The sequence below is a fragment of the Flavivirga jejuensis genome, from assembly GCF_030540765.1.
Classification (GTDB): domain Bacteria; phylum Bacteroidota; class Bacteroidia; order Flavobacteriales; family Flavobacteriaceae; genus Flavivirga; species Flavivirga jejuensis.
This window is the reverse complement of the sequence record NZ_JAUOEL010000013.1, coordinates 1-54,807: the sequence shown is the minus strand read 5'-3', so window position 1 is coordinate 54,807 and position 54,807 is coordinate 1. Positions and strand designations below refer to the sequence as shown.

48 protein-coding genes and 1 tRNA gene are annotated in these 54,807 nt (G+C 31.2%); 29 read left to right on the top strand and 20 right to left on the bottom strand.

The features are described from left to right. Nucleotides 1–220: 220 nt before the first annotated feature. Nucleotides 221–2,380 carry a peptidase domain-containing ABC transporter gene (locus Q4Q40_RS23535; RefSeq protein ID WP_303304508.1) on the bottom strand — a complete coding sequence of 720 codons (2,160 nt, stop codon included), beginning with the start codon at nt 2,378–2,380 and terminating at the stop codon, nt 221–223. A 210-nt stretch (nt 2,381–2,590) separates the two neighbouring features. Between Q4Q40_RS23535 and Q4Q40_RS23530 the strand changes: the two genes are divergently transcribed. Then, nucleotides 2,591–3,469, top strand: a complete 879-nt coding sequence (locus Q4Q40_RS23530) for an IS982 family transposase (protein ID WP_303304507.1) — start codon at nt 2,591–2,593, stop codon at nt 3,467–3,469. Between the two features lie 424 nt (nt 3,470–3,893). Here the strand turns inward: Q4Q40_RS23530 and Q4Q40_RS23525 are convergent, their stop codons facing one another. The 7 genes from Q4Q40_RS23525 to Q4Q40_RS23495 form a co-directional block, all read right to left on the bottom strand. Then, complete coding sequence (locus Q4Q40_RS23525) at nt 3,894–4,040, bottom strand: class IIb bacteriocin, lactobin A/cerein 7B family (protein WP_303304506.1); 147 nt, start codon at nt 4,038–4,040, stop codon at nt 3,894–3,896. Nucleotides 4,041–4,063: 23 nt separating this feature from the next. Then, on the bottom strand, nt 4,064–4,216 hold the full coding sequence (locus Q4Q40_RS23520) for a hypothetical protein (protein WP_303304505.1): 153 nt from the start codon (nt 4,214–4,216) through the stop codon (nt 4,064–4,066). A 163-nt stretch (nt 4,217–4,379) separates the two neighbouring features. Then, entirely contained in the window at nt 4,380–5,621 is a 1,242-nt protein-coding gene (locus tag Q4Q40_RS23515) for a hypothetical protein (RefSeq protein ID WP_303304504.1), read from the bottom strand. 88 nt (nt 5,622–5,709) lie between these two features. Continuing rightward, on the bottom strand, nt 5,710–5,844 hold the full coding sequence (locus Q4Q40_RS23510; protein WP_303304503.1) for a class IIb bacteriocin, lactobin A/cerein 7B family: 135 nt from the start codon (nt 5,842–5,844) through the stop codon (nt 5,710–5,712). A 44-nt stretch (nt 5,845–5,888) separates the two neighbouring features. Next, nucleotides 5,889–6,029 carry a class IIb bacteriocin, lactobin A/cerein 7B family gene (locus Q4Q40_RS23505; RefSeq protein WP_303304502.1) on the bottom strand — a complete coding sequence of 47 codons (141 nt, stop codon included), beginning with the start codon at nt 6,027–6,029 and terminating at the stop codon, nt 5,889–5,891. 118 nt (nt 6,030–6,147) lie between these two features. Next, nucleotides 6,148–6,474: an HTH domain-containing protein gene (locus Q4Q40_RS23500; protein ID WP_303304501.1), complete on the bottom strand. Its 327-nt coding sequence runs from the start codon at nt 6,472–6,474 to the stop codon at nt 6,148–6,150. Nucleotides 6,475–6,518: 44 nt separating this feature from the next. Beyond that, the gene (locus Q4Q40_RS23495) at nt 6,519–7,685 is read right to left on the bottom strand and encodes an HlyD family secretion protein (protein WP_303304500.1); all 1,167 of its coding nucleotides are present in this window, start codon (nt 7,683–7,685) and stop codon (nt 6,519–6,521) included. 197 nt (nt 7,686–7,882) lie between these two features. Between Q4Q40_RS23495 and Q4Q40_RS23490 the strand changes: the two genes are divergently transcribed. The 8 genes from Q4Q40_RS23490 to Q4Q40_RS23455 all read left to right on the top strand — a co-directional run bounded on the left by Q4Q40_RS23490 (nt 7,883) and on the right by Q4Q40_RS23455 (nt 18,128). Next, complete coding sequence (locus Q4Q40_RS23490; protein ID WP_303304499.1) at nt 7,883–9,568, top strand: helix-turn-helix domain-containing protein; 1,686 nt, start codon at nt 7,883–7,885, stop codon at nt 9,566–9,568. Between the two features lie 86 nt (nt 9,569–9,654). Continuing rightward, entirely contained in the window at nt 9,655–9,792 is a 138-nt protein-coding gene (locus tag Q4Q40_RS23485) for a hypothetical protein (RefSeq protein WP_303304498.1), read from the top strand. Between the two features lie 99 nt (nt 9,793–9,891). Beyond that, nucleotides 9,892–12,093, top strand: coding sequence for a prolyl oligopeptidase family serine peptidase (locus tag Q4Q40_RS23480; RefSeq protein WP_303304497.1), 2,202 nt, complete (start codon nt 9,892–9,894; stop codon nt 12,091–12,093). Between the two features lie 249 nt (nt 12,094–12,342). Next, nucleotides 12,343–13,155, top strand: a complete 813-nt coding sequence (locus tag Q4Q40_RS23475; protein ID WP_303304496.1) for an RteC domain-containing protein — start codon at nt 12,343–12,345, stop codon at nt 13,153–13,155. A 305-nt stretch (nt 13,156–13,460) separates the two neighbouring features. Then, nucleotides 13,461–13,739, top strand: a complete 279-nt coding sequence (locus tag Q4Q40_RS23470; protein ID WP_303304495.1) for a helix-turn-helix domain-containing protein — start codon at nt 13,461–13,463, stop codon at nt 13,737–13,739. Nucleotides 13,740–13,745: 6 nt separating this feature from the next. Continuing rightward, nucleotides 13,746–14,285 carry a hypothetical protein gene (locus tag Q4Q40_RS23465; protein ID WP_303304494.1) on the top strand — a complete coding sequence of 180 codons (540 nt, stop codon included), beginning with the start codon at nt 13,746–13,748 and terminating at the stop codon, nt 14,283–14,285. After that, a complete protein-coding gene (locus Q4Q40_RS23460; RefSeq protein ID WP_303304493.1) occupies nt 14,282–14,944 on the top strand; it encodes an ATPase in 663 nt (220 codons plus the stop codon). The genes Q4Q40_RS23465 and Q4Q40_RS23460 overlap by 4 nt, the downstream gene beginning before the upstream one ends. 259 nt (nt 14,945–15,203) lie before the next feature. Continuing rightward, nucleotides 15,204–18,128 carry a DEAD/DEAH box helicase gene (locus tag Q4Q40_RS23455; RefSeq protein WP_303304492.1) on the top strand — a complete coding sequence of 975 codons (2,925 nt, stop codon included), beginning with the start codon at nt 15,204–15,206 and terminating at the stop codon, nt 18,126–18,128. A 419-nt stretch (nt 18,129–18,547) separates the two neighbouring features. On the opposite strand, the gene Q4Q40_RS23450 is transcribed toward Q4Q40_RS23455, so the two are convergent. After that, nucleotides 18,548–19,150 (bottom strand): N-acetylmuramoyl-L-alanine amidase family protein, encoded by a 603-nt coding sequence (locus tag Q4Q40_RS23450; RefSeq protein ID WP_303304491.1) that lies wholly within the window; start codon nt 19,148–19,150, stop codon nt 18,548–18,550. Between the two features lie 219 nt (nt 19,151–19,369). On the opposite strand from Q4Q40_RS23450, the gene Q4Q40_RS23445 reads away from it, so the two are divergent. The 8 genes from Q4Q40_RS23445 (at nt 19,370) to Q4Q40_RS23410 (ending at nt 26,287) form a co-directional block, all read left to right on the top strand. Continuing rightward, complete coding sequence (locus Q4Q40_RS23445) at nt 19,370–19,657, top strand: hypothetical protein (RefSeq protein ID WP_303304490.1); 288 nt, start codon at nt 19,370–19,372, stop codon at nt 19,655–19,657. Beyond that, nucleotides 19,657–19,941, top strand: a complete 285-nt coding sequence (locus Q4Q40_RS23440) for a hypothetical protein (RefSeq protein WP_303304489.1) — start codon at nt 19,657–19,659, stop codon at nt 19,939–19,941. Before Q4Q40_RS23445 ends, Q4Q40_RS23440 begins: the two co-directional genes overlap by 1 nt. A gap of 43 nt (nt 19,942–19,984) precedes the next feature. Beyond that, a complete protein-coding gene (locus Q4Q40_RS23435; RefSeq protein WP_303304488.1) occupies nt 19,985–22,384 on the top strand; it encodes a TraG family conjugative transposon ATPase in 2,400 nt (799 codons plus the stop codon). A gap of 10 nt (nt 22,385–22,394) precedes the next feature. Further along, nucleotides 22,395–22,976, top strand: coding sequence for a TrbJ/VirB5 family protein (locus Q4Q40_RS23430; protein WP_303304487.1), 582 nt, complete (start codon nt 22,395–22,397; stop codon nt 22,974–22,976). Beyond that, nucleotides 22,976–23,818, top strand: coding sequence for a hypothetical protein (locus Q4Q40_RS23425; protein ID WP_303304486.1), 843 nt, complete (start codon nt 22,976–22,978; stop codon nt 23,816–23,818). Before Q4Q40_RS23430 ends, Q4Q40_RS23425 begins: the two co-directional genes overlap by 1 nt. A 41-nt stretch (nt 23,819–23,859) precedes the next feature. Continuing rightward, a complete protein-coding gene (locus Q4Q40_RS23420) occupies nt 23,860–24,474 on the top strand; it encodes a conjugal transfer protein TraK (protein ID WP_303304485.1) in 615 nt (204 codons plus the stop codon). Next, nucleotides 24,464–25,399: a conjugative transposon protein TraM gene (gene traM / locus Q4Q40_RS23415; RefSeq protein ID WP_303304484.1), complete on the top strand. Its 936-nt coding sequence runs from the start codon at nt 24,464–24,466 to the stop codon at nt 25,397–25,399. The genes Q4Q40_RS23420 and traM overlap by 11 nt, the downstream gene beginning before the upstream one ends. A gap of 84 nt (nt 25,400–25,483) precedes the next feature. Continuing rightward, nucleotides 25,484–26,287 (top strand): DUF4138 domain-containing protein, encoded by an 804-nt coding sequence (locus Q4Q40_RS23410; RefSeq protein ID WP_303304483.1) that lies wholly within the window; start codon nt 25,484–25,486, stop codon nt 26,285–26,287. 63 nt (nt 26,288–26,350) lie between these two features. On the opposite strand, the gene Q4Q40_RS24170 is transcribed toward Q4Q40_RS23410, so the two are convergent. The 3 genes from Q4Q40_RS24170 to Q4Q40_RS23400 all read right to left on the bottom strand — a co-directional run bounded on the left by Q4Q40_RS24170 (nt 26,351) and on the right by Q4Q40_RS23400 (nt 27,881). After that, on the bottom strand, nt 26,351–26,725 hold the full coding sequence (locus tag Q4Q40_RS24170) for a site-specific integrase (RefSeq protein WP_345027396.1): 375 nt from the start codon (nt 26,723–26,725) through the stop codon (nt 26,351–26,353). A 24-nt stretch (nt 26,726–26,749) separates the two neighbouring features. Then, nucleotides 26,750–27,574 carry a site-specific integrase gene (locus tag Q4Q40_RS23405; protein WP_345027394.1) on the bottom strand — a complete coding sequence of 275 codons (825 nt, stop codon included), beginning with the start codon at nt 27,572–27,574 and terminating at the stop codon, nt 26,750–26,752. Between the two features lie 234 nt (nt 27,575–27,808). Beyond that, a tRNA-Lys gene (locus tag Q4Q40_RS23400) sits at nt 27,809–27,881 on the bottom strand. A gap of 149 nt (nt 27,882–28,030) precedes the next feature. Here Q4Q40_RS23400 and Q4Q40_RS23395 point away from each other — a divergent pair. After that, nucleotides 28,031–28,552: a shikimate kinase gene (locus Q4Q40_RS23395; RefSeq protein ID WP_303304482.1), complete on the top strand. Its 522-nt coding sequence runs from the start codon at nt 28,031–28,033 to the stop codon at nt 28,550–28,552. Here the strand turns inward: Q4Q40_RS23395 and Q4Q40_RS23390 are convergent. Together Q4Q40_RS23390 and Q4Q40_RS23385 are read right to left on the bottom strand one after the other, a co-directional pair. Then, a complete protein-coding gene (locus Q4Q40_RS23390; RefSeq protein WP_303304481.1) occupies nt 28,544–29,047 on the bottom strand; it encodes a phosphoribosyltransferase family protein in 504 nt (167 codons plus the stop codon). The two genes, Q4Q40_RS23395 and Q4Q40_RS23390, sit on opposite strands and share 9 nt — an antisense overlap. A 31-nt stretch (nt 29,048–29,078) precedes the next feature. Further along, nucleotides 29,079–29,450 (bottom strand): RNA-binding S4 domain-containing protein, encoded by a 372-nt coding sequence (locus Q4Q40_RS23385; RefSeq protein ID WP_303304480.1) that lies wholly within the window; start codon nt 29,448–29,450, stop codon nt 29,079–29,081. Between the two features lie 189 nt (nt 29,451–29,639). Here Q4Q40_RS23385 and Q4Q40_RS23380 point away from each other — a divergent pair, with 189 nt between their 5' ends. Further along, the gene (locus tag Q4Q40_RS23380; protein WP_303304479.1) at nt 29,640–30,704 is read left to right on the top strand and encodes an FKBP-type peptidyl-prolyl cis-trans isomerase; all 1,065 of its coding nucleotides are present in this window, start codon (nt 29,640–29,642) and stop codon (nt 30,702–30,704) included. A gap of 1,453 nt (nt 30,705–32,157) precedes the next feature. Here the strand turns inward: Q4Q40_RS23380 and Q4Q40_RS23375 are convergent. After that, nucleotides 32,158–32,751 carry an outer membrane beta-barrel protein gene (locus Q4Q40_RS23375; RefSeq protein WP_303304478.1) on the bottom strand — a complete coding sequence of 198 codons (594 nt, stop codon included), beginning with the start codon at nt 32,749–32,751 and terminating at the stop codon, nt 32,158–32,160. A gap of 888 nt (nt 32,752–33,639) precedes the next feature. On the opposite strand from Q4Q40_RS23375, the gene tgt reads away from it, so the two are divergent. The 6 genes from tgt (at nt 33,640) to Q4Q40_RS23345 (ending at nt 40,990) form a co-directional block, all read left to right on the top strand. After that, entirely contained in the window at nt 33,640–34,770 is a 1,131-nt protein-coding gene (gene tgt, locus Q4Q40_RS23370) for a tRNA guanosine(34) transglycosylase Tgt (protein WP_303304511.1), read from the top strand. Between the two features lie 5 nt (nt 34,771–34,775). Then, nucleotides 34,776–35,852: an LptF/LptG family permease gene (locus tag Q4Q40_RS23365; RefSeq protein WP_303304477.1), complete on the top strand. Its 1,077-nt coding sequence runs from the start codon at nt 34,776–34,778 to the stop codon at nt 35,850–35,852. A gap of 103 nt (nt 35,853–35,955) precedes the next feature. Next, complete coding sequence (locus Q4Q40_RS23360; RefSeq protein WP_303304476.1) at nt 35,956–36,867, top strand: DMT family transporter; 912 nt, start codon at nt 35,956–35,958, stop codon at nt 36,865–36,867. Between the two features lie 71 nt (nt 36,868–36,938). Continuing rightward, entirely contained in the window at nt 36,939–37,892 is a 954-nt protein-coding gene (locus Q4Q40_RS23355) for an acetyl-CoA carboxylase carboxyltransferase subunit alpha (RefSeq protein WP_303304475.1), read from the top strand. 168 nt (nt 37,893–38,060) lie between these two features. Further along, a complete protein-coding gene (dnaB, locus tag Q4Q40_RS23350; RefSeq protein WP_303304474.1) occupies nt 38,061–39,602 on the top strand; it encodes a replicative DNA helicase in 1,542 nt (513 codons plus the stop codon). Between the two features lie 203 nt (nt 39,603–39,805). After that, entirely contained in the window at nt 39,806–40,990 is a 1,185-nt protein-coding gene (locus Q4Q40_RS23345; protein WP_303304510.1) for an asparagine synthetase B, read from the top strand. Between the two features lie 215 nt (nt 40,991–41,205). On the opposite strand, the gene Q4Q40_RS23340 is transcribed toward Q4Q40_RS23345, so the two are convergent. Next, nucleotides 41,206–41,661: a hypothetical protein gene (locus tag Q4Q40_RS23340; protein WP_303304473.1), complete on the bottom strand. Its 456-nt coding sequence runs from the start codon at nt 41,659–41,661 to the stop codon at nt 41,206–41,208. 245 nt (nt 41,662–41,906) lie between these two features. Between Q4Q40_RS23340 and Q4Q40_RS23335 the strand changes: the two genes are divergently transcribed. The 4 genes from Q4Q40_RS23335 to Q4Q40_RS23320 all read left to right on the top strand — a co-directional run bounded on the left by Q4Q40_RS23335 (nt 41,907) and on the right by Q4Q40_RS23320 (nt 49,931). Further along, nucleotides 41,907–42,335, top strand: coding sequence for a secondary thiamine-phosphate synthase enzyme YjbQ (locus tag Q4Q40_RS23335; protein WP_303304472.1), 429 nt, complete (start codon nt 41,907–41,909; stop codon nt 42,333–42,335). A 356-nt stretch (nt 42,336–42,691) separates the two neighbouring features. Next, nucleotides 42,692–43,627, top strand: a complete 936-nt coding sequence (locus Q4Q40_RS23330) for a helix-turn-helix domain-containing protein (RefSeq protein ID WP_303304471.1) — start codon at nt 42,692–42,694, stop codon at nt 43,625–43,627. 385 nt (nt 43,628–44,012) lie between these two features. Further along, the gene (locus Q4Q40_RS23325) at nt 44,013–46,247 is read left to right on the top strand and encodes a virginiamycin B lyase family protein (RefSeq protein ID WP_303304470.1); all 2,235 of its coding nucleotides are present in this window, start codon (nt 44,013–44,015) and stop codon (nt 46,245–46,247) included. Nucleotides 46,248–47,696: 1,449 nt separating this feature from the next. Beyond that, entirely contained in the window at nt 47,697–49,931 is a 2,235-nt protein-coding gene (locus Q4Q40_RS23320; protein WP_303304469.1) for a virginiamycin B lyase family protein, read from the top strand. 581 nt (nt 49,932–50,512) lie between these two features. On the opposite strand, the gene rplT is transcribed toward Q4Q40_RS23320, so the two are convergent. The 4 genes from rplT to thrS all read right to left on the bottom strand — a co-directional run bounded on the left by rplT (nt 50,513) and on the right by thrS (nt 53,769). Next, nucleotides 50,513–50,857: a 50S ribosomal protein L20 gene (rplT, locus tag Q4Q40_RS23315; protein ID WP_102754534.1), complete on the bottom strand. Its 345-nt coding sequence runs from the start codon at nt 50,855–50,857 to the stop codon at nt 50,513–50,515. Between the two features lie 102 nt (nt 50,858–50,959). Further along, nucleotides 50,960–51,157 (bottom strand): 50S ribosomal protein L35, encoded by a 198-nt coding sequence (gene rpmI, locus Q4Q40_RS23310; RefSeq protein WP_040250651.1) that lies wholly within the window; start codon nt 51,155–51,157, stop codon nt 50,960–50,962. Between the two features lie 99 nt (nt 51,158–51,256). Further along, the gene (infC, locus tag Q4Q40_RS23305) at nt 51,257–51,766 is read right to left on the bottom strand and encodes a translation initiation factor IF-3 (RefSeq protein ID WP_303304509.1); all 510 of its coding nucleotides are present in this window, start codon (nt 51,764–51,766) and stop codon (nt 51,257–51,259) included. A gap of 68 nt (nt 51,767–51,834) precedes the next feature. Next, the gene (gene thrS / locus Q4Q40_RS23300; RefSeq protein WP_303304468.1) at nt 51,835–53,769 is read right to left on the bottom strand and encodes a threonine--tRNA ligase; all 1,935 of its coding nucleotides are present in this window, start codon (nt 53,767–53,769) and stop codon (nt 51,835–51,837) included. Nucleotides 53,770–54,807 lie beyond the last annotated feature (1,038 nt).

Here is a 54,807-nt window from a genome sequence, read left to right as displayed (position 1 = left end):
TTGTTCCAATTCCTTTAGTAATTCCAGCCTTTCTGCTTCTGAAAGACTAGATAGACCTTCCTTCATTTTTAGTAAATCCATAACATAAATATACAAATAATAGCTCGATTAAACTAGAGCCTTATATATTTATTAAAATATTTAATACTAGATCTATTATCAAAATTATGAGTTGTATCATTTTCTTAATTAAAATTTTTGAATTAAATAGGGTGGTTTTTTAAAGTTCTATAAGCGGTATTTGTTGTTGCCATAAATTAAAATAATGTCCTTTTTTAGAATACAATTCTTTATGTGAGCCTTCTTCTAATACTTCTCCTTTATCTAGCACTACAATTTTATCGGCATTAATAACGGTACTTAATCTATGAGCGATTATAATAATAGTTTTATTTTTTTCTCTTAATGTGCTTATCGTTTTTTGAATAAAATTTTCAGATTTACTATCTAACGACGATGTTGCTTCATCTAAAACCAATATTTCGGGGTTTTTATATAAAGCCCTAGCAATGGCGACCCGTTGTTTTTGTCCTCCAGAAAGAGACGCGCCATTTTCTCCTAAATAGGTTCCAAAGCCGTTAGGTAAACTTTCAATAAATTCTAAAATACCAATAGATTTACAGATGTCTATTATTTTTTCCATGTTAGGTACAAATTCACCAACAGCTATATTTTCAACTACATTACCTGCAAATAAGTCTATTTTTTGAGGTACCACACTAACCAATTCTCTAAGACTTGCAGTATCTATATAATTTAAATCCAATTCACCAATACTAACTTGCCCGCTTTGCAAGGGGTAAATATTTTGTAGCAAAGACATTAAAGTAGATTTACCAGAACCACTCTCTCCTACAATAGCTGTAATTTTTCCTTTAGGGATTGTTAAATTGAAATCTTTAAAAACTTCTACTCGTGTTCCGTATCTGAATTTTACATTTTTAAAATTAATATCTCCTATTTTCTCTTGGGTAAGTTTGAATTTATTCTCGGATTCTTCACGCTCTAAATCCATAATTTCAAATAATCTATCGGCAGCAATAAGCGCATTCTGTATTTCCTTATTAGCACCTATTAAACTAGCTACGGGGCTTGTAAAATACCCCACAATAGCATAGAAAGACAATAATTCTCCTGCTGTAATCTCTCTCTCAATCACAAAATAAGAACCACTCCACAGTAATATTATAGTAAACAGCTGTGCTATAAAAGTAGAGCTTGTAGATGAGAAGACAGAATTTAAAGCCGATTTGTAACCTATCTTTAATAAATTAATAAAGCGTGTTTCTGTTTTAATATTAGCAAAACCTTCTAAACCGAAACGCTTTATAGTTCCTACAGAATTTAATGATTCTACTAACTGACTTTCTAAATCTGCACTACGTTCCATAATGGTTCGCTCTGTTTTTTTATTCAGTTTATTCATTATAAAATAAACAAGTGCATAAAGAGGTATTACTAAAAGCATTATAAGTGCTAGTTTCCAGTAATAGAAAAACATTAAGCCAAATGAAAAAACAAGGATTAATAAATTCACTGTTAGATTGAGAGATACGCCATTTATAAAGGTGCGTATTTTAACTGCATCGTTTATACGTGAAATAATTTCACCAACACGCATAGTATCAAAAAATTGCTGTGGTAGTTTTAGTAAATGCTTATAATAGCCCAAAATAAGACGTGCATCTATTTGTTGCCCAGATTTAACTAAAAACACATCTTTAAATGCCCCTATAATTATTTGTAAAACCAAAAGACAAATCATAATAATACTTAGTAAGTTTAATAGTCTAGTATTACCACTTACTAAAACAAAATCGGTTAGTTTTTGAATATATATGGATGTTGAAAAACCTAATAAGGTATACACCACAGCACCCACAAAGGCTTGTATTAAAACAAATTTATGTGGTTTAAGTAAAAACCAAAAACGCTTATATATAGAAACCTTTTCGTTTGTAGCTACAAAATCTTCTTTTGGTAGTAGTAATACTAAAACACCTGTCCATTCTTTGGTAAATTCTTCATGTGTTTTTTTATGAAGTTTCCCATCTCCAGGATCCATAATAGTTATATGAGTTTTAGTAACCTCATAAATAACCACATAATGATGTAGGTGTTCTTTAACTATAATATGGGCGATAGCAGGTTTAGGTATTTTAAATAAACTATCTAATTCACCACGAACACCTTTAGCTTCAAAACCTAATTTTTGTGCTGCTTCTATTAACCCTAAAACGTTAGTACCTTTTTTATCGGTGCCCGCATATTGACGTATGCGTGCTATTGGTATTTGTAAGTTGTAATGGGCTGCTATTGATGCTAAACATGCAGCACCACAATCTGTAATATCGTGTTGTTTTATTTTTATACCTGCCATACTTTTTATTTATATGGCAATATTAGAAGAGTTTACTGCAGAAGTATTGCAGGGAAAATTATTCTTTCATAAAAAATAGAAAACACAATTATTGTTAATAATCGTGTTTTAACTCTATGATAAATATTAATTTAACCCGTTGTGCATTTAGAAAAAGTTGTGCAAACTACTAAATAGTAGTAAATTGTAGTTACGACACAACAATTAGCGATGCACAACTTTAAAGCAAATTACGATAAAATATTAGAGGTTTTAAAAGGATTAGGTGCAAAATCAGATTATTTACATCAAATCCGTAAACCCAAGCTAAACGATTTAGAACTTATAGCCATTGATTTAACCTCAGAATATATGAGCATTGATAGTGAATGTCAACTTTTTAGGATATTGCCTATTGCTTTATCAAGTAAAATAGAACGAAGTGTTTATAACAGGCGTAAGCGGAAATTATTCAGTTTTAGAGAAGCTATACGAAAAGATATGGCTTTTAGGTTGAATAACTCTCAAGATTGTTTCATAGTTGATAGTATGCCATTGGAGGTATGTAAATTATCTCGGAGCTCAAGAAGTAGAATATGTAAAGAAGAAAACTACAGTCAGCCCGTGAAAGGGTACTGTGCTAGTCAATCTACGCATTATTACGGTTATAAACTTCACGCTGTTTGTTCGGTTCAAGGAGTCATTGAAAGTTTAGATATAAGCCCTGCTTCGGTTCATGACATCAACTATCTTAAAGATATCCAAGGGCAATTAAAAGATTGTATCTTGTTGGGAGATAGAGGATATTTATTTGCTGAATATCAATTAAATTTGTTTGAAAGTTATAATGTAAGATTGGAAACGCCAATGCGAAGCAACCAGATTAATTACAAAGAACAACCCTACATATTTAAAAAATCAAGAAAACGTATTGAAACTTTATTTTCTCAATTATGTGATCAATTTATGATAAGACGAAATTATGCCAAATCTTTTGATGGATTCAAAAATAGAATCTTGTCCAAAATCACAGCAATGACAGTGGTTCAATTTATCAATAAGTTCGTGTTTAATAGGAATATTAATAACTTAAAAATTAATATAGCCTAAATGCACAACGGGTTAATTTATAACTAAATAGACCGATATAAATATCAGCCTTTTTTGTAATATATCTAGTTAACTAACTCTTAAAAAAATAAAGAAAAAGTATAATTAATGAAATAATAAAAGAGGCTGCTATTATCCAAAATCCAGATTGTATTTTTTTATCTAACATTTTATTGGGTTTTAATTTTTTATTAAATTAAAACCCAATCCCTCCTAAGCAAAATCATAGAAGGTGTTTTTTTAGTGTGTAAGATACCCAACTGCGTAACCTAAGAAATAAGAACCAATAATTAAAGCAGCAATTATCCAAATTACTGATTGTATTTTTTTAACTACCATTGTATATTTTTTTTTACAAAATTACAAAATTAAAATCAAATACCTTCTACTCAAAATGTAGAAGGTATTTTTTCTGTATTTACCTTTATCTGGAAAGATATCCTACTGCATAGCCAAGATAATAAGCTCCTGCAAGAGAAGCTACTAAATATGCTCCAATAATACCTCCATTAATATCGAGACACTCTTCTGATCTTAATTCTTTAAGATTGTAATTTTCAATATTTTTCATATAGTAATTGTTTTTAAAAATTATTAAGCTGAATATCCATCATTATACCCTTTTGTATAAGCGCCATATAACATAAGTCCAAATAATATATTTATTTCTACTATTATACCACCATTACACTTTTTAACTTGTTTAGCATTCATTTCCTGAACACCAAAATTTTCTACATTTTTCATAAATATAATTCTAATTATTAAATATTTGTTAAGCAAATTTTATCAAAAAAATGAAGTTACGTCTAACTTATAATCACGTCTGATTTTTTATTTTGATTACATCAAATTTAATTGTATCGACTGCATAAACCTTGCAGTAAAATGATTGAATTAAAATTCATTATTACCATAATAATGAAAAACCAAAATTAAGTTTAGTATTTTCATCTAAGCTTGCATATTCTGGAATGAATCCAACTTCTTTGTAACTTAAACCGGTATTTAAATAAATACTTTGTTTATTATTTTTAGTATTGTAAACTTTATAGCCTAAGTTAAGGTTACCACCATAACCAAAATCGCCTTTTTCTTCTATAAAGGACAAGTTTTTTGGTTGAGACCAAAAATTCATTCCACAATTCAATAAAAGTTTATCTTGATGAAAAGAGTAATTTAATAAATTTATGCCTCCTCCTAAAAACCAATTATCTTTATTATGAAATTGCCTTAAATAAGAATGAATTCTTATTCTATCTTTAAAAATAAACCAAAAATTTTCATCAATAAAACCTCCAAATGGTGCTAAAGTATATCCTAAACCAGCATTAATTTTTAATTTTTCATTAATTTTAAAATTACTTTTTCCAAAAACAATAGGGTTTGCTATATTTAATAAAGACAAAATAGATACTTTATTTATAAACTGTTTTTCTTCTTTTGTTAAATCACCAAAATTGGTATATCTATAAAATTCCATATCTGGTCGATGCAAATGTCTTATGGCACCAAAAATATCATGCCCAACAATATCTCTTTCAAGCTCATTGTCTTCCTCTTTTAAATTAGGAGATAATTTAGGAATAAGTGCAGTTAAAAAATAACCAATATGTGAAAATTTATGAGTTAAATAATCTATTTCAAGGTTTTTATAATCATCTAGCTCTAAAGCAATCAAACTTTCTGTTCTATGGGTAATACTATAATCTGATTCTAATCCCCCAGTATGCAAACGAATATAATCTTGAAAATTATTTTGTCTTAAATTAATTAAAGTTTCATCTGTTACCCCCTTTACATAAGCTACACCGTCAAAAATTGAAAAAGGTTGACTTATAGAGCCAATCTCTAAATTGGTTAATACAGATCTATGCCCTTCTTCATGTGTAATTATAAGACCTAAAAAAGAAGCACTAAATTTAAAAATCTCATCTATCTTAGATTCATCATTGTCAATTAACTTCGTTAATATTCTGTTTGCAGACAAGTAATTTTCATTAGCTTGCTTCATTGTAAGCAAATTTGACCCATCAATTAATGAGAAAGAATATAACTCTTTTGAAGAATGTGAATCTTCTATCTTTAATTGAGCACTTATTTTAATAAAAAAAAGGCATGTAATTAAAACGATATTTTTTTTAAAATTCATATTTTTAATAAACTAAATAGTGAGGTTGTAAAATTAACCTCACTATTTTTCTGTCAAAGAATAATTGTTTTTGCTATTACCTCTAGAATTATTGTTTCCAAAGATGATGTATAATAGCTCCAACTACTGCAATTAATAAAACGGCAAAAATCCCACCCCCATTAACTTTTTCCATTTCGCTATTATTCATTTCCTGAACACTAAATTTTTCTAAATTTTTCATAAAATAAAATTTAATTATTATTCATTTGTTTTTGATTAGCTAAACTAGCTCACTGTTACATTTTTACCAAAAACTGCTATTGCAATAACTACGGCTAATGCAAAAAGACCCCAAAAACCTCCATTAACTTCTTTCATCTCTTTAGTATTCATTTCTTGAATACCAAAATTCTCTAAATTTTTCATAAATATAAAATTTTAATTGTTAAACATTTTTGTAAACTTTTTACAAAAAACTATCAAAAACACAAATAAGTTACGTCTAACTACACCACATTTGGTCTTGCTTTTTGATATAGCTAATTTATGCGGATAGACTGCACAAGCCTTGCAGTGAGTTCGTTTTCTTTAAAAAATAACTACCCCCAAACAATTGTAAGACTTCATTATTACTAAGTGCTGTTACCGATATATTAATTTGGAGTTTAAAATCGTCATTATAATAATAGGTTTTAAGGCTTCGATTATAGCATACAGGAGCACTTATGTCTTTTAATTCTTCTATTAAATTGTACAATAAGCGTTCACTAATACTCATAAATTGAGCTAGCTCTTTTGGTGTACCTGTATTTTCTTGCTCTATACGTTGATGCAATTGTTGTAGGCGCTCTAATTGTTTTATGCTTTTCATAGGCTTATATTATTTTTAACACTTCGACTCTGCTCAGTATAACATTAATTAATAGTTGCTAATTCTTTTTGGCTAGGGTTTACCCAATCGTCAACTTTATCGTATAGTAAATCAAATAAAGTGCGTTCAGTTAATTTAAATTGTGCATTGAGGCTCATCCCTTTTTTTAATTTGCCTTCAAAACCATTTTTGAGACTTAGTGCATCTTCATTGATATGGCACAGTACTTTAAATACAGATGCATTTTCAATTAACTCTATATCTTTACTTATTTCAATAACGTTACCCGTAGCCAATCCCCATTGGTTATAGTTGTAAGCATCTATTTGAAAATTTACTTGATTGTTAAGTTTTAGTAAGCCTATATCTTGTGGACTTATAAGGCATTCAACTAGCAGCGTGGTATTGGGTGATATGCTCGCAAAAGCATCACCAGCATTTAAAAAACTCCCTTTTTCTATGCTTTTTACACTAATTAAAGTGCCTGTTATAGGAGCAGTAACCACAAATTGAGATTTATTGTCTTGTAACTGCTTTGTAACACTCTCTATTTCTAATAAATCATTCTTATATTCTGTAAGAGCAGTTTGCCAAATATTACTTTGTTGTTGTTTTAGTTGATAAAGGCTATTTATAACCAAATCATAATCAAAAACTACATTTTCAAATTCTACTCTGGCTATAACGCCTTTTTCGAATAAAGTTTTACTTCTGTCATAATCCTTTTTTAATTTTTTTCGCCTAGTATATAATTCTTGTACCTTCTGGTTATACAAGAGATATTCTTTTTTATATCTAGGAGATTTTATTTTACTGTTTTGCGCTTTTTTTGAGTTTATCAAATAGATTAAGTCATCAATAAATAGATTAATATCGTCTGTTTGATGCTTTGATAAATTTAGTTTTTCATTAATTATGGTGTTATCTAGGGCTAATAAAGTATCTCCTTTTTGTATAGGAATATTATTTTTTAAGTTAGTAGAGATCACTTTTCCCGAATTTATAGAAGTGACAATTAGTCGTTCTTTATCAGGTTTTATAAAACCCCTAGCTGAAGTGTAAATATCTACATGAATACATGGTAATAAGCTAATAATTGTAATGAGCGTTATTAAAATTATAGTATAAATTATTTTGCTTTGTTTACTATGTTTAAACTGATGAGCTTCAATAGTGTTTTCTATGATCTCTTTTGGGAAAATTTGTTTCATAAATAAGCTAAACTTCGTTAAAAAGGTGCAAAATAAATTGCACTTGTTGAATAACTAACCCAAAATAATTCATATCTATATAAATTTTAGGACAGGTCAAATCTGCGATTTTTAAAAATGTTTTACAAACTAAGTATATCTGTTTTCATAAATTCAGAGTCTAAATTTGTAAATTTGGACTTATAAAAAAATAAGTAATGTATTTAAAGCCCCCTTTTGTACTTATGTTTTTTCTGACGCTAATAAGTCAGGCTATTCAAGGTCAGGAAAAATCTTCAGATTCTTTACAAGACAAATCTTTCGAATATCTTAAAAGTGCATTTGAAGAGTATGAAGACAACCACAAAGTTTCTATTGTTTATGTAAATGCTTGGATAAAAAAGGCCAGTAGAGAAAAAGATACTTTTAATTTGGCTTACGCCTATTTGTATAAATCTTGTATTTTACATTATGAAGGAGCTATTGCATATTCTGACAGTATCATTGCTCTCACTAAAAATTATAAAAATAATGAATTTCCCGCTTTGGGTTATATGTTGAAAGGGTATTATAATTATGATAACGGAGATGATAAAAAAGCTTTAAAATTATATTTAATTGCTTATGAATATGCGTTGAAAAACAATAATATTAACCAACAAATTGAAATAAAACAGTTTATAGGAGGTCTGAAAACTATTTTTGGTCAATACGATGAAGCACTCAAAATATTTAGAGAACAATTAAAATTCCTTGAATCTCAACCTAACTATAAAAAGAAGCTTAAAAAAGATTATATAATTGCTTTAAACGATTTATCTAAAGCCTATTTAAGAGGTGAAATTTTAGATTCTGCTTCTATACGCATAAAGGAAGGTCTTGATTTTAGTTTAAAAACTAAAGATTCGTTAATGTATTCAACCTTTTTGCTAGATAGTGGCACACTTTTGTATTTTGAGAATGACTATAAAGGTGCACTAGATAGTTTAAAAAAAGTAGAACCTTTAATTAATGATATTAGTTTAGCCAATTGTTATTATTATCAAGGAAAAATTTATAAGCATAGAGATATTAATAAAACGATAAGCTACTTCAATAAGGTAGATTCTATTTATACAGCAACAGAAAACCCTTTTATTGAATTAAAAGATACATATAAAACAATGTATGATTTCTATTCAAAACAAGGAAATGTTAATAAACAATTGTATTTCGTAGATAAATTAATAAAAGTAGATAGTTTATTAAATAATACTATTAAAAATATTAATAAAGAAGTTATTAATCATTATGAAGTCCCAAAATTGAAGAATGAAAAGGGTAAATTGATTATAAAAATTAACAATGAAAAGGATTTTAATAAAAAAATAACTTTTTTAGTTTTTTTCATTATACTTCTATTTTCAAGTATTTCTTTCTTTTTTTATAATAATCAAAAAAAGTATAAGAAGCGTTTTAATGAGTTATTGAATAAAAATTTAAAAACTCAAAAAATATCCATAACACAACATTCTGAAAATAATTCAATCAATATTTCAGAGAAAATCATAAATAGTATAATCTCTAAATTAGATGAATTTGAAAATAAAAAGAAATATTTAGAGCAAGGCATCGTTTTAAATAAATTAGCAAAAGACTTTAACACCAACTCTGTGTATTTATCTAAAGTAATTAATCATAATAAAGGTATTACATTCTCAAATTATCTAAATGGTTTAAGAATTAATCATTGTATTGAAGAATTAAAAACGAATTATCAATTACGAGCTTATACAATTAAAGCTATTTCATATGAAGTTGGATTTAGTAATAGTGAATCTTTTTCAAAAGCTTTTTTCAATAAAACAGGTATTAAACCATCTTTTTTTATAAAAGAACTAAATAAATTAGCACGAAATTCATAAATCTAGACTAGTTCGTTATTTTATTAACTATTAGTATAACAAGATTTTTATATTATTGGTACCTATAACATATAATACATATATTTATGAATAATTTGAAAAACAAAAAAACAGATTTAAACAATTTTAAGGACTTTACTTTTAAAAATTTAAAAGTGATTATAGGAGGCGGAGATGGGGTTATTATTGATAAAAACAAAAAGAAAACCCCAGGTAGATCATAATAATGAGATTAAAATTATTTTATTTTGCACCTCAAGATAATTTTTCTTGGGGTGTGTGTTATTTATTCAATTTGTAATTTGTAAAACTTTAAAAGAATAATGAAAAAAATACAGTTTATTATAATTTTATTTATTCTAGTTTCTTGTGTTAAATATTCAACAGATATCGAGATATATAACCCTCCAATAATAAAAGGCGAATTAGTTGTTGATCACTATTATGGGAAAGAAATAATAGATAGATATAGAAATTTGGAGAATATTAATGATTCGGTTAATATTAATTGGTACAAAAATCAAGATATTTATGCTGAAAATTTATTGAGAAACATCTCTGGGAGAAACTCTTTAATTAAAACATTGAGTGAAATAGATAACAGAGAATCATTTAGAACTTCGAAAATAAAGATAACTGAAAATAATACTTGGTTTTATTTAAAAAGAAACGTTGAAGAAAGTTATTATAAACTTTATTATAAAAAAAATGAAAATGAGTCTTTATTATTCGATCCTAAATCATTTAAGCCTGAATCAAAGGAAGACTATGTTATAAATTATATAAGCCCTAGTTGGGATGCTAATTTTATAGTTGTTTCACTTTCACATTCAGGAAGAGAATTATCAGAAATGATAATTATCGACATGAAAACTAAAAAACCAATGCCACAAGTTCTCAATAATGCATGGCCTACCAATTTTTTAGGAGTTAGTTGGTTGCCCGATAATAGTGGTTTCATCTTTCTTTACTTTCCAGGCTCAGATATCTCAAATCCAAAATTTAAACAAAATTCTCAATCTGTACTTTATTTATTAAATAATAAACCTAATGATTTAAGGTTTGTTTTTGGAAATAAATCACATCCAAAACTTAATATAAATCCTAATGAATATCCTATTGCAAAAATAAAATCTAGCACTGATAAATACCTTTTAGGATATGTTGCTGGAGTTGATAGTTATTGGAATACTTTTTATGCTGAAATATCAGATATAAAAAAAGGGAAGCTTAACTGGAAACCATTATATTCAAAAGAACAAAAAGTAGTTACAAACAAAGGTGTGTTTTTAGATAACGAGTTTGTTTTTTTATCAGCACAAAATGCTCCAAATAAAAAAATAGCATCAGTAACTATAAATGAATTAAATTTTAAAAAACCTAAGGTAATTGCTAAAGAAAGGAAAACAGAAATTATAAACGATTTTGAAGTTACAAAGAATGCCATTTTTTATACCACTCAAAAATATGGTGTTCAAGCTAGTTTGTATAAAATAAGTGATGGTATAGAGATTAATTTAAAAACACCAAAAAAAGCAGGGGAAATTAGTCTATACGCTAAATCTATTAATCATAAAGAATTATGGATTTCAACAAGTGGATGGGTAAACGATGATATCCGTTATAAATATATTTCAGAGGACAACAGTTTTTTAGAAGACAACCTCTCTCCTAAAAGTGAATATCCAGAATTTAAAAATATCATTGCAGAAGAAGTACTAGTTACTTCTCATGATGGAAAAGAGGTTCCTTTATCTATTATTTATAATAAAAACATTAAAAGAGATAGTAAAAATCCTGTATTTGTATATGCTTATGGTGCTTATGGAGATATAGAAAGCCCCTATTTTTCACCATTGATGTTAAATTTTGTTGCAAACGGGGGCATATTTTGTATTTCACATGTTAGAGGGGGTGGTGAAAAGGGTGAAAACTGGCATGAAGATGGTTTTAAAACAACTAAGTCTAATTCATGGAAAGATCTAATTGCTTGTACCGAATACCTTATAGATGAAAAATTTACTTCTAAAAATCATACTGCCATATATGGAGCAAGTGCAGGGGGAATAGTGGTTGGTAGAGCTATGACTGAACGTCCTGATTTGTTTTCTGTCGTAATTTCTCAGGCAGGATTAATGAACCCTTTAAGGGCGGAAGCGGAAGCAGGTGGAGGTGGTTCTAATTATAAGGAGTTTGGAACTGTTAAGGATTCAATTGAATGTATGGGTTTAATAGAAATGGATTCTTATTTACATATTAGAGATAGTATTGATTACCCTGCGACTTATATGACTATTGGAATGAATGATCCTTTGGTTAACCCATGGATGACAGGTAAATTTATTGCAAGATTACAAAATTCAAATATGCTTAAAAAGCCTGTCTTACTTAATATTGATTTTAATTCTGGACATAATGGTACAAATAATGAATTAAAAATATATGAGGAATGGGCTGATATTTTCTCATTCATATTATGGCAAACTGGACATCCTGAGTATCAATTAGAAAATACAGAGATCTAATAATGCCATTTTACTTTTAGAGAGTTTTTATAGGTTCTCAGATTATTATAGCAATCCTAATATTTTAAAAATTTATTTTTTTATTTCCATCATTTATAAATCTCTACTCTTGATTTATAAATGATGGGAATAATTGTTTTTTTTAATACTATATTCTATTGAACTTTAACAAACCGAAACAATTTCAAACAAGTTTTATGATAGAAATTTAAGTCAAGGTTTTGTTTAAAAAGGTATATTAAAAATAACATGCACGCTCCCTCATTAATAAAAGATTTTCAAAATCAATTACACAATATTGAAAAATCTTCATGGGATATTATTAAAAAGTCAACAGCAGCTATTGAAGTTTGTAGAAAGTATCTTCAAATATTTAAATGTGAAGTTGTTTCAAAAGGTTTTTCAAAAGAGGAAGATAAAATACAGTTTTTTAAAAATATTAAACAAATACCATTAAGCTATCTTATTTATTATTTGGAAGTATATGCTTTTGAAAGCCAACTATCCAAAACGAGCGAAAAAATGCAACAAAAGTTTATTAAAAAAAATATAAATAGGCGACATCAATTTTTAGTAAATCACTTAGATTTTGTGAATTATATTGAGCAAGGGCAAACACATCTGGATGTTTGTTATTTTACAAGAAATCAGTCAATTCAGATCATGATGATGCATACCGATTATTATTTTTATGATTTAGATTTTAATACTTCACATGATTTGTTATTGGCAAAAATTAATGCTTATAAACGATTTATAAGCTATTTGGAAGACCGCTCAAATTGTTATTCCAATCCATCGAGTCATTCCAATCTAAAGTGGACTTCAAGTAAGGTAGCATTAACTGAATTGATATATGCTTTATATCACAGCCGTGTCATCAATAATGGTAAGTTAGAAATAAAGGAGATTGCTATTGAGTTACAAAAGCTATTCAATTTTGAACTGGGCGATTTTTACAAAACTTACTCCGAAATAAGGCTGCGTAAAAATAGTAGAACTAAATTTTTGGATGAATTATCAATTGGTTTAATCAATGAAATTGAGAAAAATGATTCATAATAATCATACTAAGAATTGTTAAAAATTAACAGTACTCGGTTTACCTCCTGTTTATAAGTTTCTTATCAAACAATTAATTTCTTTTAAGGACAATTGACTGCTTAAACTTCATAAAAACAATCATATCTCTTCAAAATATCCCAAAAAATCAAAATGTTAAATTTTTACCAGAGTCGGGTCAACTGGTGAATAAAACTAAATAAATCTCTTCAAGTTTGTCAAACGAATGTCAAATCAATTCAAAGCCGTCGTTTAAAAATTTATAATCATTGACGGCTTTGTTTTCTAAAAACAGTTTTACAAATATGGGAACAACAATCATTACCACCGAAGACCTCAGAGAGTTTAAAATGGAACTACTCGATGATATTAAACAGCTACTTACCAATCAATCTGGTCTTTCATCAAAAAAATGGCTCAAATCTCCAGAAGTCAGAGACCTTTTAGGAATCTCTCCAGGTGCATTACAAAACTTACGTATTAATGGCACATTGCCGTATACAAAAGTTGGAGGTCTATTGTATTATGATTATCAAGAAATCATGGAAGTGCTAGAAAAGAACAGGATTCATAATCAGTTTTAAGTTGCTTTGGAAGACGTTAACTACATCAAACACCTCAATGGTGTGTTTGTGCAATTTTCTAAAGACAGTCGTATAAATCCAACCCATATTAGTTTGTATATCGCCTTGTTTCAGCTTTGGAATAGTAGCTTTTTTAAGGAAGAATTCTATATCAATAGGGAAGAAGTTATGGCGTATTCTAAAATCGGATCAAAGTCTACGTATCACCGTTGCATTAAAGAATTAAGCCATTGGAATTACTTGCTGTATTCACCATCGCATAATCCATTTAAAGGTAGTAAAATTAAGATGTTCGATTTTGGGACAAGTACCGAACAAGTTCTGTACTCAAGTCGTACCAATATCGAGACAAGCACTGGACAAGCATTGGTACGTATAAACAAACATATACAAACTATAGAAAACAATAAAAACATAAACAAACGCGAAAATTTTAAAATTTCGAATAATAAAAATTCTGAAACTGAAGAAAAACAAATGGCAACTGTTCCATATCAGGACAACTTAAAGACTAGTTCTGATAAAAATTATGATGAGCCACTATGAAAAATGTAAGCCCGCATATCATTACCGAAGGCAAGAAACAATATCACTTAGGAGAACTGAAAGTGAATGAAATCATTTATGATTTTGATATGATGCTTGCTTATCTCAATACCAAGGGTAAGTTACTGTTTGGGGAAAAATTTAAAATTATAGAGGAAGATCGAGAGATTATTTTTAAGCTATGTAATTATTTTATCAAAGATGAAGCAAATTGTAAGCGTTTAGATATTGATATCAATAAAGGCATTCTATTGTCTGGTCCTGTTGGCTGTGGAAAAACAAGTTTAATGAAGTTATTGAGATATACTGTACCGCATCAAAAACCTTATAAAATGATACCAGCAAGAAATATTGTTTTTGGATTTAATCATATTGGCTATAAAACCATTGAAGATTATGGTGATGGTCAGTATTTTTGTTTTGATGATTTGGGAGTGGAACCTATAGGGAGGCATTATGGTAAAGATTGTAATGTCATGGGGGAAATTCTTTTATCTCGTTATGATTTGTTTTTAGAAAACAAGATAAAAACACATGCTACTACCAATCTTAATGCCCAGGAATTGGAAGAACGCTATGGTAATCGGGTGCGCTCTCGGATGCGACAGCTTTTTAATTTGGTGGCTTTTGATAAAGAGAGTGGAGATAAAAGGAAATAATATGTTTTGTACTATAGTGTACTGCGTTATGAACGGTACTTTGGTTAAAAGCGAAAGTTGTTACTACAGTTTCTTCAAAAAAATCATTCTCAAAAGTTTCTTTACAATGTTAATGGAACACTTTTTATGCGACGACTTAGGAGGGAAGTATAATGTGTGTGGAATGGAAACGATTATTTAATTTTTTATTAATTACGGGATTCTGTAAGTTTTTAACTGTTAAAATTTATATATTTAGAGTTAATATAAATTGCTTTTTATGGTATACTTTTCTGAGAATTACTCTAGAATAAATTTACCAATAGCTAAAGAAGGTATTAGGGGCCTTCGTAATGCACAAATAGGTGCAATACATGCTATTGGTTCACATTTTACAATACGAAAAGAAACACCAGCGATTATTATAATGCCAACAGGTTCTGGTAAAACCGCAGTTCTAGTGTTGGCTGCATTTTTATTACAAGCTAAAAGAGTTCTTGTATTAAGTTCTAGTGTTTTAGTACGAGGACAAATATTTAAAGAATTTAATGATCTTGAAACTTTAAAATATTGCAATGTTTTTCATAATGACTTAAATACTCCTAAAGTAAAGGAAATAAAGTCTCCAATTACCAATATTCAAGAGTGGGAGGAGCTTAATGATTATGATGTAGTTATTGGTATACCTAAATCAATTAACGAAGGTATAAATGATACACTATCACCTCCTGAAGATTTATTTGATTTAATTTTAGTTGATGAAGCTCATCATGTTCCTGCATATACTTGGTCAAATACTGTAGAGGCATTTGAGAATGCTAAAAAGGTATATTTTACAGCTACACCATTTAGAAGGGATAAAAAAGAAATCAAAGGAATTACTGCATTTAATTATCCTTTGTCTAAAGCATATGAAGATAAAATATTTGGAGAAATAGGTTATTATGCAGTAAAAGTTGAAGAAGGAGTAGATCCAGATTTAGCAATAGCGAGAGAAGCTGACAAAATTTTCAAACAAGATCGTTTAGCTGGATTGAAACATTATATAATGGTTAGGACTAGTTCTAAAGTTAATGCAAAAGAACTCAACGATTTATATCAAGATAACACAACGCTAAGACTAAGAAGGGTAGATAGTACTAAAACCTATAGATATATTAGGCAAACAATAGCAAAGCTTAAAAAAGGGGAATTAGATGGTATTATATGTGTTGATATGCTCGGTGAAGGATTTGACTTTCCAAATTTGAAGATTGGAGTAATTCATCAACCTCATAAATCACTAGCAGTTACTTTACAGTTCATTGGAAGGTTTGCTAGAACAAATGCAGAAAATATAGGAGAAGCTAAATTTATAGCAATACCAAATAATATTACTATTGGCCGTAAACAGCTTTTTGCAGAAGGAGCAATATGGAATGATATAATTAAAGATTTAAGTGAGCAAACTATAATTGAAGAAGATGAAATTAAAGAAGTGCTGGATACATTTGAATTAACTTCTAGTTCTGAAGATGATGACGATCAATTTTCGTTATACAATCTTAATCCATACTTTCATGTCAAAGTCTATAAAACCGAAGAGTTTAATATTTATGGTGAAATAGATATTCCAAACCATGAAGTTATTCATGAAGGTATTAGTGAAGAAAATGCTGCACTTATTTTTGTAACAAGAGAGACAATTAAGCCAAAGTGGATTAAATCTGAACAAATTGTCAATACTAAATATTATTTGTTTGTAATTTTTTATGATGAGAAGAATGGATTAATATTTATCCATTCATCGTCTATTAGAACTCTGCAATTTTATGACGATGTGATAGAAGAATTTTCCAATGGAGTATATGAAAGAATATCAAAACACGAAATTAATAAAGTTTTAGTTGATCTTGATGATACAGAGTTTTTCAATATTGGGATGCAAAATAAGTCACCAAATAGTGGAGAGTCTTATCGGACTATTTCAGGAGCAAATGCTGAAAAATCTATACGAAAAAGCCACGGTAGGCTTTACGCTAATGGACATGTTTTTGGTAAAGCTAAATCAAAGGGAGAATCAATTACAATTGGATATAGTAGTGGTGCAAAAGTTTGGAGTAATGCATATGAAAAGATTCCAAAATTAATTAAATGGTGTAAATTGCTTGGAGAAAAAATAGTTAGTGATAAAACTGTTTCTACAAAAACAGGATTAGACAATCTTTCTATTGGCACTCCTATATCAAAGTTTCCATTTACAGTTATTTCTTCAACTTGGAATGGTGATACATTCCATAATCCACCATTATTAAATGTAATGGAAGAAGATGAAATTTCTGCTACTTATCAATTATTGGACTTTGAAATAGTTATTGATAAAGATAAATCTGATGAGGATAAATTATATTTTTATTTAACGAATGATATAATTACAATTGATTTGACATATGATTTTGAAGAATATTATTTATTTGAAAGTGATAATGAGAAAGGAAATTATATCATAAAATATGGTAATAATACAATTGATATATTGGATTATTTAGATGACTTCCCTCTTCACTTATATTTAAATGAGTTTGCTAATGTTATAAATCATGATTATCATAAACCCTCACAAGAGGGAGAATTATATTTTGATCCAGATAGAGTTGAAAGTATTGATTGGGAAGCTTTAAATACTGACATTACTATTGAATTTTATGAAGATGCACAATCGAAGATAGATAATGGAAATAGAAACTCAATACATGATTCTCTTGATGAATATATTTTAGGAACTAACCCTAATGTTTTAATTTATGATCATGGTACAGGAGAAGTTGCTGATCATATTAGCATAAATGATAATGCAAATGATATTTTAATTGAACTATTTCATGTTAAAGGATCTAGTGGTCCAAATCCAGGAGATAGAGTAGGTGATGTTTATGAAGTTTGCATGCAAGCTATTAAATCACAACTTTGGACTTCTAACCGAAATGGATTTAAGAAAAAGATGAACCATAGGGGTCATAACAAAAATGAAAAGTTTAAAAGAGGTACTCTAATTGATTTTAATAATATTTTGGCTCAAAATAAGCAACTTAGGTTTAAATTTACTATTGTACAACCAGGTATAAGTTCTGTTTTATTATCTGAAAAGCTTAGTACAATTATAGCAGCTTCAGATGATGCAATACAAAATAATGGAAATGAAGCTTTAAGAGTATTAGGTTCATAAAAAGAAAACATATACATATTATGTAAAATAGAATCTCGCTTTTTAACTTGGCCTCATAAAATTTTGGTAAAACTGATAGATGAAATGAGCGTCCATATTTTAGGGGTTTAGTAATACCGTTTCTTAAGGGTTTCAATTATACAAGGGATTTAAAACAATGTTAACCAGTTCCAATGTTTCCTAAAATATAGCGAATGAGTCGTTAATTGTTTCCAAAATTATATGCAGCCTTGAATTTTTGTTTCTTTTGTTTTAAGACAAAAAATAATGAAATATGAAAAAGAAGATTAAGTGAAGTTCTAAATATAACAAGTGCATAGAATTTTATTTTTCTTAAAATTTATGCTCTTGTGGCAATCCACGAGAATCGTCTAATTTTTTTTATTACGTTACTATAACCGAGCTCCATTTTTAGCAGATTAAAATACATTTAAATAATTAGAAATCCCTATAAAAACAGCCAAAGACACAGCTTCAATATTTTTAGGTTTAAAAAAATAATCAGCCTCATCAGTATTAGTGACAAAACCCAATTCTAAAAGTATGGCAGGGAAAAATGAATCAGCTCCCCGCAACACTTGAAAATTAGCAAACTTCACACCTCGCTTTTTAAACCCTAGTTTTTGAGTACTTTCATTCAAGATAGATAAACCAAGGTTAATAGATTTTTTGGTATTTGGCTTATCTGAATTATGGACATAAACTTCTATGCCTTTGGAATAGCTATAAGACGAATTACAATGCAAAGACAAAAATACATCCGCATTCAAACTCTTAGCCAATCGACTTCTATCCGATAAAGAAATTAAAGTATCTTTATATCGAGTTAAATAAATCTCAAACTTATCATTCAAAATCATTTTATTAAGCTTTAATATTTCTTTAGCCACATTCAAAACCACATCCTTTTCTTGAATACTATTTATCCCAATTGCCCCAGAATCTTTTCCGCCATGTCCAAGATCAATCACAATGATTTTTTGTTGACCAAAAACAACACACATTTTTAAGGCCAAAATCACAAAACTGACGTTTTTGAGAGCTGTTTTCTAATTTATTTTCATAATCGAGTGGGTTTTTTCTATCAATTTTCATAAGATTTAGTTCGCTTTGTTTTCAATTAAAATCAAGCGAAATCAAATAATATTATTTGTGTAAAATATTAAAAATCAACTGATTGAATTCAAATATAGTGTATTTTTATTTCAACGAAAATGAAACAAAATTTAAATCATTTCAGTATGAAAAAATCACTCTTTTTAACCACTTTATTATTTCTTATTTCAAACGCCATTTTTGCACAAATTGGAGGCATTGAAGATTCTGTTAATGATGTTTCCGATACTATCAGAACCATTTTTCCTATAATTTTGGGAGTCATATTCTTAATAGGCTTCCTATTTAATGCAGGCCATTTCTTTGGCGAAAATGCCGATTTGAAAAAAGGCATTACACGCGTATTGGTATTTGTTCTTATAGCGGGTGCAGTAGTAGGCATTTTTACCTACCTCATTAATATCGTAGTCTAATGAAACGGTTTGCGGTCTATAAAAATATTAGAAAACGAGCAGTGATTATGGGCTTACCTATATCGCTGTTCGCTCTAATGATGACGGCTGTAATTGGATCCTTATTATTTATCATTTTTTCTTTTAGTTTTTTGGTCATCATTGGTGTATTTGTAACCAATGTGTCACTCTACATAGGTTTAACACAGCTTACTAAAAAACCTGCCTCATTTCATTTCAAAAAAGTGTTTCCACAAACTATTAGTAATAAAAAAGAAAGTCAACTGTATTATGAAGACCCATAATCTACCTATCGGCAGACAGGTGGGTATTTAATTAATAATCAATATGAAGAAAATAAATCTATCTGCTTACCATCCTATTTTGGATATACAAGACCATATTATATTCGCCAATAATGGCAATGTAGTACTATGTTATAAAGGTGATTTCCCAGAAATCTATAGCTTATCGGAAAAAGATTTTGAGGATATCCACGGTTCATGGTTTCAGGCTTTTAAATCATTACCTGTAAGTACCATTATCCATAAGCAAGATATTTATGAAAAAGAAACATTTAAAGCAGTAATGCTGCCTAATAATAGTTTTCTAGAGAAAGCCACACACAATTATTTTAAAGGGCGAGACTATATAAAGCATGCTTCGTATTTGTTCTTTGTTCTCCCTCTTAACAAAGCTTTAAACGCTTCCAAGTTTACAAATCCGTTTCGCAAAGTTGAAAAGGGCATTTACAAACAGCTAGACCATAATGTGAGTGAATTTATCACTTTGGTTAACGATGCGATTTCTTTTATCAATAATAGCCGTAAAGTTCATTTTAAGCTTCTTGATGAGAACCAAATTGTAAACATCACAACGACTTATTTCAACGGCTTTAATGAAGGTTTTGATACAGATGTACAACTCAAAAAGTCAAATATAGAAATTGGAGAAAATTACTTTGATGTATTAGCCGTCAACAGTGAATTGTGCTTTGGTGATGTGGTACAGAGCAGTAAGACCAACGATAAATTCACTTCAGACGATTTTGTTTTCCATCAAGGTTTTATTGATGGTCTAGGGTTAAATCTCAATGAAAACCATATCGTCAATCAAATCATCTATTTGGATGATAAACATACGTGGAGAAAACTATTCGATAAGAAAATTGAAGAACTCAATAAAAGTTCCAATTTCGGAACACAGAACAAAGTCATCTTAAAGAAGATTGAAGACATTGTTACCAAAATTAATGAAGATGATAGTTCTCGAATTATAAGAGGACATCTTAATATTGTTTTTTGGTCTAGGGAAGTATCGGAATTAAGTAGAATAGCTTCCAAAATAAAGACCGAATTCAAGGAACTGGATATTGTTCCATACTACCCAAAAGGGGAGGAGCGAAAGCATTATTTCCTGAATTCTTATTGTTGTTTTACATCCAATTTCTCTAACGAAGATTTGTATGTAACCGATTTAAAACACGCTTTGTGTTTGTACATTAATAATAGCAATTACAAATCGGATGCAACAGGTATTATCTTTAATGACAGGCAACATAATATTCCGGTTTTAAAAGATGTTTGGGATGAGCGTAAGAAACGTATCAAAGCCCGAAACTTTGCCATTTTTGCACCCACAGGAGAAGGGAAATCATTCTTAGCAAACAATATACTTCGTCAGTATTTTGAAAGTGGCGTGCGTTTGGTAGTAATTGATTTAGGAGGCTCGTATTCCAAATTTGCCAAGCTATATCCTAATGACCATATTATTCTACACTATGAACAAGGAAAGAATTTAGGTATAAACCCTTTTTACATTTCCAATGAAGCAGACTTAACACCAGAACGCCTGGAAGACCTGACTATTTTTTTATTGGAGTTATTAGCTTCAGGAAAAGAAGCAACTAAAGCCGAAGAGGTAGCCGTTAAAAAAGTACTATTGCATTATTATGCGCATATCAGAACATCTCATTCACTAGCTTCTTTGTATCAATTTATAGATGATAAAAAAGACACACTTATTGAGGAACTCAAAATAAGGGAAGACGACTTTAGTGTTTACAATTTTCTGCATATCCTATCGGAATATGTAGATGATGGTCTATATAGCTTTTTATTCAGCGTAAGCGAAGACCAAAGCTACAAGATTGAGGACAAGCGATTGATTGTTTTTGAACTGGATGAAGTCAAAGACAATAAAGAAATTCTTTCCGTAATGCTGAAACTTATCAAATCAGCCATACAACGTACTATCTGGAAAAATAGAGCAGAGAAAGGCATTATTCTTTTTGATGAGTTCGCCAAACAACTCAAATTCGGAAATGTATTGGAAAGTGTAGAATTCTACTATCAAGCTATTCGAAAACAAAATGGAGCGATTGGTATTATTCTACAATCTATTAACCAGCTGCCCAATAATTCTACATCGGCAAGTATTCTAGAAAACACACAGGTAGTATATAGTCTGAATAATGAAAAAGGTTACGAAGAATTAAAAAACAGGCTTAACCTGTCAAGTCACGATTTGAACCAATTAAAATCCATCCGAAACAATCTAACCGGAGCAAGAAAGTACACCGAAATGTTTATCAAAATCGGTAAAGAGAGTAACATTTTCAGATTGGAAGTTCCGAAGGAAGTTTATGCTGCATACCTCACAGACGGTAAAGAAAGTGAACACATTATGAGGCTCTTCGAAGAACATCAAGATATGGAAAAAGCCATTCAAATATTTATTAATTCTTAAAACAAAAATCATGAAAAGCACAATTAAAAGATTAATGCTAACGGCATTATTTGCACTACTAATCGGAAGTAATGTTTCCGCTCAAGGGATGCCAGTTTATGACAATACCAACTTTATCAGTTTTACTAAATCTTTAGTAGAATCTGCAAAACAAACCTCACAGTTATTAAAGACCGTACAATTCTTAAAAACACAAAAGGAGAATATTGAGAAAGTCAACAATGTGATAAAGCAGCTTAATGCAGTTAAGGAATTGGCTAAAAACAACCAGCGTCTTTTCGATTTGGTGCAAGATGATTTAAGGGGGATTCTTAATTCCCCTTATATAAAACCACATGAAGTTAATCGCATATCAGATTCTTTCAATGTCATTGTAGAAAATTCATTAGAAGGATTGGGATTTATTGAAAAAATACTTTCTAGTAATAATCTAAAAATGACAGATGCCGAACGTGCTGAAGTTTTAAAGGCAAAAGAAAGAGAATCCAAAGAAATGGTCGCAGAGATTGAAGCTAAGACCAAACGTTATCGAGAGATAATCGCTTTTCGCGAAATGCAAGACAAAATCAATAACCGAGGAGCAAAATACTAATGGCAGGCTTTTTTTTAGGCATCGGGTTGGAATATATTGATACCGTTTTTACGACCATTAAGAACAGTGATTTTTCACAGTACACCATTACTGGAATGAAAACACTGGCCATTTTATTCTTTCTCATTAACATCCTAAAAAAGTACAATGAAGGTATTGCTAATAACGAGGGGTATACTTGGGGATTGACACCTTCAGAACTGGCAAAGAATTTTGCAGTAGTCATTTTAGTAATCTTCTCAACACAAGTGTTGAGTGTTTTTGATACCATATTGGTTGCTATAGAAAACCAGTATAGGGACACGGCTCCAGCGCTCCTCCCGTTACAAATGCAAGATATAGATTTGGAACAGGATGTGGGGGCATTGGAAGCCGCCAAAAAGGCTTTTGCCTTACTGTACGAAGCTTTAGTAACCCCTATGTATGGCTTGAAAACCCTTGCTTTTATATTGGGTATGTTTCTATGGCTATTGGATCTGTTTATTTATCCTTTGTTTTTAGCAGAACGGTATTTCCTATTAGGCATCATGCAAGCCTTTTTCCCTTTAATTATTAGTTTAGCGGTGTTTGAAAAGTTTAGAGCCTTAGCCTATAATTTCTTCAAACTATATGCAGGAGTATATATGCTAGTACCCGCTTTCTTTCTGGTTAATGTCTTTGTAAATAATCTCTATACAGAAATCAATACCAATTTTTGGTCCGATTTATTCGGGACAGATTGGGGAAGCAATTTTTTTGCACCCCTATTACAATTTGGTTCTATAGGATTCATTGTACTACTCAAATTCAAACTCTATCGTCGTGCGACTTCTTTTGTATTTAAGCTTTTTAGTGGCGGATAAGTGCCTAAGGCACATTTGATAATTAAAACGATAAACTAATAATGAAAACACCTTATAAAAATATATATAACGTACTGAAGCTAAATCGCTTTATTGTATTGGCGGTCATTATCGGAGCAGTACTCACTTGTATTGTTTCAGTGGTATTGGTGGTAAAACTCCATAAAGAAACAGTCAATAACGCCTTTGTAGTCAATACCGATGGGAATGTAATTCCGTTAAAATTAGTTTCACAACAGGAAAACTTAGAAGTAGAAACCTTGGCGCATTTGGAACTCTTTCACACCTATTTCTACAATATAGACGCAAGTAATTACGAAAAGAACCTGGGGAAAGCATTATGGTTAGGAAACAGTTCTGTAGATGCCTTATATAGACAGAAGAAAGCAGATGGAGTCTATAACCGCTTGCTACAGTATTCATTGGTTCAAAAAGTACTAAGTATAGAATCAAAGATTAACATACGAAAAGAACCCTATGGATTTGAAACGAGAACTGTATTTGAAATCAATCGCGGGTCTATTGTAGATACTTATGAATTGACTACCACTGGTAGTCTGTTTCACGTTGATAGAAATTTCCCTAATAATACCCACGGATTATTGATTACCAATTTTTTTGAAAACACATTAAAAAAAATGCAGAATGAAAATTGAAAAGAACAAAATCGTATTCACTTTAGTGCTGCTTTGTGTAGTGCTTTTTATAGGTGCGTACTCAGTAATGGTATTTGGTGAAGATGATGAGTCTATGATTGAAAACAACCAAACGGCTATCCCTGAATTGGAAGGAGGTCAAAAAGAATATGAATCCAAACTAGAGGCTTTAGACGACCTAAAAGAAGTAAGAGAAACAAATGCACCAAGCATATATGATGAACGCTTATTGGATGCCGCAGGGGTTTATGATCCAGATTTATTGGATAAAGAAAAGATGCGGATTGTGGATAGCATCTACAGCCAAGGACGTATCAATTATACAGATAGAGATTATAGAAAATCAGAAATAAAAACAGTTGTCCAGCCTAAAATAATTCAAAAGAATACCATAGACGCGATTGAAGAGAATGAAACAAGTATTACAGCTAAAGAACGTAGTTTAGAACATCAGCTTTTTTTTGCTTCAAAGCCTTTACAAAATGAATCATTGAACACACAAAATACAGATGCATTTATTTATGTGCGTGTAGATGGTACGCAGACCGTAAAAATCAACTACCGTTTACAAATGCGATTAACAAAGGAGGCATATATCAATAACATACTTGTACCTAAAAACACACTTATTTATGGCTTTATAAGTTTTAAGCCTAATCGTACATTAATAACCATTGAAAATATCAATCATCAGCCTGTAAAGTTGAAAGCTTTTGACTTACAGGACGGTAGTGATGGTATATATGTAGAGAATAGTTTTCGGGCAGAAGCTACTAATGAAGTAGTAGGTGATATGGTTGATGATATCAATATTACAGGTGTTCCACAGATAAGTGGTGTTCGAAAAATATTCCAACGCAATCACCGGAACGTGAAGGTTACCATAACCGATAATTATAAACTCATATTAAAAGCAAACAACTAAATCGTCTTTAAATCAAATATAAGGAAACCCTAAAATTAAACTTCCATGAAAGCCCATAATGGCAATTTCTTAAAACGCACTCTTATGAAAACATATATTATCACTTTTACACTACTGGCATGTTCAGTTTCAACTTTTGCACAACAGGTGCTAGATACTATTTATGCCAATGACCAAAAGAATGTAGCCTTATTTTTTCCAAATCCAATTCGTCAAGGGATTACTGGAGCAAATCATTTTGTATTTACATACAATAGAGAGAAAGAACAATATTTTGGATTACTTCAGGCAAGGCCTGGATCCGAAAGTAACTTGTTAATAGTTACAAGTAATGGAAAGGTGTATTCTTATATTCTTAAGTATGCTGAGAAGCTGCCAAAGCTTAACTACTTTATTGCTGAAGCAAGCAGTATGGGTAATGAAAAACCAATTGTTAAAAAGATTGACCAGAAAAATATAAAAGTAGATTCAAATGTTGATAGAAAGAAGTATTTCAAAAAGTTCAGTAACTATTTGCTAAAATTAAACGATGAAAGTGTTGCTGCAAAACGGAAGAAAGCTATCAAATTACAATTACAGAAAATGGTATATAATGCTTCTGAAGTATATTTAGTGATAGAAGTGAAAAACAAGTCTGGAATCGACTTTAAGATTGATTACCTGAATGTTTATAGAACCAACGGAAATAAAAAGCGTAAAGCCTCTTTTCAGAGTTTACCACAAGAGGTTATTTATAAGCATAAAATGCCTAGTACTATTATAAATGGTAAATCTCAGAGATTTGTTTATGTACTTCCAAAATTTGTATTGGGAGATAATGAAAAGTTGATGATTGAACTGAAGGAATTGAAAGGGGGTAGGAGAGTTATTTTGGAAACTAATTTATAATAATGTCAAATAAGAAACATCAAATCAACAGTTTGATGTTTCTTATTCCCAAAAAGCAAAAAGCTAAGAAGTTAATTGATTTCTTAATTTTTCCATATCATCACTCACTTTTCGTTCAATCACTCTTGCATAAACTTGGGTAGTGGTAATTTTAGTATGTCCTAATAATTTCGATACAGTTTCAATAGGGACACCGTTACTTAATGTAACGGTCGTAGCAAAAGTATGACGTGCCATATGAAATGTTAGATTCTTTTTTATATTGCATAAATCAGCTATTTCTTTTAAATAACTATTTAGACGTTGGTTAGAAATACTAGGCATCAGGTTTCCAGTAAATTGAGTTCTTGGGTGGTTTTCATATTTTTTTATTAATAGTTCTGTTATTGGTAATAAAGGTATTTTGAATGGTACTCCTGTTTTATTTCTTTTTGACATAATCCAACTATTACCGTCAATACCTTACATTATACTATCATTTGAAAGGTTCATAATATCTCCATAAGATATTCCTGTATAACAACTAAAAAGAAATAAGTCTTTAACAACAGAGAGCCTTTCAATAGACGTAGATATGTCTTCAATACTTTTAAGTTCATTATCAGTGAGAAATTCACGTTCTTTTTTTTCTAATACTGGTTTGAATTTAACAAAGGGGTCGCGGTCTATCCATTCCATGTGATATGCAAGCGTTACCATTTTTCGAAGTCTTTGTATATGTTTCATGACAGCATTGTTTCCTATTTTGCCTTGATAATGCCTGGGTTGATAAGAACGGAGAAAGTTTTCGAAACCAAGTACAAAGGCATAATCTAAGTCTTGGAGATAAATATCAGATGACTTGTGTTTTTTTGCTAAATACGCTAATACATATTTTTGACTTGTTTTATAATGGCACATAGTTTTGGAGCATAATTTACCAACCATTGTTTCATTATGGTAATCAATAATATCTTGAAGTGAATGAATTTCTTTGTCTTCCCCTAAAAATCTAGCTTTGATGAGTTGAGAGGATAAAACTTTATTTTCTAATTTTAAATCACGATAGCATTGAAAAAGAGTAGATCTTATTTCATTTATATAATGGTTGATTTCTCGGGCTGTTTTTCCATTTCCCTTAACTCTTTGAGATTTCATATCCCAAGAATTTATATCAATTTTTTTCTTTAAGCTAATGTTGACCCGTTTTCCATTTACTGTGATTCTTACATAAATGTCAGTTTGATCGTTTTTTGCACGTGTGCTGTATATCCAAAAAAGGATAGAAAATGTTGATGAAGTACGCATAGTTGTCGTCTTTAAAGTGTTAAACATTCAATGACGAAAGTCAAATCAACTATTATTCATATAATCAGTGAGTTACAAGGATAATCGTCAACATATTTTTGGAAAATTAAAATGTTGACGATTTGTGAACTTTTAAAACCAAATAACATCAAATAAAATGATTGCCTAAAAACCATAAAACCTTGCTAATCATAAGATTAGCAAGGTTTTGATTTCGGATGATATCCTGTTTAGTGACCGGGCTGGGGCTCGAACCCAGGACCCTCTCCTTAAAAGGGAGATGCTCTACCAACTGAGCTACCAGGTCATTATTTCAACACTAACGTTACTTTGGTTGTTGTTAGCGGGTGCAAATATATAATGTTTTATTAATTAAACAATACTTTTTTAAAAGAATTTTTTGTTTTTTTGCATTGCTTAAACGTATGTTTTTAATAATCAATTTATAGCGTAAAAATGATTTTAGTTTTAATTGGGTATATGGCTTCAGGAAAGTCAACTTTAGGAAGAATTTTGGCAAACAAATTAAACTATGACTTTATAGATCTGGATGATTATATAGAAGAAAAGGAACAAGTATCAGTAAGTGATATTTTTAAATCTAAAGGAGAAATATACTTTAGGAAGAAGGAAACATTATACTTGAAGGAACTTTTAGATGATAAAACGAAATTAGTTTTATCGCTAGGAGGAGGGACACCATGCTATAGTAATAATATGGATGCTCTCAAAAACACTTCTAAAGCAAAGAGTGTTTATTTAAAAGCTTCAATACCGACTTTAGTAGCCAGGTTGAAAAACGAAAAGAGTAAACGCCCCCTAATCGCTCATATTGAAACAGACGAATTGCTTACAGAGTTTATTGGAAAGCACCTTTTTGAGCGCACTCAATTTTATAGTTTATCCGATGTTACAATAACAACCGATAACAAGAAAGAAGAAGATATTATTGAAGAACTAGTTTTACAATTATTCTAAAACAGCTTCAAAAACTTTGCCTTCCAAAATAACATGCACATGTTCATGTAAGGAAGTAGACAAAGAAATACCTTTAAAATCGGCTTTTACAGGATATTTTTTATGATTTCTATTTACTAAGACGGCCGTTTTAAATTGCTTTAATGGCACATTTAAAAAATGTCTCACACCATAAATTAGAGTGGTGCCAGAATTTAAAACATCATCAACAAGTACTAAAGACTTATTTTTATAAGCTTCAGATGAAATGGAAGTTGTAATAGATTCAGAAGGATTTTTTTTATCAATGCTAACTTTACAAAGTATAGGATGTATCTCAGATATTTTTTGAAGAACTGTTTTTAATTTTTTTGCAAAGACATAACCATTTTTATCAATACCAGCCAGAATCACTTCTGTTTCATTCACATTATTTTCATATATCTGAAAAGCAATACGCCTTATCTTATGATTGATTTCGTTATGATTGAGGATTATATTATTCTTAGCAGCCATAATAGTTTAATTCTTAAATTAAAAGATAAAATTACTCATTTTCATCTGTAAAATCATCAATATCTCTTCTATCTTTTTTTGTAGGTCTACCAACCCCTTTTTTTCTATAATAATCTTTAGAATATTTTAAAAGCTCTTGTGCTTCAAATTGCTCTTTTGGTGTGATGTCTGTTCTATAAATATCAACCAACTTAGCCCCAACTCTACTTTCTGGAATATCGTTTACAGTAAGTTTATAGTTTATTTGATTCTTTCTTAATGAGATGGTATCCAGAGGGTAAACATCTCTACTAGGCTTTACAACTTCTTGATTTATTCGTACCTGTCCTTTTTTACATGCCGTTGTAGCAAGGGTTCTTGTTTTATAATACCTAACACACCATAAATACTTATCAATTCGCATACAATTATTCTAAAAACTACGTTAATGTTCTTGTGCAAAATTATTTTAAAATTGTATCTTGCGCATCAAAAATAAGCAATAATGTAACATTCATAGGCTTAAAGAGCTTAAAGTTAAAATTGAAAGCTAATTGATTGATTAAATGAATGTGGCATTTACTAAACGTGATCGTTTAAAATACAAACTAATATGAAATTAAGAAAAATAACTTTAGTTACGTTATGTATAGTTACATGTTTTTTATCCTGTAAAAAAGATGATGATAATGATGACATTGTAGTTGTTGAATTAGCAGATAGAACCGAGCAAGAAGTTATAGATAATGAAGCTATATTAGAATATTTAGAAACACATTATTATAATTCTGAAGAAATTAAGGCAATACAATACCCTAGTTTATCTGATTTAGTTATCACTAAGCTTGAAGAAGGTGAAGTTCCAGACGGACATACGCTATTTAAAAAAGGTGAAGAATATGCAGTTGATAAAAGAACAATTGATTATTTAGATACAAAATATCAGTATTATGTGCTTAAATTAAATGAAGGAGGTGGAAGTGATTCTCCAACATTTGTTGATAATGTTTATGTGACTTATGAAGGTTTTACTCTAGACGATGTAGTGTTTGATAGTGCGGTTAACCCTGTAAAATATGATTTATTGATAGATGTAAAAATTGAAGGGTGGAGAAGAGTGTTGCCAGAATTCAATACAGCGGAGGATTTTATAGAAAAGAATGATGGAACTATTAATTTTTTAAATCACGGGGCAGGTGTTATGTTTATTCCTTCAGGGCTGGCTTATTTTTCTGGATCTGTATCTGGTAATACATATGCTCCTTTAATTTTTAAATTTGAATTATTAGAGACTACTCAAAATGATCATGATGGTGATGGTATTCCTACATATTTAGAAGATTTAAATGGAGACGATCAAATTACAGTAAATTACGATGACTTAACAGATGAAACAGATGATGATACAGACGGTAATGGTACAGCTGATTTTTTAGATAACGATGATGATGGAGATGGGGTTTCTACTATTAATGAACTAGAGCGAATAACTTATACGGTAGACACAACTCTGGGGGAGCAAGAACCTGTACTCGACGAAAAAATTGAGTTTGAAGTTGAACGATCTGATAATAACGCTGGTATAATTACTATTAAAACGTTAAAGATTGTTGATTCTAACAATAATGATGTTGATGATTATTTAGATAAAGACGTAACCACTGACTATAGCAAATAGGTAAAATGAGATCGCCTAAAAAGTAATAAGCTTTGTCATTCAAAGATCTGTGTTAAAAAATTTAACTAGCGGATGAAATGACGTAATTGGAGTGTCATTCAGAGGATTGAGATAAAAAAAATTATCAAGCGTATATAATGACGTAATAGGAGTGTCATTCAGAAGGAGGTACGACTGAAGAATCTTTAGAGATTAATAATAAAGATTCTTCGCTGTCCTATGAATGACAAACGATTATAAATTAAGTATTTATAAAAAACGTCAATGGTAACAAAGTGAAGAATCTCTAAAAAAATTAATCTAAAGAATTCCTCGACGCTCTGCGTCGGAGTTTCCGATGTCTCTCCAATGGAGAGGTCAGAACTGCCAAAAAAGGCAGTTCTGGGAGAGGTAAAATACAGAATTTTGGTTTTTGCCCTTTTTAGGTCAAAACTTTGTGGGCAACTTGATTGCGTATGAAACAAGCGAAATACCTCTATAGCTTTGCCTCCTTTAAAGGATAGTTGGTTTCAAGAAATTCTTTATTTTCAGAAATTCTTCATAACATTCAGAATAACACTTTTTATACAGCTTCTTTGTTTTTAATCTAAAAATTCTCAGACCCTTAAGTTGGGGCTGTCTGCCAGCCAATGGCATTAAGTTAAGGAATTTTATCCTATTTTGGGATCAAGTACAAAAGTTGTGTGTGTCTGTTTCAATATTAGATTAAAACTAAAATTTAAAACTGTACTCGAAAATATGAACCGAACTCGTTCCTCACTTTTTTCAAAAGGGAGGATAATTTCGATAAAATCGAAATTTAGGAGGGTTTCATCTAAAAAGCTTCTGTTTCCAAACATCATTGAATGAGTTAACCATCAGGTATTCAGTAAACTCGTTAGATACCTCTATTTGATGATTTACTTTTAGTTCACAAATCTTATTTGAATAAATAGGAGTTCATGAATCTTCGATTTCTTTGCCCGTCCAAAGAAAAGTAACAAAAGAAAAGACGCCCCTTCGATAGGAATTTCTTCTTTCGCTTTGCTTAAGAAGAACCAAGCCCAAAAATTTGCATCGCCCCACCGCTCTAACCAATGCAATGCTCCTGGTTTTCAAATTTTTGTACTCTATTCTTACGAAGGGTCTGGGCTTGCCCTGCAGTCTGTTCTTAACGATTGTTTTTGAGTATTTAACCTCATAAGCAACAAGTAAAAAAGTATGAAACATGTCGTATTTTTACTCTTTAAATCAAGTCTAAACACAACTTTTGAGCATGGTTCCTATTTTGTCACATTGAGCGCAGTCGAAATGCTTTTAAAAACTAAGGTTTATAAGGTCTTCGACTTTAGCTTGTCTTGAGTGTAGCCGAAAGGCTCAAGACTGACATTTTAGTCTTAACTTAATGACATTAGTCTGCCAGCAAAGGCAAGAATAGTCAGTTTCAAGAATTTTTTATTAATATTTTAAATACTTATAAAATAACAGACAAACTCAAAATTAATTGATTAGGTCTGGTATCAAGCCTACTAGTATCAACATTGTTATTATTTAAAAAGGAAGCTTCATTTTTACTAAAGCCTCTTTCATAGCGTACATCTACACCAATATTTTTAAAATTAACCCCAACACCAAAATTAAGCCCAACAGAAAAGTCGTTTTTTATATTATTAATAGAGATTCCGTCAAACTCAGAATCTAAAATATATTGAAGAGAAGGGCCTCCAAATACACTAATAGGACCAAATATTCTTGTACCAACCAATAAAGGCGCATCAAGCTTTTGCATTTTAAAGCTATCGTCGGTATAATCACTTTTAGTAGCAGTATAAACTAACTCAGGTTTAAAATAAAGTCTGCTGTTTCCAATTTTACCAAATAAGCCAATATGATATCCAACATTTCTATCAGGATTATCAGCATTCGTACTAACCGATTCAAAATAATCACCATTTGAATTGTAATTTAATCCTGCTTTAACTCCCATACCAGTAACCATTTCGCCTTGAGCCGTTGTTACAGATGGAATAATTAAAACAATAGCTAAAATAAAAAATAGATTTTTCATAATATTCATTTTAAGATTTGATTCATATTATCAAAAACGCTGCAAAAAGCATATTATTTTATTAGTGAAACTCAATTTTGAAAAGTCTACCAGACACATTTACTGGCAGCTACAATGTACCCACAAATATTAACACATAGATCTGCTTAAAAAATAATACAATATAAAAGGTAGACATTAATTTACCTACCAACTGGCAGCTTACAAACCAGTATAAGTATTATGACAGACCGAAAATCAGATTCGTGTTAATGTTAAACATAAAGATCACAACTACATTAAGATTCTATTCGTGTAAATTCATGTCTTAAATTATCGTTTTGATGCATAAGGCTTAGTTTGCAGTCGTAGTTTATATAAATTAAATTTTTGTAAGAAAAATAATTCAAAAAAATATAAAAACACCGTAGCTTTACCATTAAGCAGGCTAATCCTGTTTTTTAGAAGGATCCATGATTAAGACCTCGACTCTTGGGGCAATTCCTATTTTGGGTTCAGGACCGCCCTGAGCCTTAATAACTAAATTTAACTATTATTAAATATAGATATATCTATAAGTAAACTTATAAATGCTTTAGTTAAAAATTATAAATAGAGAAGCCTCTCTATGTTATAAAATAACTTCTTAACTTATTAGTCTACGCAATTAAGAAACGAATTGCACAAACCTACACGAATAGAGCTCTTGTACTTGAGGATTTCTGTACGCTATACAAACACGAATCAGACGGCAGGCAAACCCCGATTTTTAGTGGAGGCCTAGAATTAATACCTCGATCCTTGAGGGCGATTCCTAATAAATAGAAGAAAGAGAACCTACATTAATTTGATAAAACCAATTTAAAATTAAAAAAATATGTAGGTTTGCCAACTTATAATGTTGTAGAGATGAAATTCGAATTAAAAGCAAAAGATACCCAAAGCAAAGCAAGAGCAGGTAAGATAACTACCGATCATGGTATTATAGAAACGCCCATTTTTATGCCAGTAGGAACAGTTGCAACTGTAAAAGGGGTACACCAGCGAGAGTTAAAAGAAGCCATAAATCCCGACATTATTTTAGGTAATACATACCATTTGTATTTACGCCCTCAAACCAATATTATAGAAAAAGCAGGCGGACTTCATAAATTTATGAATTGGGATAGAAATCTCTTAACAGATTCTGGTGGTTATCAAGTATATTCCTTATCGGCAAATAGAAAAATAAAAGAAGAAGGCGTAAAATTTAAATCCCATATAGATGGGAGCTACCATACTTTTACGCCCGAGAATGTTATGGAGATCCAGAGAAGCATCGGAGCCGATATTATTATGGCTTTTGACGAATGTACGCCATACCCATGCGACTATAACTATGCAAAACGATCCATGCACATGACGCACCGCTGGTTAGACAGATGCATAAGTCATTTAGAAAAAACACCTTTAAAATACGATTATAACCAAGCATTCTTTCCTATAGTACAAGGAAGTACATATAAAGATTTGCGTAAACAATCGGCAGAATATATAGCAAACTCTGGAGCCGTAGGTAATGCCATTGGTGGCTTGTCGGTTGGCGAACCAGCAGAAGAAATGTATGCCATGACCGATGTGGTTTGTTCTATTTTACCAGAAGATAAACCACGTTATTTAATGGGAGTAGGCACACCAATCAATATTTTAGAGAATATTGCGTTAGGAGTAGATATGTTTGATTGCGTTATGCCAACACGAAATGCTAGAAACGGGATGTTGTTTACAGCCCATGGCAGTATCAATATTAAAAACTTAAAATGGGCAGACGATTTCTCGCCTGTAGACGAGATGGGAATTACATTTGTAGATACCGAATATAGTAAAGCCTATTTAAGACATTTATTTACAGTTAACGAATTGTTAGGCAAGCAAATAGCAACCATACACAATTTAGGGTTCTATTTATGGTTGGTTCGAGAAGCAAGAAAACATATATTAGCAGGAGATTTTAAAACATGGAAAGATAAAATGGTAAAACAAATGGATAATCGTTTATAATATTTATGAAAATTCTTGATTGGTACATATTAAAACGCTATTTATTTACATTTTTAATGATGCTGCTGCTGTTTATCCCCATTGGAATAACAGTACACCTTGCAGAAAAGATTGGTAAAATATTAGAAAACGAAGTTCCCTTTGGAGAAGTCATGATTTATTTTTTAGACTTTACAATCTATTTTGCTCACTTACTTTTTCCATTATTTTTATTCCTCTCAGTTATTTGGTTTACATCTAAACTTGCAAATAATACAGAAGTTATCGCTTTTCTAAGTTCGGGAGTTTCATTTACACGTTTTTTACGACCTTATATGATTGGAGCCTTTGTAGTTGCTATGCTATCAATAGTATTAGGCTTGTTTTTAGCCCCTAAAGCAAGTAAAGGTTTTAACGACTTTAGCTATAAATATTTAAAAAGGGGGAGGAGCGCTGTAAAAAATACGAATGTGTATAGGCAAGTAAATAATAACGATATTATTTACGTGAGTAGTTTTGATGTGAAAAATAAAGAAGGTAGAAATTTCACTTTAGAGCACTTTGAAGGAAACAAGCTTATTACTAAAATAACAGCCAGTAAAATAAAGTATATAGAAGAAGATACCATATATCAATTAACAAATTATATTAAGCGGGATATTGGAGAAAATAATGATCAAATAGAGAAAACCACAAAAAAAGACACGCTTTTTTCGTTTCATGTTGATGATCTTATTCCAGAAATATATGCGGCCGAAACTAAAATGTATGGCGATTTAAAACGTTTTATAGCAGAAGAAGAAGCCAAAGGCTCGTCTAATGTAGGTCGTTTTCAATTGGTTTTATATAGAAAATGGAGCCTGCCAGTTTCAGTATTTATCTTAACAATTATAGCCGTAGCAGTGTCGTCAATAAAAAGACGAGGAGGTATGGGAGTTAATTTAGCAGTAGGTATTTGTATCGCTATGATCTTTGTGTTTTTCGATAAGATTTTTGGTGTTATGGCAGAACAATCTGATTTTCCTCCATTGATTGCAGTATGGTTTCCTAACATCATTTTTGGTATTTTAGCAGCTTACCTTTTGTACAAAGCAAAACGCTAAGTTTAAGAGGCGTTTTGTGCAGTAACGAAGCAAAAAATGCAGATATAGCCTATGCTAAACCGAAGCTTTTTAACAAAGCTAGTGCGTGAAAGAGCGAGTAAAAATGGATAGATTATTTCATAATAAACCCAAGTTTAAAAATCATTTACACCTTCATTTTTTAGTTTTTATAGCTGGATTTACTGCCATTCTAGGAGAGTTAATTACAATAAAAGCGATTCCCTTAGTTTGGTATAGAATGGTAATAGCTTCTATTTTAATGTTTATTTACATTAAAGTAGCCAAAGTTAGATTAAAAATAACCTTAAAATCCCTTCTTAGACTTTCAATAGCAGGCATTATAATAGCCTTACATTGGATTACTTTTTTTGGTGCTATAGATGCATCAAATATATCTATAACATTAGCAATGTTTTCAACAGGTGCCTTTTTTGCTTCTTTTATAGAACCTATAATTTACAAGCGAACCATCATTTGGTACGAAATTCTTTTTGGAATTATAGTCATAATAGGTGTTTTTGTAATTACACAAAGTGAAATAAAATACCTCACAGGTATCCTGCTAGGAATTTCTGCCGCATTTTTTTCTTCATTATTCGCAGTATTAAACGGAAGTTTTTTAAAACAACATACAGCAACAGTTATTTCATTTTACGAGTTTTTAAGTGGCGTGTTATTTATTTCTATTTATATCTTGTTTTTTGGAGATGGATTTTCTTCAGATTTTTTTAAATTAAGTATCCCAGATTTTGGATATCTTTTCATATTAGCATCCATTTGTACAGCTTATGCTTTTATTGCATCTGTTTATGTTATGAAACTAATTAGCCCTTATACAGTTGTATTAACTTATAATTTAGAACCTATTTATGGTATTATTATGGCTATTATATTATTTCCAGAAAAAGAACAAATGAGCACAACATTCTATTACGGTGCTACCGCAATTATAGCCACGATATTTTTAAATGCTATTATAAAAAACTCAAGAAAATTAAAAAGAAAGCATACTTAACAGTTTAAGAAAATTAAAGTTTTTATATTTGTACATTAACCCAAAAATTAAAAGGTCTAAACAAAATTCTTATGGAATACTTAGAATTTGAACTCCCAATAAAAGAGCTAGAAGATCAACTACAAAAATGTAGAGTGATTGGAGAAGAAAGTGAAGTAGATGTTACTGAAACATGTTCTCAAATTGAAAAAAAACTAAAAGAAGCCCAAAAAGATATTTATAAAAACCTATCGCCCTGGCAACGTGTACAATTGTCTCGTCATCCAAACAGACCCTATACGTTAGATCATATAAAAGCTATTTGTGGCGATTCGTTTTTAGAATTACATGGAGACCGTAATATAAAAGATGATAAAGCCATGATTGGAGGCCTAGGAAAGATAGGTGATCAAACTTTTATGTTTATAGGGCAGCAAAAAGGCTATAACACTAAAACCAGGCAATATAGAAATTTCGGAATGGCAAATCCCGAAGGCTATCGTAAAGCATTACGTTTAATGAAGTCTGCCGAAAAATTTGGAATCCCAGTTGTTACTTTAATAGATACTCCAGGTGCTTATCCTGGATTAGAAGCAGAAGAACGCGGACAAGGAGAAGCCATAGCTAGAAACATTCTAGAAATGACCCGTTTAAAAGTGCCTATTATAACTATAGTTATTGGTGAAGGAGCATCAGGTGGTGCTTTAGGTATTGGCGTTGGAGATAAAGTGTTGATGTTAGAAAACTCTTGGTATTCTGTAATATCACCAGAAAACTGCTCTTCAATTCTATGGCGTAGTTGGGAATATAAAGAACAAGCAGCAGAAGCTTTAAAATTAACAGCTACAGATGCTATGAAGATAAAAGTAGTAGATGGCGTTATTAAAGAACCGCTTGGTGGTGCACATAGAGATCGTGAAAAAACATTTTTAGCAGTAAGCGATGCGATAGTAAAATATTACGATGAGTTAAAAAACTTATCACCAACAGATTTGATATCTCAACGCATGGAAAAATATACAAATATGGGAGTATTTAAGGGCTAGCCCTTATAAAACCATAACATAAAAAAATCTAAAACCTATCGTTTTGGATTTTTTTATGCTTGTTAACAATATTTTTGAGTTATTAACAGTTAAAGTGTTAATGATCAGTTAACAACACTAATTCAATTTTTATTTTAAAAACCTTTCTTTTTAATTACTTTCGTAAGTATGAAACAACCTAACCAAGTTCAAGGATATAAAGTTGACAAAAGCACTATCATTAATCTAGAGAAAGGGAAAATACCACCCCAAGCACTTGATTTAGAGGAAGTTGTGTTAGGGGCGATGATGATTGATAAAAAAGGCGTAGATGAAGTCATTGATATTTTAAGCCCAGATGCATTTTATAAAGAAGCCCACCAGCATATTTTTGAAGCTATATTTCAGTTATTTGAAAACAGCGAACCTGTTGACTTATTAACCGTTTCAACACAATTAAAGAAGGTTTCAAAGTTAGAACTGGCAGGTGGCGATTTTTACCTTATTTCTTTAACGCAAAAAGTATCTTCTTCAGCTCATATAGAGTTTCATGCCCGTATTATACTACAAAAATTTATTCAACGTAGTTTAATTAAAATCTCTAGTGAAATTATTGAAGATTCTTATGATGAGACCAAAGATGTTTTCGATTTACTAGATAAGGCAGAATCAAAATTATACGAAGTTACCCAAGGAAATATTAAAAAATCGAGTGAAACAGCTCAAGATTTAGTAATTCAAGCCAAAAAGAAAATTGAAGAAATTTCAAATCAAGAAGGGCTTAGTGGTATTCCAACAGGTTTTAATAAATTAGATAAACTAACCTCAGGATGGCAACCATCCGATTTAATTATTGTAGCGGCTCGTCCTGGTATGGGTAAAACCGCTTTAACACTTTCGATGGCAAGAAATATTGCCGTAGACCAAAATATACCTGTGGCATTCTTTTCTTTAGAGATGGCATCTGTACAATTAATTACCCGTTTAATTTCTAGTGAAACAGGTTTGTCTTCAGAAAAATTACGTACAGGTAAATTAGAAAAACACGAGTGGGAGCAACTTAACGTAAAAGTAAAAGGATTAGAAAAAGCGCCTCTTTTTATTGATGACACACCATCACTTTCAATTTTTGATTTAAGAGCAAAAGCAAGACGTTTGTCATCACAACACGGTATTAAACTAATCATGATTGATTACTTGCAGTTAATGACGGGAGGTCCTAATCATGGAGGTAACCGTGAACAAGAAATCTCTATGATTTCTAGAAACCTTAAAGCATTAGCAAAAGAATTGATGGTTCCAGTAATAGCCTTATCGCAATTATCGCGTGCAGTAGAAACACGTGGAGGAAGCAAACGACCATTATTATCAGATTTACGTGAATCTGGAGCAATTGAGCAAGATGCCGATATTGTATCTTTTATTTACAGACCAGAATATTATAAAATTGATGAATGGGATGATGATGAGCGCTCTCCAACAGAGGGACAAGCAGAATTTATAATAGCAAAACATAGAAATGGTGGTCTGGAAAATATACGTTTAAAATTTATTGGTAACCTAGGTAAGTTTGATAACTTAGATGATTTTGATTCCCCTTTTGAGTTTCATTCTAAAATGAATGCAGCTGCTAACGATGATACTTTTAAAGCAGACGATTTTAAAGCAAGCCCAGATCAGGCTTTCGGAAGTTCATTTAATGAAGACGATGACAATGATGTGCCATTTTAAAAATTAATCTTCTGTTAAATAGATTCAAAAAGAAGAAAAATTAAGTACCTTTCAAATTAAATAATAAGAGTTTTAGTCATTTCGAAGCAGGAATATGACTGAGAAACCTCATAAATTTTTACTTCACATTGAAAAAGACATTATTTACATTATTATTTATACTAATAGGATTTCAAACTTATGCTTCCTACATCCTTATACCTATGGATTCAGAAAGCCAAAAGAATCACCTAAAAGCATATGGTATTACTTATTGGACACTCAATAAAGAATTAAAAGTAAAATGGCTTTTAAATTATAGAGGTGGCTCTTTTTTATTGCCAGACACAGAGGCTATACAACGAGAATGCCAAATACGGGGGATATCTTTCGAAGTACTTTCTAATTCTAAAGCAGAAAGTATTTTAGAAGAAATAAGCAGCCCCAGTAAGAATATGGAAGCCGTAATTTTAGAAAAAGCACCTAAAATTGCTGTATATACACCAAAAGGAAAATTACCTTGGGATGATGCCGTAACCATGGTATTAAAATATGCAGAAATTCCTTATGAAACAGTTTATGATGAAGAAGTGTTAAATGACGGTTTGTTGTTGTTTGATTGGCTACACTTACACCATGAAGACTTTACTGGACAGTATGGTAAATTTTATGGTGCCTACAGGGCAGCCTCTTGGTACATTCAGGAAAAAAAAGATGCAGAAGCATTGGCAGCAAAATTAGGATATAGCAAAGTATCTCAAGAAAAATCTGATGTTGCTTTAAAAATTAGAGATTATGTTATAGGAGGTGGGTTTATGTTTGCTATGTGTAGTGCTACCGATAGTTTTGATATTGCTTTATCTGCAGAAGGAGTTGATATTTGCGAACCTATGTTTGATGGTGATGGTAGCGATCCTGCCTACCAAAATAGAATTGATTACAATAAAACATTTGCGTTTTCTAATTTCACGTTAGAGCGAAGCCCGATTGTTTATGAGTTTTCTTCAATAGACATGACGCGTAAACGTAGAGTAGCAAAAACAATTGATTATTTTTCTTTAATGGAGTTTTCTGCAAAATGGGATCCCATTCCTACGATGTTGTGTCAAAATCATACCGCTTTGGTGAAAGGGTTTATGGGACAAACAACGTCTTTTACAAGAGATGAAATAAAATCGAATGTGTTGGTGTTGGGGGAGACGAAATTAAATGGAGAAGCTAAATACATTCACGGTATAAAAGGAAAAGGTTTCTTTACATTTTATGGCGGACATGATCCTGAAGATTATCAACATAGAGTGGGGGATGCTAAAACAGAATTAGATTTGCATCCAACATCTCCAGGGTATAGACTTATTTTAAATAATGTATTGTTTCCAGCAGCTAGAAAAAAGAAACAAAAAACTTAAAATATTTTTAGTCCATAACTTATAGCGTGGCAGGAAAACTCAATTTTGAGAAGTCTCTAAGACGCATTCAAAATTGTAAGTTAAGCTGGTCTATGTTGGGCTGAAAATCAGGCTAATCTTATTTCCTGTACTGAATTTGATTGGGTATGAAACCTGCGAAATACCTCTATAGCTCTGCGAAGATAGTTGGTTTCAAGAAATTCTTTATTACCTATTCATTCTTCTTCTTCTTGAGCCACTAAAACTCTTTCAAATGTATATATAAAACCATCTGCACCATCACCTTCAGATGTGAAATTTTCATCAATTTCCAGAAATTTTTGAGATTGAGATAGAGTAAGAACCCCCATTTCGTCTTCTTCTACAAAAAGAAAGTCATCTTCATCTTCTTCAAGAATGGAGTAATTATACGTGCCAGAATCCAGACCATCTTCTTTAGTGTCATCTGTATTATTGTTAACTACAGTCATAACTTGATCTGTTATATTAAATGTCCATATAATGGTTCTTAAATCAAAAGAATCATCAATGCCAGCCAAGCCACCAGTAACATTTATTAAATGCCAGGTGGGAAATACAACGGTATCATCTATATTATTATTGTCATCATTAAGAGAGCAATTCGTTAGAACAAAAAAACAAGATAATACAATTAGTAAATTAAGTTTCATGGTTTTAAATTTAGGTTTATTAATAATAGATGAAAAATAGTTGAAAAGGTTGCGTGAGATATGAGATAAATAAAATATTTTTTAACCTTAAATACAGTTAAAAGGATGTATTTTAGTGTATGTGTCGTTTATAGCTTCTAAAAGTTTTTGACACAAATTTAGTTTTATCACGATTATTATTTTACATTTTTTAAGTCTGTCAAAAACAGTTTAATTATTAGAAAAGTTAACCCATAAATTAGATTATGAATTTTTTTCAAAAAGAAATAAACTTACAACCTTATACAAGAGGATTTCATTTAATTACGGATGTAATTTTAAATGAAATTCCAGGTATAAAACAAATTAATGTAGGGCAATTACAAGTGTTTATTAAGCATACATCGGCAAGTTTAACCATTAATGAAAATGCAGATCATACCGTAAGAACAGATTTTGAAAGTCATTTTAATGTTATGGTTCCAGAAAATACTTCATATTATAAACATACCTACGAAGGTTCAGATGATATGCCAGCGCATATAAAAGCATCATTACTTGGTACTTCGGTGCAGATTCCAATAACTAATGGTAAATTAAATTTAGGTATTTGGCAAGGTATTTATCTTTGTGAGCATAGAAATAGTGGCGGGATAAGGACTATTATTGTTACAGCTTTTGGTGAACTCATTTAGACTTTTTCAATTTGCTAAAAAATGGCTGTTTTCAACTCTATTTTTGTCTTTTTTCCTTCCGTAACTCTGCTATGCAACTCAAAAAAGCCTTCAACAGAGCTAAAAACTTCTAATTTTCGCTTAAATCCAAAAAGTCTAAAGGAGTTCGGTGTTTAAAATAATAACTATGTAAGGCTATAATAAAAGTATTATTTTTTTATTTTTAACCAATCCCAAAATCATGAAACGTGGTATTAGAAAGAATCAACAATTGGTTTAACCTATCAAAGCAATATTTTTTCACATATAAAGACGGGTTTTTTAACCTGTCTTTTTTATCAAACTCACCAGATCTAATAGTTAAGAGCTGCACAAAAATGCCTTTTATAAAACATAACCAAGAAAGGCAAATGCTTTTTACAAATACACCATTTTTGAAAGGAGAATTTAATTATGTGGAATTGGAAAAAGGGTTATGGGTAATGAATTCTTTGATGATTTACAAGAACAATGTATCGTACAAACCAGTTTACGATAAATTGCTGGAATCAAATTATTATTGCATGAGCCTTAACATAGTTGAAAATAAGTTCGACTCTAATTTCTTTGAATTAGATCATTATAAAGTTGAAAGTCATTCTATAACGTTTATTAAACCTGCTGCAGATTTTTTGTATTGCCATTTTAAAGGCTCGGTAGAAAAAATGTTTGCAGTATATTTTAGTGAAGAATGGGCTAAAAAGAATATTGTGGAGTCATCTGGGATATCTACAAGTGTTAAAAATGTACTACTCTTCAGTGAAAATACTGAATTTTTAAATTATGAATTCGATAAGATAGATTTTGAAGACTTAATAGGCAATATTTCAAAATATTCAAATAGTTCAGCTAAACCCAACCTTATTGAACTAAAGAAAATTACTTACCATTTTTTCGATTTATTTTTTAGCTTAATAGATAAAAAAGACACGTTAAAATCTTTTAAACTTAATTTAAAGGAGCGAGCAAAAATCGAAAAAATCGAACATTATTTAAAAGGTAATTTGTACAATAAGTTTCCTGGAATTGAAAAGATATCGGATAAATTTAATATACCAAATTCAACCCTTAAGAGAAACTTTAAATTGGTTTACGAAACATCCATTTTTAAATATTTTCAAACCAAGCAAATGGATCTGGCTTTCAACTATTTTAAAGACCATGATGTCATGGTAAAGGATGTTTCACAAAAATTCGGATATGAAAATGTAAGTAAGTTTTCCACAGCGTTTCAAAAAAGGCATAATATACTGCCATCAGAAATTAAACGATAAATCTCCTACTTCTCTAAAGGGCTTTCTTAGCTTATTGGGCTATTCTGAGCTTTTTGGAGTGTTTGTTTAGTATATACTTAAATAGCTTTGCTTCATAATTTTAAACCAAATCTTATTTATGAAACAGAAACTTTACTTTTTATTACCAGTTTTACTTTGCTGGTTTATGTGTTTTGGACAAACTTAAGAAAGACTATGTATCATGTGCATGGAAGCATAACTTCCAATTCAACATTACAGACAAATTTAATCAATTTTTCAACATGCTAGTCTTCTGTGTTAGCAACAGGAATATAAACATTTTTGATTAAACACAACTTTTGTTCTTGGCCCTCAAAAACTACAATTTTATTAGCTACAACCTTAAAAACAAACCTATTTTATTATGAAAAAAAAATTACTCTTATTAATTATGCTAATTTTTAGTGTAATTTCCTTAAAAGCTCAGGTACCACCAGCACCAACCAGCACTTGGACATCACAAATTTACACAGGCGATGATAAAACCCTAGCAGATTTACAACTCACAGGAACATCCATAACATGGTACGATGCAGCTACAGCTGGAAATATATTACCAACAACAACCGCATTAACAGACGACGCCACGTATTACGCATCACAAACAGTAAGTAGTATAGAAAGTATAAATCGTTTGGCGATAACCGTAAATCGTATTTCAGATAGCGCCCAAAGTTTAGCTTCGGCTAGTACTGTTTCCAATTTAGTTTCTACACCAAGTACAGGAGCTACAGTACAATGGTTTAGTACAGTAACAGGAGGTACCGCATTGGCAAGTACAGATGTTTTAAGTACTAACATATATTATGTAGAGCAGTTTACTACGGCTAGTACATTAGCATTAGATAGTGGATTTTCCAATCCTGCTGGAGTCGCTATTCAAACAGATGGGAAAATAGTAGTTGCAGATACTTATAATCATGCTATAAAACGCATGGATGCAGATGGCAGCAATATAGAAACATTAGGTAGTGGATTTTCTTATCCTCGTGGAGTCGCTATTCAAACAGATGGCAAAATAGTAGTTGCAGATAGTGGTAATCATGCTATAAAACGCATGGATGCAGATGGCAGCAATATAGAAACATTAGGTAGTGGATTTTCTTATCCTAGTGGAGTCGCTATTCAAACAGATGGCAAAATAGTATTTGCAGATAGTGGTAATGGAGCTATAAAACGCATGGATGCAGATGGCAGCAATATAGAAACATTAGAGAGTGGATTTTCTAATCCTGCTGGAGTCGCTATTCAAACAGATGGGAAAATAGTAGTTGCAGATAGTGGTAATGGAGCTATAAAACGCATGGATGCAGATGGCAGCAATATAGAAACATTAGGTAGTGGGTTTTCTTATCCTCATGGAGTCGTTATTCAAACAGATGGGAAAATAGTAGTTGCAGATACTGTTAATCATGCTATAAAACGCATGGATGCAGATGGCAGCAATATAGAAACATTAAGGAGTGGATTTTCTTATCCTAGTGGAGTCGCTATTCAAACAGATGGGAAAATAGTAGTTGCAGATAGTAATAATCATGCTATAAAACGCATGGATGCAGATGGCAGCAATATAGAAACATTAGGGAGTGGTTTTTCTTATCCTTATGGAGTCGCTATTCAAACAGATGGGAAAATAGTAGTTGCAGATAGTAATGGAGCTATAAACCGCATGGATGCAGATGGCACCAATATAGAAACATTAGGGAGTGGATTTGCTGAACCTACTGGAGTCGCTATTCAAACAGATGGCAAAATAGTAGTTGCAGATTATGGTAATCATACTATAAAACGTATGGATGCAGATGGCAGCAATATAGAAACATTAGGGAGTGGATTTTCTTATCCTTATGGAGTCGCTATTCAAACAGATGGCAAAATAGTAGTTACAGATTATGGTAATGATGCTATAAAACGTATGGATGCAGATGGCAGCAATATAGAAACATTAGGTAGTGGATTTTCTAATCCTGCTGAAGTCGCTATTCAAACAGATGGCAAAATAGTAGTTGCAGATTATGGTAATGATGCTATAAAACGTATGGATGCAGATGGCAGCAATATAGAAACATTAGGGAGTGGATTTTCTAATCCTGCTGGAGTCGCTATTCAAACAGATGGCAAAATAGTAGTTGTAGATTATGGTAATCATACTATAAAACGCATGGATGCAGATGGCAGCAATATAGAAACATTAGGGAGTGGGTTTTCTTATCCTCATGGAGTCGTTATCCAAACAGATGGCAAAATAGTAGTTGCAGACTATGGTAATAATGCTATAAAACGTATTACCGAGGCTAGTGTGTCTAACCGTGTGCCTGTAAATGTTGGTGTAAATACATTGGCTATAAGTGCGTTTGATTTTGAAAATAACATATCATTATATCCAAACCCTGTTATAAATAATTTAACAATAAAAGTTAATACATTAACAAATGTGACTATTAAACTTTTTGATTTAAATGGAAGGCAGCTAATTACAAATAAAAAGTTAGAAAGTAAAACTAACACTATAGATATATCTGATTTTCAATCGGGCATTTACATATTAAAGATAAAATCTAAAGAAGGAGAAACCACACGAAAAGTGATTAAAAAATAATAGATTTATTATTAATTTGAGTCATCTTAAAAGATTGACAGTTATTAAATAACGTGAATTTTTTTAAGAATTCAAGCTGTCACTTCGAGTGTCCCGAATTTGCTTCGGGATGTATCGAGAAGTTTTTTTTGTACAAAATTTATTTGTCAGCTTGTCGGCAGACAGGTTTTCGATACGATTTTTTGCAAAAATCACTCAAACTGACATAAATTTTCTTAAACAAGATTCTCGTTAAATAATTATTGAATGTCTGTAATCAATCATAAAGTCCACTGTTAACCTGAACTTGTTTCAGGTTCTCATCATAAATCATCAATATTTATAGCTGTTATGGGATGCTGAAACGAGTTCAGCATGACGCCAAAAAACATTGTTATGACACAAAACGGATAATCAGTAAATAATTTAAATCAAACCTTTGAAATTAATTTCAAAGGTTTTTTTGTTGTGTAAAAAGTTAAATTGTTTTAGTGAGTTGTTGTTTAGAACAAAACAAGTTAAACAAAAAAATCCGATTCAATTAAGAATCGGATTTTTTATTAAGCGAATAATATGTTTTACAATAGGCGAAAACGCCTTATTTTACTTTCTCTATAACAGTTTTTATAAACGATAAATTTCCTACTTCTACCATTGACGATTTTTATAAGTGATTAATTTTAAATCGTTTGTCATCAGAGCATTCCAACAATTGTCGGAGTCGAAGAATCTTTATCATTAATCTTTAAAGATTCTTCAGTCGTAAGCTTCGCTTATATCTTCAAACAAAATATATTTTGTTTTCGATAGCCTAGCATTGACGTGTTTTATAAATAGCTAACTATCAATCGATTGTCATTCAGAGCGCAGCGAAGAATCTTTATTATTAATCTCTAAAGATTCTTCAGTCGTACCTCCTTCTGAATGACACTCCTATTACGTCATTATATCCGCTTGATAATTTTTTTTATCTCAATTCTCTGAATGACACTCCTATTACGTCATTATATCCGCTTGATAATTTTTTTTATCTCAATCCTCTGAATGACACCCCAATTACGTCATTTCATCCGCTAGTTAAAATTTTTAACACAGATCTCTGGAGGACTTTCTTAGCTTATTGGGCTATTCTGAGCCTTTTGGAGTGTTTGTTTAGTATATACTTAAATAGCTTTGCTTCATAATTTTAAACCAAATCTTATTTATGAAACAGAAACTTTACTTTTTATAACCAGTTTTACTTTGCTGGTTTATGTGTTTTGGATAAACTTAAGAAAGACTATGCATCATGTGCATGGAAGCATAACTTCCAATTCAACATTACAGACAAATTTAATCAATTTTTCAACATGCTAGTCTTCTGTGTTAGCAACAGGAATATAAACATTTTTGATTAAACACAACTTTTGTTCTTGGCACTCAAAAACTACAATTTTATTAGCTACAACCTCAAAATAAACCTATTTTATTATGAAAAAAAAATTACTCTTATTAATTATGCTAATTTTTAGTGTAATTTCCTTAAAAGCTCAGGTACCACCAGCACCAACCAGCACTTGGACGTCACAAATTTACACAGGCGATAATAAAACCCTAGCAGATTTACAGCTCACAGGAATATCCATAACATGGTACGATGCTGCTACAGCAGGAAATGTATTACCAACAACAACCGCATTAACAGACGGCGCCACGTATTACGCATCACAAACAGTAAGTAGTATAGAAAGTACAGCGCGTTTGGCTATAACAGTAAATCGTATTTCAGATAGTGCCCAAAGTTTAGCTTCGGCTAGTACTGTTTCCAATTTAGTTTCTACACCAAGTACAGGAGCTACAGTACAATGGTTTAGTACAGTAACAGGAGGTACCACATTGGCAGGTACAGATGTTTTAAGTACTAACATATATTATGTAGAGCAGTTTACTACGGCTAGTACATTAGCATTAGATAGCGGATTTTCTTATCCTACTGGAGTCGCTATTCAAACAGATGGGAAAATAGTAGTTACAGATACTTATAATAATGCTATAAAACGTATGGATGCAGATGGCAGCAATATAGAAACATTAGGTAGTGGATTTTCTGATCCTACTGGAGTCGCTATTCAAACAGATGGTAAAATAGTAGTTGCAGATAGTGGTAATGGAGCTATAAAACGCATGGATGCAGATGGCAGCAATATAGAAACATTAGGTAGTGGATTTTCTTATCCTTATGGATTCGCTATTCAAACAGATGGCAAAATAGTAGTTGCAGATAGTGGTAATGGAGCTATAAAACGCATGGATGCAGATGGCAGCAATATAGAAACATTAGAGAGTGGATTTTCTTATCCTAGTGGAGTCGTTATTCAAACAGATGGGAAAATAGTAGTTGCAGATACTGATAATCATGCTATAAAACGCATGGATGCAGATGGCAGCAATATAGAAACATTAGGTAGTGGGTTTGCTTATCCTTATGGATTCGTTATTCAAACAGATGGGAAAATAGTAGTTGCAGATACTGGTAATCATGCTATAAAACGAATGGATGCAGATGGCAGCAATATAGAAACATTAGGTAGTGGATTTTCTTATCCTTATGGAGTCGCTATTCAAACAGATGGTAAAATAGTAGTTGCAGATAATCATCATCATGCTATAAAACGTATGGATGCAGATGGCAGCAATATAGAAACATTAGGGAGTGGTTTTTATAGTCCTCGTGGAGTCGCTATTCAAACAGATGGTAAAATAGTAGTTGCAGATAGTAATGGAGCTATAAACCGCATGGATGCAGATGGCAGCAATATAGAAACATTAGGGAGTGGATTTTCTATACCTACTGGAGTCGCTATTCAAACAGATGGGAAAATAGTAGTTGCAGATTATGGTAATAGTACTATAAAACGCATGGATGCAGATGGCAGCAATATAGAAACATTAGGGAGTGGATTTTCTTATCCTCGTGGAGTCGCTATTCAAACAGATGGCAAAATAGTAGTTGCAGATACTTATAATGATGCTATAAAACGTATGGATGCAGATGGCAGCAATATAGAAACATTAGATAATGGATTTTCTTATCCTCGTGGAGTCGCTATTCAAACAGATGGTAAAATAGTAGTTGCAGATACTGGTAATGGAGCTATAAAACGTATGGATGCAGATGGCAGCAATATAGAAACATTAGGGAGTGGATTTTCTAGCCCTTATGGAGTCGCTATTCAAACAGATGGCAAAATAGTAGTTGCAGATCAGGGTAATGATGCTATAAAACGCATGGATGCAGATGGCAGCAATATAGAAACATTAGGGAGTGGATTTTCTAACCCTATTAGAGTCGCTATTCAAACTGATGGTAAAATAGTAGTTGCAGATTATGGTAATAATGCTATAAAACGTATTACCGAGGCTAGTGTGTCTAACCGTGTGCCTGTAAATGTTGGTGTAAATACATTGGCTATAAGTGCGTTTGATTTTGAAAATAACATATCATTATATCCAAACCCTGTTATAAATAATTTAACAATAAAAGTTAACACATTAACAAATGTGACTATTAAACTTTTTGATTTAAATGGAAGGCAGCTAATTACAAGTAAAAAGTTAGCAAGTAAAACTAACACTATAGATATATCTGATTTTCAATCGGGCATTTACATATTAAAGATAAAATCTAAAGAAGGAGAAACCACACGAAAAGTGATTAAAAAATAATAGATTTACTATTAATTTGAGCCATCTTAAAAGATTGACAGTTATTAAATAACGTGAATTTTTTTTAAGAATTCAAGCTGTCACTTCGAGTGTCCCGAATTTGCTTCGGGATGTATCGAGAAGCTTTTTTTGTACAAAATTTATTTGTCAGCTTGTCGGCAGACAGGTTTTCGATACGATTTTTTGCAAAAATCACTCAAACTGACATAAATTTTCTTAAACAAGATTCTCGTTAAATAATTATTGAATGTCTGTAATCAATCATAAAGTCCACTGTTAACCTGAACTTGTTTCAGGTTCTCATCATAAATCATCAATATTTATAGCTGTTATGGGATGCTGAAACGAGTTCAGCATGACGCCAAAAAACATTGTTATGACACAAAACGGATAATCAGTAAATAATTTAAATCAAACCTTTGAAATTAATTTCAAAGTTTTTTTTGTTGTGTAAAAAGTTAAATTGTTTTAGTGAGTTGTTGTTTAGAACAAAACAAGTTAAACAAAAAAATCCGATTCAATTAAGAATCGGATTTTTTATTATTAAGCGAATAATATGTTTTACAATAGGCGAAAACGCCTTATTTTACTTTCTCTATAACAGCTTTAAAAGCCTCAGGGTTATTCATAGCTAAATCTGCTAAAACCTTACGGTTTAATTCAATATCATTAGCTTTTAATTTCCCCATAAATTGAGAATAAGATAATCCATGTTCTCTGGCTCCAGCGTTAATACGCGTAATCCATAAAGCACGGAATGTTCTCTTTTTGTTTCTACGGTCTCTGTACGAGTATTGCATCGCTTTATCAACCGCATTTTTAGCTACTGTCCAAACGTTTTTACGTCTTCCAAAGTAACCTTTTGCTTGTTTTATTACCTTTTTTCTTCTAGCTCTTTTTGCTACAGAATTTACTGATCTTGGCATAATTTTAATTGTTTTTTGTAGTAGGCGATCGATATATCGATACTTTTTAAATAAGCCTAACTCCAGGGTTTATAATTTATTTAATAACCGATTAAAATAATATTACTTTAAACGTAACATTGTTTTAATGTTGTTCTCATCTGCCTTATGTACTAAAGTATCATGAGTCAGAGCAAGTTTACGCTTTTTAGACTTCTTTGTTAAGATGTGACTTTTAAAAGCGTGCTTTCTTTTAATCTTTCCAGTACCCGTCAACTTAAAACGTTTTTTGGCACTAGATTTTGTTTTCATTTTAGGCATTTTCTTTTCCTAGTTTTTAATTATTTCGCTTAATTGCTTTAGTGCTGAATTTACTTCAACATCTTATCTTTATAATATATAACCAAATATATAGTCTTGTTATTTTTTAGGAGCAATAAACATAGTCATACGTTTACCCTCTAAACGAGGCATTTGCTCTACCTTACCAAGCTCTTCTAAATCTTGTGCTAAACGCAGTAATAGAATCTGACCTTGTTCTTTAAAAATGATGGATCGTCCTTTAAAAAACACAAAAGCTTTAAGCTTAGCGCCTTCTTTTAAGAACTTCTCAGCATGTTTCTTCTTAAATTCATAATCATGATCATCTGTTTGAGGACCAAAACGAATTTCTTTTATAGTAACCTTAGTCGCTTTAGATTTTAAAGCTTTATCACGTTTCTTTTGCTCATAAAGAAACTTTTTATAATCCATAACCTTACAAACAGGAGGGTCGGCATTGGGCGAAATCTCTACGAGATCGAATCCTTGCTCATCGGCTATTTTTAAAGCATCTCTAGTAGAGTAAACACCAATTTCAACGTTGTCTCCAACAAGACGTACGTTGGGTGCTGTAATCTTAGAGTTTATTTTATGTTTATCCTCTTGTATAACCCTTCTATTGGGTTGATTTCTTCTTCGAATTGCTATGGCGTTATCTTTTTAAATTAAACTTTATTTTAGAACGATTTTAACGTTTTACTTATTTCTTCTTTTATAATCTCAGAAAATTTTTCAATAGAAATCATTCCTAAATCTTCACCACCATGCTTACGCACAGTTATTTTGTTTTCTTTCTCTTCCTGCTCACCAATAATGATCATGAACGGGTGTTTTTGCATTTCGGCTTCCCGAATTTTCTTCCCGATCGTCTCATTTCTATGATCTACAAGGGCGCGAATTTCGTCATTTTCTAGCGAATTTAAAACTTTTTCAGAGTATTTTTCGTATTTCTCACTAATTGATAATATTATTGCCTGTGTTGGCATTAACCAAAGCGGGAAATTACCAGCTGTATGTTCTAACAAAATAGCAATGAATCGTTCCATACTTCCAAAAGGCGCACGGTGTATCATTATGGGCCTGTGTAGCTCATTATCACTACCTTTATAGGTGAGTTCGAAACGTTCTGGTAAATTATAATCTACTTGAATTGTTCCAAGCTGCCAGCGTCTGCCTAAGGCATCCTTTACCATAAAATCTAACTTAGGACCATAAAATGCAGCTTCACCAGTTTCAATAACAAAATCTAACCCTTTATCTGTTGCCGCATTAATAATTGCTTGTTCTGCTTTTTCCCAATTTGCAACATCACCTATATATTTGTCTGGATTTTCAGGATCCCTTACAGAAACTTGAGCAGTAAAATTTTCGAAGCCTAAAGAACCAAATACATAAAGAACCAAATCTATAACGTCTTTAAATTCTTTATCTAATTGATCTGGTGTACAGAATAAATGCGCATCATCTTGCGTAAAACCTCTTACTCTTGTTAAACCATGCAATTCCCCACTTTGCTCATATCTATATACAGTACCAAATTCGGCATAACGTTTTGGTAAATCTTTATAACTCCATTGCGCACTATTATATATTTCACAGTGGTGTGGACAGTTCATTGGTTTTAACAAAAACTCTTCATCTTCTTTAGGGGTATGTATTGGCTGAAAACTATCCTCACCATATTTTGCATAATGACCAGAAGTAACATATAATTCTTTCTGTCCAATATGTGGTGTAATAACCATTTCGTAACCAGCTTTCTTTTGGGCAACTTTTAAAAAGTTTTCTAACCGCTCACGTAAAGCAGCGCCTTTAGGTAACCATAAAGGTAATCCCTGACCAACTTTTTTCGAGAATGTAAATAACTCTAATTCCTTCCCTAATTTTCTGTGGTCTCGTTTTTTAGCTTCTTCTAATAATTCTAAATATGCTGTAAGCTCTTTTTGTTTTGGAAACGACACGCCATAAACACGTGTTAATTGAGGATTCTTTTCATTACCTCTCCAATAAGCGCCCGCAACCGATAAAATTTTTACAGCCTTAATAATACCCGTATTAGGAATATGACCGCCACGACATAAATCTGTAAAAGTAGAATGATCACAAAAAGTGATTGTGCCATCTTCTAGGTTTTCTATCAGCTCAGTTTTAAATTCATTATCACTATATAAAGATAAAGCCTCAGCTTTTGTGGCAGAACGTATTTTAAACTCATGTTTTCCACGAGCAATCTCTAACATTTTAGTTTCAATGGCTTTAAAATCTTTTTCAGAAACAGTATGCGTACCAAAATCTACATCATAATAAAATCCATTTTCGATCGCAGGACCAATAGTAAGTTTTGCACCAGAATATAACTCCTCGATAGCCTGTGCCAGAACATGCGCAGAAGAATGCCAAAAAGCAGTTTTACCCTCATCATTATTCCAAGTATATAAAACTAAAGAACCATCGGTGGTTAAAGGAGTAACCGTTTCAACAGTTGTACCATTAAAACTTGCTGAAATTACATTTCTAGCAAATCCTTCACTAATGCTTTTAGCAACATCCATAGGTGTAGCGTTTTTTTCAAACTGCTTTACACTTCCATCGGGTAATGTTATATCTATCATAAAATATTTAAAATCTAAATGCAAAGATAATAGTATAAACAAACCCACACAATATATATATGTCTATAATTTTATATGTGATTAATTTTTGGTGTTTCTCCGTTTATGGACTAGTTAGGCTGCGTGCATATATAGCAATCGAAAGCTCTTCCTATGCCGAAGTTTTTTTCGTGTCCTTCGTTTAAAAAAGCAGGATCAAATAATATTTATAAAGAATAGTAAGTGTTAGGGGAGGGGTAAAAAGAAAACCGATTAAAAATGTTTAAGTCGAGTTTATTCTAAGAATAAAGCTTTATTAGATTTAGTAACTGGTCATTTTTCAAAGTTTAAAATCCTATAAAAACGAGCTTGTATAAAAACCTTGAAAGCTGACGAAAAAAAGTAGCTATAATAATAAGGAGAAAGGATAAAAAAGGAATATAAGAGTATAATGAGATTATTAACAATAATTATAGTATAAAAACCTGATTGTAACTCACTGTATTTCAGGGTGTAAAAAAGTATCTAAAAATAAGATTAAAAAAGCTTAGGTTATCAGGAAATGGAGGGTATCTTTGCAGCCGCTTAGCGCTTAAGATTTGTAAGAATCGAGTAAAGAGCGAGGTTCATAAAAAGCTTCGAAAAATAAATAAAAAAAAGTTTAAAAAAAGCTTTTGAGAATTAAAAAAGGTTGTATGTTTGCAGCCGCTAAAAACGGCAGAGATGCTAAAAGCGAAGTTCATAAAAATAATGGTTTTTATATCGAGAAAAAAAGGTTAAAATTTTTTTCAAAAAAGATTTAAAAAGCATTGTAGGAATGAAAAAAGGGTTTTATATTTGCACCCGCTAAACGAGGAGACGCGTTTAGATAAGATAAAAAAAAGTTCATAAACATATTGAATTGACAGCGTAAGAATGCTACTGGAAACGGTAGAATTTAAACAAAGAGAATAAACCATTTTGAGTACTAGAAATTCCAATTAGTTGTTAACTGGATCTTTTATAAGATCTATAAAAATTAACGATGAAGAGTTTGATCCTGGCTCAGGATGAACGCTA

Excerpts from the sequence above, each read along its gene's own strand:
- Q4Q40_RS23335 (WP_303304472.1), top strand. The coding sequence starts at position 41,907 with ATGAATTTTTTTCAAAAAGAAATAAACTTACAACCTTATACAAGAGGA.
- Q4Q40_RS23410 (WP_303304483.1), top strand. The coding sequence starts at position 25,484 with ATGAAAACATATATTATCACTTTTACACTACTGGCATGTTCAGTTTCA.
- Q4Q40_RS23455 (WP_303304492.1), top strand. The coding sequence starts at position 15,204 with ATGGTATACTTTTCTGAGAATTACTCTAGAATAAATTTACCAATAGCT.
- Q4Q40_RS23510 (WP_303304503.1), bottom strand. The coding sequence starts at position 5,844 with ATGAAAAATTTAGAAAAATTTAGTGTTCAGGAAATGAATAATAGCGAA.
- Q4Q40_RS23525 (WP_303304506.1), bottom strand. The coding sequence starts at position 4,040 with ATGAAAAATATTGAAAATTACAATCTTAAAGAATTAAGATCAGAAGAG.
- rpmI (WP_040250651.1), bottom strand. The coding sequence starts at position 51,157 with ATGCCTAAAATGAAAACAAAATCTAGTGCCAAAAAACGTTTTAAGTTG.
- Q4Q40_RS23360 (WP_303304476.1), top strand. The coding sequence starts at position 35,956 with ATGGATAGATTATTTCATAATAAACCCAAGTTTAAAAATCATTTACAC.
- Q4Q40_RS23485 (WP_303304498.1), top strand. The coding sequence starts at position 9,655 with ATGAATAATTTGAAAAACAAAAAAACAGATTTAAACAATTTTAAGGAC.
- Q4Q40_RS23505 (WP_303304502.1), bottom strand. The coding sequence starts at position 6,029 with ATGAAAAATTTAGAGAATTTTGGTATTCAAGAAATGAATACTAAAGAG.
- Q4Q40_RS23475 (WP_303304496.1), top strand. The coding sequence starts at position 12,343 with ATGCACGCTCCCTCATTAATAAAAGATTTTCAAAATCAATTACACAAT.
- Q4Q40_RS23330 (WP_303304471.1), top strand. The coding sequence starts at position 42,692 with ATGCCTTTTATAAAACATAACCAAGAAAGGCAAATGCTTTTTACAAAT.
- Q4Q40_RS23425 (WP_303304486.1), top strand. The coding sequence starts at position 22,976 with ATGGCAGGCTTTTTTTTAGGCATCGGGTTGGAATATATTGATACCGTT.
- Q4Q40_RS23380 (WP_303304479.1), top strand. The coding sequence starts at position 29,640 with ATGAAATTAAGAAAAATAACTTTAGTTACGTTATGTATAGTTACATGT.
- Q4Q40_RS23535 (WP_303304508.1), bottom strand. The coding sequence starts at position 2,380 with ATGGCAGGTATAAAAATAAAACAACACGATATTACAGATTGTGGTGCT.
- rplT (WP_102754534.1), bottom strand. The coding sequence starts at position 50,857 with ATGCCAAGATCAGTAAATTCTGTAGCAAAAAGAGCTAGAAGAAAAAAG.
- tgt (WP_303304511.1), top strand. The coding sequence starts at position 33,640 with ATGAAATTCGAATTAAAAGCAAAAGATACCCAAAGCAAAGCAAGAGCA.
- Q4Q40_RS23375 (WP_303304478.1), bottom strand. The coding sequence starts at position 32,751 with ATGAAAAATCTATTTTTTATTTTAGCTATTGTTTTAATTATTCCATCT.
- Q4Q40_RS23495 (WP_303304500.1), bottom strand. The coding sequence starts at position 7,685 with ATGAAACAAATTTTCCCAAAAGAGATCATAGAAAACACTATTGAAGCT.
- thrS (WP_303304468.1), bottom strand. The coding sequence starts at position 53,769 with ATGATAGATATAACATTACCCGATGGAAGTGTAAAGCAGTTTGAAAAA.
- dnaB (WP_303304474.1), top strand. The coding sequence starts at position 38,061 with ATGAAACAACCTAACCAAGTTCAAGGATATAAAGTTGACAAAAGCACT.
- Q4Q40_RS23325 (WP_303304470.1), top strand. The coding sequence starts at position 44,013 with ATGAAAAAAAAATTACTCTTATTAATTATGCTAATTTTTAGTGTAATT.
- Q4Q40_RS23480 (WP_303304497.1), top strand. The coding sequence starts at position 9,892 with ATGAAAAAAATACAGTTTATTATAATTTTATTTATTCTAGTTTCTTGT.
- Q4Q40_RS23445 (WP_303304490.1), top strand. The coding sequence starts at position 19,370 with ATGAAAAAATCACTCTTTTTAACCACTTTATTATTTCTTATTTCAAAC.
- Q4Q40_RS23320 (WP_303304469.1), top strand. The coding sequence starts at position 47,697 with ATGAAAAAAAAATTACTCTTATTAATTATGCTAATTTTTAGTGTAATT.
- Q4Q40_RS23435 (WP_303304488.1), top strand. The coding sequence starts at position 19,985 with ATGAAGAAAATAAATCTATCTGCTTACCATCCTATTTTGGATATACAA.
- Q4Q40_RS23520 (WP_303304505.1), bottom strand. The coding sequence starts at position 4,216 with ATGAAAAATGTAGAAAATTTTGGTGTTCAGGAAATGAATGCTAAACAA.
- Q4Q40_RS23490 (WP_303304499.1), top strand. The coding sequence starts at position 7,883 with ATGTATTTAAAGCCCCCTTTTGTACTTATGTTTTTTCTGACGCTAATA.
- Q4Q40_RS23390 (WP_303304481.1), bottom strand. The coding sequence starts at position 29,047 with ATGGCTGCTAAGAATAATATAATCCTCAATCATAACGAAATCAATCAT.
- Q4Q40_RS23470 (WP_303304495.1), top strand. The coding sequence starts at position 13,461 with ATGGGAACAACAATCATTACCACCGAAGACCTCAGAGAGTTTAAAATG.
- Q4Q40_RS23365 (WP_303304477.1), top strand. The coding sequence starts at position 34,776 with ATGAAAATTCTTGATTGGTACATATTAAAACGCTATTTATTTACATTT.
- traM (WP_303304484.1), top strand. The coding sequence starts at position 24,464 with ATGAAAATTGAAAAGAACAAAATCGTATTCACTTTAGTGCTGCTTTGT.
- Q4Q40_RS23440 (WP_303304489.1), top strand. The coding sequence starts at position 19,657 with ATGAAACGGTTTGCGGTCTATAAAAATATTAGAAAACGAGCAGTGATT.
- Q4Q40_RS23355 (WP_303304475.1), top strand. The coding sequence starts at position 36,939 with ATGGAATACTTAGAATTTGAACTCCCAATAAAAGAGCTAGAAGATCAA.
- Q4Q40_RS23515 (WP_303304504.1), bottom strand. The coding sequence starts at position 5,621 with ATGAATTTTAAAAAAAATATCGTTTTAATTACATGCCTTTTTTTTATT.
- Q4Q40_RS23405 (WP_345027394.1), bottom strand. The coding sequence starts at position 27,574 with ATGCGTACTTCATCAACATTTTCTATCCTTTTTTGGATATACAGCACA.
- Q4Q40_RS23460 (WP_303304493.1), top strand. The coding sequence starts at position 14,282 with ATGAAAAATGTAAGCCCGCATATCATTACCGAAGGCAAGAAACAATAT.
- Q4Q40_RS23340 (WP_303304473.1), bottom strand. The coding sequence starts at position 41,661 with ATGAAACTTAATTTACTAATTGTATTATCTTGTTTTTTTGTTCTAACG.
- Q4Q40_RS23395 (WP_303304482.1), top strand. The coding sequence starts at position 28,031 with ATGATTTTAGTTTTAATTGGGTATATGGCTTCAGGAAAGTCAACTTTA.
- Q4Q40_RS23530 (WP_303304507.1), top strand. The coding sequence starts at position 2,591 with ATGCACAACTTTAAAGCAAATTACGATAAAATATTAGAGGTTTTAAAA.
- Q4Q40_RS23385 (WP_303304480.1), bottom strand. The coding sequence starts at position 29,450 with ATGCGAATTGATAAGTATTTATGGTGTGTTAGGTATTATAAAACAAGA.
- Q4Q40_RS23420 (WP_303304485.1), top strand. The coding sequence starts at position 23,860 with ATGAAAACACCTTATAAAAATATATATAACGTACTGAAGCTAAATCGC.
- Q4Q40_RS23500 (WP_303304501.1), bottom strand. The coding sequence starts at position 6,474 with ATGAAAAGCATAAAACAATTAGAGCGCCTACAACAATTGCATCAACGT.
- Q4Q40_RS23345 (WP_303304510.1), top strand. The coding sequence starts at position 39,806 with ATGGATTCAGAAAGCCAAAAGAATCACCTAAAAGCATATGGTATTACT.
- Q4Q40_RS24170 (WP_345027396.1), bottom strand. The coding sequence starts at position 26,725 with ATGTCAAAAAGAAATAAAACAGGAGTACCATTCAAAATACCTTTATTA.
- Q4Q40_RS23430 (WP_303304487.1), top strand. The coding sequence starts at position 22,395 with ATGAAAAGCACAATTAAAAGATTAATGCTAACGGCATTATTTGCACTA.